Below are 57,671 nucleotides of genomic sequence, written 5' to 3'. Positions count from 1 at the left end.
GGTTAGCTTTATTACTTGGAAACGGTCAGACGAGCGCGGCCTTTAGCACGACGACGTGCCAGAACCTGACGACCATTTTTAGTAGCCATACGAGCACGGAAGCCGTGAGAACGGTTGCGCTTCAGTACAGACGGTTGAAAAGTGCGTTTCATGGCGATTTCTACCTAAACTTGAATAAATTCACTGACTTTTGCGTATACCCGAACGAGTTTCGAACGACTAACGCCTCAGCGTGGGTGATTAAAGAGGCCGGATTGTAATAATTGTACACTCCGGAGTCAATTCTCTTTCCTTATTTCCCGCGTATTTCCGCACGTTTTCGCGTGGAAAATGAGCAACGGACGACGCAGGAAGATGAGCATCACGCGCCGGGTCGAGGATTATACGGCCTCGCCAACAAAGCGCAAGGATCGTCCCGGATCTTCGTTAGATCATTTAAGCAATAAATTGTCTGTGCTCATTAATTTTTCCAATATGCGGACTAAATCGTGGGGCACTGGCGCCAGGATCGTTTACACTTATCCGGTTCCGGATCTTCCTGTGGATAAATCGGGAAGAATCTGTGAGAAACAGAAGATCTCTGGCTCAGTTTAGGCTATGATCCGCGGTCCCGATCGGGATCCAGCGATCCTGGCCGGGTATAACCGCAGATAGCGGTTCGCACATCACCCTCATTGGGTCATGTCGATGTGCGCCAACAATCATGAATATTCAATAGTTTTCTTTTATTGTTCGAGTGGAGTCCGCCGTGTCACTTTCGCTTTGGCAGCAGTGTCTTGCCCGATTGCAGGATGAGTTACCAGCCACAGAATTCAGTATGTGGATCCGCCCGTTGCAGGCGGAACTGAGCGATAACACGCTGGCTTTGTATGCGCCAAACCGTTTTGTGCTCGATTGGGTAAGGGACAAGTACCTTAATAACATCAATGGACTGCTGAACGATTTCTGCGGGTCAGATGCCCCGCAGCTGCGCTTTGAAGTGGGCACAAAGCCGGTCACCCAAACCGTTCGTGAAACCGTGAACGTAGCAGCGCCCGCTCAGGCCGCTCCTGCTCCGGCCCCTCGCGTCGCACCCGCTCGTCAGGGCTGGGATAATGTCCCTGCACCGGCTGAGCCAACCTACCGCTCTAACGTTAACGTGAAACACACGTTCGATAACTTCGTTGAAGGTAAGTCGAACCAGCTGGCGCGCGCGGCGGCTCGTCAGGTTGCTGATAACCCTGGTGGGGCCTACAACCCGCTGTTCCTTTATGGCGGCACGGGTCTGGGTAAAACGCACCTGCTGCATGCGGTGGGTAACGGCATTATGGCGCGCAAGCCCAATGCCAAAGTGGTGTATATGCACTCCGAACGCTTCGTTCAGGACATGGTAAAAGCCCTGCAAAACAATGCGATCGAAGAGTTTAAACGCTACTATCGTTCCGTTGACGCGCTGCTCATCGATGACATCCAGTTCTTTGCGAATAAAGAACGATCGCAGGAAGAGTTTTTCCACACCTTCAATGCTCTGCTGGAAGGCAATCAACAGATCATTTTGACCTCGGATCGTTATCCAAAAGAGATCAACGGCGTTGAAGATCGTCTGAAATCCCGCTTCGGCTGGGGCCTGACCGTGGCGATCGAGCCACCGGAGCTGGAAACCCGCGTCGCGATCCTGATGAAGAAAGCCGATGAAAACGACATTCGCCTGCCGGGCGAAGTGGCGTTCTTCATTGCCAAGCGTCTGCGCTCCAACGTGCGTGAGCTGGAAGGGGCGCTGAACCGCGTTATCGCCAATGCCAACTTCACCGGTCGTGCGATCACCATCGATTTTGTGCGTGAAGCGCTGCGCGATTTGCTGGCATTGCAGGAAAAACTGGTCACTATCGACAATATTCAAAAGACTGTGGCTGAGTACTACAAGATCAAAGTGGCAGATTTACTGTCTAAACGTCGTTCCCGCTCGGTGGCGCGTCCGCGTCAGATGGCGATGGCGCTGGCAAAGGAGTTAACCAACCACAGTCTGCCGGAAATCGGAGATGCGTTTGGTGGCCGTGACCATACGACCGTGCTGCACGCTTGTCGTAAGATTGAGCAGTTACGCGAAGAAAGCCACGACATAAAAGAAGATTTTTCCAATTTAATCAGAACATTATCATCGTGACGCTATGAAATTTACCGTTGAACGTGAACATTTATTAAAACCGCTGCAACAGGTGAGTGGCCCATTAGGTGGCCGCCCAACGCTGCCTATTCTCGGAAACCTGCTGCTTCAGGTCGCGGACGGTACGCTGTCGCTGACCGGTACAGATCTGGAAATGGAAATGATCGCACGCGTTACGCTGACGCAGCCGCACGACGCGGGCGCGACCACGGTTCCGGCACGTAAATTCTTTGATATCTGCCGCGGGCTGCCGGAAGGCGCTGAAATCGCCGTGCAGCTGGAAGGCGACCGTATGCTGGTGCGCTCTGGCCGCAGCCGTTTCTCGCTCTCCACGCTGCCTGCTGCGGACTTCCCGAACCTGGACGACTGGCAAAGTGAAGTGGAATTCACCCTGCCACAGGCGACGATGAAGCGTCTGATTGAAGCCACGCAGTTCTCCATGGCGCATCAGGACGTTCGTTACTACTTAAACGGCATGCTGTTCGAAACCGAAGGTGAAGAGCTGCGTACTGTAGCTACCGACGGCCACCGTCTGGCGGTCTGTTCCATGCCGATTGGCGACGCGCTGCCAAACCATTCGGTGATCGTGCCTCGCAAAGGGGTGATTGAGCTGATGCGTATGCTCGACGGTGGCGACACGCCGCTGCGTGTGCAGATCGGCAGCAATAACATCCGCGCCCATGTGGGCGATTTTGTCTTCACCTCGAAGCTGGTTGACGGTCGTTTCCCGGATTATCGCCGCGTATTGCCGAAGAACCCGGACAAAACGCTGGAAGCGGGATGCGATAGCCTCAAGCAGGCCTTTGCTCGTGCGGCCATTCTCTCCAACGAGAAATTCCGCGGCGTGCGCCTGTTTGTTCATGAAAACCAGATCAAAATCACCGCTAACAACCCGGAGCAGGAAGAGGCAGAAGAAATTCTGGACGTCACCTACGCCGGTGCTGAGATGGAAATCGGCTTTAACGTCAGCTACGTGCTGGATGTGCTGAATGCGCTGAAATGCGAGAACGTGCGCATTTTGCTGACCGACTCCGTTTCAAGCGTACAGATTGAAGATGCCGCATCACAGTCGGCTGCCTATGTTGTCATGCCAATGAGACTGTAATGTCGCTCACCCGTCTGTTGATCCGCGACTTTCGCAATATCGAAAGCGCGGATCTCGCTTTATCCCCTGGCTTTAACTTCCTGGTTGGCGCCAACGGCAGCGGCAAAACCAGCGTGCTTGAGGCCATCTATACGCTCGGCCACGGTCGGGCGTTTCGCAGTTTGCAGATTGGTCGCGTCATTCGCCACGAGCAGGAATCCTTTGTTCTGCACGGGCGTTTGCAGGGGGCGGAGCGGGAAACCGCCATCGGCCTGACCAAAGACAAGCAGGGCGACAGCAAGGTGCGCATCGACGGCACCGACGGCCATAAAGTGGCGGAGCTGGCTCTGCTGATGCCGATGCAGCTGATTACGCCGGAGGGGTTTACTTTACTCAACGGCGGCCCCAAATACAGAAGAGCATTCCTCGACTGGGGATGCTTTCACAACGAAGCCGGTTTCTTTAACGCCTGGAGCAACCTGAAGCGTCTGCTCAAGCAGCGTAACGCTGCACTGCGCCAGGTTACCCGTTACGCCCAGCTGCGTCCGTGGGACATGGAGTTAATCCCTCTCGCGGAACAAATCAGCAACTGGCGTGCCGAATACAGCGCAGGTATCGCCGAAGATATGGCCGACACCTGCAAACAGTTTTTACCCGAATTCTCTCTCACCTTCTCCTTCCAGCGCGGCTGGGAGAAAGAGACGGATTATGCCGAGGTGTTAGAGAGAAGCTTCGAGCGCGACCGCATGTTGACCTACACCGCGCACGGCCCGCACAAGGCGGATTTCCGCATTCGTGCCGACGGTGCACCGGTGGAAGACACGCTGTCGCGCGGGCAGCTCAAGCTCCTGATGTGTGCGCTGCGCCTGGCACAGGGGGAGTTTCTCACCCGCGAGAGCGGAAGACGCTGCCTGTACCTGATAGATGATTTTGCCTCGGAACTTGATGACGCGCGGCGCGGGCTGCTTGCCAGCCGCTTAAAAGCCACGCAGTCGCAGGTTTTCGTCAGCGCCATTAGCGCTGAACACGTTATAGACATGTCGGACGAAAATTCGAAGATGTTTACCGTGGAAAAGGGTAAAATAACGGATTAACCCAAGTTGAAATGAGCGAGAAACGTTGATGTCGAATTCTTATGACTCCTCCAGTATCAAAGTCCTGAAAGGGCTGGATGCGGTGCGTAAGCGCCCGGGTATGTATATCGGCGACACGGATGACGGCACCGGTCTGCACCACATGGTATTCGAGGTGGTAGATAACGCTATCGACGAAGCGCTCGCGGGTCACTGTAAAGACATCGTGGTCACCATCCATGCGGACAACTCCGTCTCCGTCACCGATGATGGTCGTGGCATCCCAACCGGTATTCACCCGGAAGAGGGCGTATCTGCTGCGGAAGTGATCATGACCGTGCTGCACGCAGGCGGTAAGTTTGACGATAACTCCTATAAAGTTTCCGGCGGCCTGCACGGCGTAGGCGTCTCCGTGGTTAACGCCCTGTCGCAGAAGCTGGAGCTGGTTATCCAGCGCGAAGGCAAAATTCACCGTCAGCTCTATACGCACGGCGTGCCGCAGGCACCGCTGGCCGTCACTGGCGATACCGACAAAACCGGTACCATGGTGCGTTTCTGGCCGAGCCTTGAAACTTTCACCAACGTCACCGAATTCGAGTACGACATCCTGGCGAAACGCCTGCGTGAACTGTCGTTCCTGAACTCCGGCGTCTCGATTCGCCTGCGCGACAAGCGTGACGGCAAAGAAGACCACTTCCACTACGAAGGCGGTATCAAGGCGTTCGTTGAGTATCTGAACAAGAACAAAACGCCTATTCACCCGAATATCTTCTATTTCTCCACCGAAAAAGACGGTATCGGCGTGGAAGTGGCGCTGCAGTGGAACGACGGTTTCCAGGAAAACATCTACTGCTTCACCAACAACATTCCGCAGCGTGACGGCGGTACTCACCTTGCAGGCTTCCGTGCGGCGATGACCCGTACCCTGAACGCCTACATGGACAAAGAAGGCTACAGTAAGAAAGCGAAAGTCAGCGCCACCGGTGACGATGCCCGTGAAGGCCTGATTGCCGTTGTCTCCGTGAAGGTGCCGGATCCGAAGTTCTCCTCACAGACCAAAGACAAGCTGGTCTCTTCCGAGGTGAAATCGGCCGTTGAACAGCAGATGAACGAACTGCTGAGCGAATACCTGCTGGAAAACCCGTCCGACGCGAAAATCGTGGTGGGCAAAATTATCGATGCGGCGCGTGCCCGTGAAGCGGCGCGTAAAGCTCGTGAAATGACCCGTCGTAAAGGTGCGCTGGATTTAGCAGGCCTGCCGGGCAAACTGGCTGACTGCCAGGAACGCGACCCGGCGCTGTCCGAACTGTACCTTGTGGAAGGGGACTCCGCGGGCGGTTCTGCGAAGCAGGGCCGTAACCGTAAGAACCAGGCGATTCTGCCGCTGAAGGGTAAAATCCTCAACGTTGAGAAAGCCCGTTTCGACAAGATGCTCTCTTCTCAGGAAGTGGCGACGCTCATCACCGCGCTGGGCTGCGGCATCGGCCGCGATGAGTACAACCCGGACAAACTGCGCTACCACAGCATCATCATCATGACCGATGCGGACGTCGACGGCTCGCACATTCGTACGCTGCTGTTGACCTTCTTCTATCGTCAGATGCCTGAAATCGTTGAACGTGGCCACGTCTACATTGCCCAGCCGCCGCTGTACAAAGTTAAGAAGGGCAAGCAGGAACAGTACATTAAAGATGACGAAGCGATGGATCAGTACCAAATCGCAATCGCCCTTGATGGCGCGACCCTGCATGCGAACTCGCACGCCCCTGCACTGGCCGGTGAGCCGCTGGAGCGTCTGGTGTCCGAGTTCAACGCCACGCAGAAAATGATTACGCGTATGGAACGCCGCTATCCGAAAACGCTGCTGAAGGAGTTGGTTTATCAGCCAACCCTGACCGAAGCCGATCTGAGCGACGAGCAGACCGTGACCCGCTGGGTGAACGCCCTGGTGACCGATCTGAACGAGAAAGAGCAGCACGGCAGCATGTGGAAATGCGATATCCAGCAGAACGCCGATAAGCAGTTCGAGCCTATTATTCGCGTGCGTACCCACGGCGTTGACACCGACTATCCGCTGGAGCACGAGTTTGTGACCGGTCCGGAATACCGTCGTATCTGCACGCTCGGCGAGAAGCTGCGCGGTCTGATCGAAGACGATGCGTTCATCGAGCGTGGCGAACGTCGTCAGCCGGTAGCCAGCTTCGAGCAGGCGCTGGACTGGCTGGTGAAAGAGTCCCGTCGTGGCCTCGCGATCCAGCGCTATAAAGGTCTGGGCGAAATGAACCCGGAGCAGCTGTGGGAAACCACCATGGATCCGGAAAGCCGCCGCATGCTGCGCGTTACCGTTAAGGACGCGATTGCTGCTGACCAGCTGTTCACGACCCTGATGGGCGATGCGGTTGAACCACGTCGTGCCTTCATCGAAGAGAACGCCCTGAAAGCGGCAAATATCGATATTTAATCGACGTGATACCTCACGATAACTGGCCGCGCTTTTAGCGCGGCTTTTTTATGGACGCTGGAAGATCCAGTGACATCGCTGCCGGTAAACGGCTCGCCAGCGTATCTATCGCTATTCTTACCCTCAGCGGCAGATGCGGCGTCTGCTGCCACACGGCATGAACGTTGAAATGCACATCCGGTGCCTGCTTTAAGAGCGGGACGAGTTTACCCTGGTGAATATCTTTGACGACCATCCAGCAGGGCAGCCATGCAATGCCGTGTCCGGCCAGCGTAGCGTCGCAGATCGCCTGCAAATCATCCATATTGAGGGACGATCGGGGTGTAAAGGTGTGCGACGTTCCTTCGTTATCCATCAGCTGCCAGGACAACACTCTGCCTGCGCTCAAATAGTTGATGGCCGTATGCTGGGATAAATCATTAACGCTTTGTGGCTGGCCTTTCTTCAGCAGATACTCCGGCGCGGCGCACAGCACCATGCGGTGTTCTCCCAGCTTTCTGGCGACCAGCATGCTGCTGTCCTGAAGCGTGCCGTTACGCACCGCCATATCAAATCCTTCCTCGACGAGATCCACCACGCGGTCGCTGAATGACATTTCCAGCTCAAGCCCAGGGTGTTCCTGCGCCAGCGCTATCAGCAGCGGGGCGACACACTGGCGGCCAAACAGCACCGGCATGGCAACGCGCAGGCGGCCGCTGACCTGCTGTTTCCCCGTTTCAAGCAGCGATTCCGCACTCCGAATCTCCTCCAGCGCGCGCAGACAGCGTTCATAAAAAAGGGCGCCATTATCGGTCAGACTCTGGCTGCGGGTGGTGCGCTGAAAAAGACGCACCCCCAGGCGTTGTTCAAGGCGAGCGATGCTTTTCCCCACCGCCGAACGTGACAAATGCAGACGAATGGCGGCCTGCGCAAAGCTTCCCGCCTCAACGGCGGCCACGAAAACAGGAATATCCTTCAGCGTATCGGTCATAGATTGTATCTATTTTGGCGTCAATAAAGAGAAAACTTATCGCCACTGGCGACCTTTAGTCAACGGTAGACTGTCAGGACTAAAGCTCATCTGATGGCAGGAGAAATAAAATGACAGAGACAATGCAACGCTGGTCCATGGACGCACTCGGGCGCGAGAACCTCAAGCTGACCCAGGCACCCGTTCCACAGCCTGGCCCGGGTGAAGTGCGCGTTAGGGTGAATGCTGTTGCGCTCAACTATCGCGATAAAATGGTTGTTGAAGGCACAATGCCGATCCCGCTTTCCTTCCCGTTTACCCCGGCGTCAGACATGGCGGGCGTGGTGGACAGCATTGGCGAAGGCGTCACGCGCTTCCATCCTGGTGCCCGCGTCATCTCAACCTTCTTCCCGGAGTGGATCGACGGTAAGCCGCAGGCGGACGCGCGTAATTTGCCCTATAAAACGTCCGGCGGATACTTTCAGGGAATGCTGTCCGAGTATGTGATTGTGACGGAAGACGCGCTGGCGGCCTCCCCGGAGACCCTGGATGACGCAGAGGCCAGCACCTTACCCTGCGCAGGGCTTACCGCCTGGTTTGCGCTGGTGGAGCGCGGCCAGCTGCGCGCCGGGCAATCGGTGCTGGTGCAGGGCACGGGCGGCGTGGCGATATTCGCCCTTCAGATTGCAAAAGCGCACGGCGCGGAGGTGTTTGTCACCTCGGGGAGCGATGAGAAACTGGCGCTGGCCAAAACGCTGGGGGCCAGCCAGGGCATCAACCGCCTGAAGGGCGACTGGGCTGAAAATACGCTGGCGCTCACGCAGGATCGCGGCATCGACCATATTATCGAAACCGTGGGTGGGGAGAACCTGAAGCATTCCCTGCGCGCCGTTGCCGTTCACGGACGTATCTCCGTCATTGGCGTGCTGGCCGGGACGGAGATTACGCTCTCTGCTGGCGAACTGTTGCTGAAATCCCCCGTCATTCAGGGGATTGGCGTGGGGCACCGCCGGGCGCTGGAAGATTTTGTCCGCGCAGTTGACGTCACGGGGCTGAAGCCGGTGATTGAGCATCGCTACCGTTTTAACGAGCTTGAACAGGCGTTTGAACATCTGGATCGCGGCGCGTTCGGTAAAATTGTTCTCACCCGCGAGTAAGCCTTTATTTCCCGGAATAAACGTAAAAGGGGCATTCCTGTTGCGCAATGTAGCTCTATTTTTGTGTGCTTAATCGCGTTAGCATGAGGCAGCACTCATTTATTCCGGGGAACTCATGGCTATCAAACTCATTGCAATCGACATGGACGGCACGCTGCTGCTGCCAGACCACACCATCTCTCCAGCCGTTAAAAACGCGATCGCCGCGGCGCGCGCAAAGGGCGTGAATGTAGTTCTGACCACGGGGCGTCCGTATGCGGGCGTACATAGCTATCTGAAAGAGCTGCACATGAATCAGCCTGGCGACTACTGCATCACCTATAACGGCGCGCTGGTGCAGAAAGCCGCAGATGGCAGTACGGTTGCGCAAACCGCGCTGAGCTACGATGACTACCTGTTCCTGGAAAAACTGTCCCGTGAAGTGGGTTCCCACTTCCACGCCCTCGATCGCAATACGCTCTATACCGCCAACCGCGATATCAGCTACTACACGGTACATGAATCCTACGTTGCGACCATTCCGCTGGTGTTCTGTGAAGCCGAGAAGATGGACCCGGCGACCCAGTTCCTGAAAGTGATGATGATCGACGAGCCGGAGATCCTGGATAAAGCGATTGCGCGCATTCCGGCGGAGGTAAAAGAGAAGTACACCGTGCTGAAAAGTGCGCCGTACTTCCTCGAAATCCTCGATAAACGCGTCAATAAAGGCACCGGTGTTAAATCACTGGCCGATGCGCTGGGCATTAAACAGGAAGAGATCATGGCGCTGGGCGACCAGGAAAATGACATCGCGATGATCGAATTCGCCGGTATGGGCGTGGCGATGGATAACGCCATTCCATCCGTGAAAGAAGTGGCTAACTTCGTGACCAAATCCAACCTCGAAGACGGTGTGGCTTATGCCATTGAGAAGTTTGTGCTGAACTAAAAACCCGCTTGCGATACCCTGATGCGATAACTGCGCATCAGGGTATCCTCATGAAACAAATCACCTTCGCTTCCCGCCACCATCAGCTCACCAACATCAATACCTGGACGCCGGACAGCCAGTGGCTGGTCTACGACGTGCGTCCGTCCGGCGCGTCGTTCACCGGTGAAACCATCGAGCGGGTCAATGTCGCTACGGGTGAGGTAGAGGTGGTTTATCGCGCGACTGACGGCGCGCATGTCGGCGTGGTGACCGTTCATCCTGCAGAAGAGAAATATGTCTTTATCCACGGCCCGAAAAACCCGGATGCAGACTGGCACTACGATTTTCATCATCGCCAGGGAGTGATTGCGCAAAACGGTCAGGTGAGCAACCTGGACGCGATGGATATCACAGCGCCTTACACCGCAGGCGCGCTGCGCGGCGGCAGCCACGTCCATGTCTTCAGCCCGAACGGGCAGCTCGTCAGCTTTACCTATAACGACCATGTCCTGCACGAGCGCGATCCTAAACTCGATTTACGCAACGTCGGCGTGGCTGCGCCTTACGGCCCGGTGAACCCGCAGGGGAACCATCCCCGTGAATATTCGGGAACCTTCTGGAGCGTGCTGGTTAGCCGCACGACGCCTAACCCGCAGCCGGGCAGCGATGAAATCAACCGCGCTTACGAAGAGGGCTGGGTGGGCAACGACAGGCTGGCGTTTATCGGCGACACCCTCTCTGCGCAGGGCGAAAAAGTACCCGAACTGTTTATCGTCGACCTGCCGAAAGACGAGCAGGGCTGGAAGCGTGCAGGCGATGCGCCGCTACAGGGCACGACGGAGACCCTGCCAGCCCCGCCAGCAGGAGTAGAGCAGCGTCGTTTAACCTTTACGCATCAGAGGGCATATCCGGGCCTGGTGAACGTGCCGCGTCACTGGGTTCGCAGCAACCCGCAGGGGACGCAGATTGCGTTTCTGATGCGGGATGATAACGGCATTGTGCAGCTGTGGCTGATCTCTCCTGAGGGCGGGGAACCGCGCCAGTTGACGCGTACCGGGAGCGATATTCAGTCTGCATTTAACTGGCATCCTGCGGGCGGCAGTCTGGGGTTTGTGCTCGAAAATCGGATCGCCTGCTGCGACGCACAGACCGGAGAGGTGACGTTTTTGACGTCCGATCATGGCAACCCACCGTCTGCTGATGCGGTCGTGTTTTCCCCTGACGGGCGCGTTATTGCGTGGATGGAGGAGACAGCCGGTTTCCGTCAGCTTTGGGCAACGGAAACCGCGCAGCGCTAGCGTAGAGGCATGTCAGCGGGTGGGATGACGGCGTTTGTTGCCAGATTCTCCTGCTCGCTTTTTTCTACCCGTGAGCGCACGGAGTTGTCCTTACGAAACACATCCCACGGCAGCAGAAGCGTATCCGCCACGGCCGTAAACGGCATATCCAGGATAACCAGGGATTTGGTGCCCCAGTTTGTATCGTCATCGGAGAGCATCGCCGCGCTGGCGCGCGTCCCCGGATATGTTCCTTCTTTACCGCCGGTGTGAGACATCACGCTCGAACACCCGCAAAGTAAAACTACCCCGCTGAACGTCGTCAGCTTTATCAGAACATTTTTCATCATCACTCAGTCATCGTTAATGGCACTGCATAGACCTGCAACTCAGGGTTATAGCGAGCCTTATCCAAAATGGATAGCCCGATAACCCCGCACTGTGGCAGCCATCGCAATTTAACCCTTTGTGCTGTTGTCCCAGTCTAAGCTAGATGCAGGAAAGTGCAAAAAAAAGTGCAGGTGTCGTTCTTGAAAAGCCCGATTGCAGACCCATTTTAAGAATGTGGCCCGATAACGAACTCGCCTGATGGGTGTTCGGGGGCGCAAAGGCCTGTCCATGGTGGAAGGCTACAATTTCTCGCTGATTTCAGGAGTTTTATTTATGCGTAACTTCGATCTTTCTCCGCTATACCGTTCTGCAATTGGTTTTGACCGCCTGTTTAACCATTTAGAAAATAACCAAAGCCAGAGCAACGGCTACCCTCCATACAATGTTGAGCTGGTTGACGAAAACCACTACCGCATCGCCATTGCCGTCGCCGGTTTTGCAGAAAACGAACTGGAGATCACCGCGCAGGACAACCTGCTGGTGGTGAAAGGTTCCCATACGGCCGAGCAGAAAGAACGTACCTACCTTTATCAGGGCATCGCCGAGCGCAACTTTGAACGCAAGTTCCAGTTAGCCGAGAACATTCACGTTAAAGGCGCGAACCTGGTTAACGGCCTGCTGTTTATCGAACTGGAACGTGTGATTCCGGAAGAGAAAAAACCGCGTCGTATCGAAATTAACTAATTACGCGGGTCGCGTGAGCGGCCCACCCGGACTTGCTTGCCGTAACGGGAGCATATGCGAATCCACCAGGATTTGCAGGAACAACTGCGCACAAAACTACACTGTGCCGAACTCGCTTCTCAGAAGGAGATTTAGTATGCGTAACTATGATTTATCCCCCCTGCTGCGTCAGTGGATTGGTTTTGACAAACTGGCTAACGCCCTGCAAAGCACCACCGAGCAACAGACGTTTCCGCCGTACAATATCGAAAAAAGCGACGATAACCACTATCGCATAACCCTTGCGCTGGCCGGTTTCCGCCAGGACGATCTGGACATCCAGCTTGAAGGCACTCGCCTGACCGTGAAAGGGGCGCCGGAAAAACAAGAGACCCAGACCAAATGGCTGCATCAGGGGCTGGTTAATCAGCCGTTTAGCCTGAGCTTTACCCTGGCAGACCATATGGAAGTGTCCGGCGCAACGTTTACCAACGGGCTGCTGCATATCGACCTGATCCGCAATGTGCCGGAAGCCATCGCGCCGCAGCGTATCGCCATTAGCGAGCGGCCTGCGTTGAATAGCTAATAGTGTGCGGGCTGATGCCCTCACCCCGGCCCTCTCCCGCAGGTAGAGGGTGAAAAGATAAAGCCCTGCTCCGGCAGGGCTTTTTTGTGCGCCATCGCCCATACAACCGACCCCAGCTCTGAGAGAATCCTTATCATAACTAAGGTTATGATAAGGAAGTGGGTCATGAGTGATATCGCGTTAACCGTCAGCGTGTTGGCCCTGGTCGCTGTTGTTGGCCTGTGGATAGGTAATATCAAAATCCGCGGCGTCGGGTTTGGGATAGGCGGGGTACTGTTTGGCGGCATTTTTGTCGGGCACTTCGCCGACAAGCTCGGGCTGGTCCTCAGCGCCGAAATGCTCCACTTTACCCAGGAGTTCGGCCTGATCCTCTTCGTTTATACCATCGGTATTCAGGTGGGACCGGGCTTTTTCGCCTCACTTCGGGTTTCCGGATTACGGCTCAACCTGTTTGCCCTCGGCATTGTGGTGATGGGCGGGCTGGTCACCGCCATTCTGCACAAAATCTTCGATATCCCGCTCCCCGTGGTGCTGGGCATTTTCTCCGGGGCGGTCACCAACACGCCAGCGCTCGGTGCCGGGCAGCAGATCCTTCGCGATTTGGGTATCGAACCCGGCATTGTCGATCAGATGGGGATGAGCTACGCCATGGCCTATCCGTTTGGGATTTGCGGCATTCTGCTCTCCATGTGGCTGGTACGCGTTCTGTTTCGCATTAACGTCGACAAAGAGGCGAAGGACCACGAAACCACGCTCACCAACGGCCATATGCCGATCAAAACCATCAACATTCGGGTCGATAACCCCAACCTGAACAATATGGCGATTCAGGACGTGCCGATCCTGAACAGCGCCAATATCATCTGCTCTCGCCTCAAGCGTGACGATATGCTGATGGTGCCCGCGCCCGGCACCGTCATTCAGCAGGGCGATCTGCTGCACCTGGTCGGCCAGCCCGGAGATTTAAACAACGCGCGGCTGGTGATTGGCCAGGAAGTGGATACCTCGCTCTCAACCCGCGGTACCGACATGCGCGTGGAACGCGTTGTGGTGACTAACGAGCACGTTCTTGGCAAGAAAATACGCGATCTGCAGGTAAAAGAGCGCTATGACGTGGTGATCTCCCGTCTCAACCGTGCGGGTGTTGAACTGGTCGCCAGCCCGGAGGCCAGCCTGCAGTTCGGGGATATCCTCAACCTGGTCGGGCGACCGTCGTCCATTGACGCCGTCGCGGATATGGTGGGTAACGCCCAGCAAAAACTGCAGCAGGTGCAGATGCTGCCGGTGTTTATCGGCATCGGGCTCGGCGTGCTGCTCGGTTCTATTCCTGTGTACGTGCCGGGCTTCCCGGTGGCGCTTAAGCTGGGCCTGGCGGGCGGGCCGCTGATTATGGCGCTGATCCTCGGGCGTATCGGCTGTATCGGTAAGCTCTACTGGTTTATGCCGCCGAGCGCCAACCTGGCGCTGCGCGAGCTGGGTATCGTGCTGTTCCTGGCGGTGGTCGGCCTGAAATCCGGCGGTGATTTTGTCGATACCCTGGTCAGGGGCGAAGGGATGAGTTGGGTCGGCTACGGTATTTTCATCACGGCGATCCCGCTGTTGACGGTAGGCATACTGGCGCGGATGTTCGCCAAAATGAATTACCTGACGCTGTGCGGGATGCTGGCGGGCTCCATGACCGATCCGCCCGCGCTGGCTTTTGCCAACAACCTGCACACTACCAGCGGCGCGGCCGCGCTCTCCTATGCCACCGTCTACCCGCTGGTGATGTTCCTGCGCATCATCACCCCGCAGCTACTGGCGGTGCTGTTCTGGGGGATGAGCTAGCAGATCGTCCGGGTGGATGCGCCGCAAATGGTAGTCCACCTGGTAATCACTGGTATTTCGGAACATCACGGAATAATTGAGGAACTCGCCGCTGTCGCTGTAGGAGAGAGAGGTAATTCGCAGCAGCGGCGTCTGTTCCGGCAGGTTCATATAACCGGCCAGCGTTTTATCTGCCAGCACCGGCGTCAGGCTCTCGTAGTTGCCGCTGATGGTGATCCCGCACTCCTTCTCGATGTAATCAAACTTAGACCCCTCAAGATGCGCCAGCGACAGGTTGCGGAACAGCTTCACCGGCATAAAGCTGTCCTCCAGCATCAGCGGCTTCCCGTCCACGTAGCGTACCCGCCGGGAAAAGTAGATCCGCTCATCCACCTGAATCCGTAGCTGGCTGGCAATGGCGGGCGGGGCGGGCATCACTTCGAACTGCAGCACCTTGCTCTGCACCTCTTTTCCCTGCTGACGCAGCACCTCCACCAGCCCGGTCAGGTTGGTGGTTTCGTGGTGAACGTCTTTGCGTGAGACAAAGGTTCCGCTGCCGTGCCGCCGCTCAACCAGCCCCCAGCTCACCAGCAGATCCAGCGCCTTGCGGATGGTCATTCGCGCCACGCCGAACTCCTGCGCCAGCGCTTTTTCGCCGGGCAGCGGGCTGCCGATGTTGTAGTCCGACGAATTCAGCCGCAGCCGCAATCTGTCAGCAATGGATTTGTAGATCACCAGTAGACCTCTCTGCCCTTATCAGGGCGTGGATTGTGTCCTGACATGTCCATATTTACGCCAAAAAGTATACCTGATTGGTCAAAATAAAACCATGAATGCGATCACGAATCGCAGCGGCACGCCATGTTCGCGCATCAGTAAGTTCTTATGCTCAGCTCAGGCCAGCAAAAAACCATAAAGGCCTCTACCCCTACAGGTTGTTTCATGAGGATTTAAAAATGCTCAGTCAAATACAACGTTTTGGCGGTGCCATGTTTACCCCGGTGTTGCTGTTTCCGTTCGCCGGGATCGTGGTGGGAATCGCCATCATGCTTCGCAACCCGCTGTTTGTCGGCGAAGCCTTAACGGCCCCCGATCATCTTTTCGCGCAGATTGTGCACATCATTGAAGAGGGCGGCTGGGCGGTGTTTCGCAATATGCCGCTGATTTTTGCCGTTGGCTTACCGATTGGCCTGGCGAAGCAGGCGCAGGGCCGCGCCTGTCTGGCGGTGCTGATTAGCTTCCTGACCTGGAACTACTTCATTAACGCGATGGGGATGACCTGGGGCCACTTCTTCGGCGTCGACTTCTCCGCCGAACCGACAGCCGGAAGCGGGCTGGCGATGATTGCCGGTATCAAAACGCTCGATACCAGCATCATCGGTGCCATTGTGATCTCAGGCATCGTCACCGCCATCCACAACCGCTACTTCGACAAGCCGCTGCCGGTGTTTTTGGGGATTTTCCAGGGCAGTTCGTTTGTCGTTATCCTCGCGTTCTTCGTCATGATCCCCTGCGCCTGGCTGACGCTGCTGGGCTGGCCGAAAGTACAGATGGGTATCGAGTCCCTGCAGGCGTTCCTGCGCTCCGCCGGTGCGCTGGGCGTGTGGGTGTATACCTTCCTGGAACGCATTCTGATCCCAACCGGATTGCACCACTTCGTCTACGGTCCGTTCATCTTCGGCCCGGCGGCGGTGGAAGGCGGGATTCAGGTCTACTGGGCGCAGCACCTGCAGGCGTTCAGCCAGAGCACCCTGCCGCTGAAAACCCTCTTCCCGGAAGGCGGATTCGCGCTTCACGGCAACTCAAAAGTGTTTGGCTCGGTCGGGATTGCGCTGGCGATCTGGTATACCGCGTCGCCAGAAAACCGCGTCAAGGTGGCGGGGCTGCTGGTCCCGGCCACGCTCACCGCCTTGCTGGTGGGCATCACTGAACCGCTTGAGTTCACTTTCCTGTTTATCTCGCCGCTGCTGTTTGCCGTGCACGCGGTGCTGGCAGCCACCATGGCAACGGTGATGTATACCTTCGGCGTGGTCGGGAATATGGGCGGCGGCCTGCTGGACCAGTTCCTGCCGCAAAACTGGATCCCAATGTTCCATAACCATGCCTCGACGGTATTCACCCAGATCGGTATCGGCGTCTGCTTCACCGGCATCTACTTCGTGGTCTTCAAAACGCTGATCGAACGCCTGAACCTGAAAACGCCGGGCCGGGAAGAGAGCGAAATCAAACTCTACAGCAAGGCCGACTATAAGGCGGCGCGCGGGCAAACCACCGCCCCGGCGGCGGCCAGCCAGCAGGTTGGGCAGGCAGCCGGATTCCTGCAGGCGCTCGGCGGCGCGGCCAACATCGAAAGCATCAACAACTGCGCCACCCGCCTGCGCATTGCGCTTGTGGATATGGCGAAAACGCAAAGCGATGACGTCTTCAAAGCCCTCGGCGCCCACGGCGTGGTGCGACGCGGCAACGGCATTCAGGTGATTGTCGGCCTGCACGTTCCTCAGGTGCGCGACCAGCTTGAATCGCTGATGAAAACCCCTTTATCGAATGAACAAACCACCCTGACAGAGGCTATATCATGAAAAAATTCTCAGTTGTCATTGCAGGCGGCGGCAGCACCTTTACGCCTGGTATCGTCCTGATGCTGTTAGCCAACCGTGACCGTTTCCCGCTGCGCGCGCTGAAGTTCTATGACAACGACGGCGCGCGTCAGGAGACCATCGCCGAAGCGTGCAAAATCATCCTTAAGGAACAAGCCCCGGAGATTGAGTTCAGCTACACCACCGATCCGAAAGCGGCGTTTACCGATGTTGATTTTGTGATGGCGCATATCCGCGTGGGCAAATACCCGATGCGCGAAAAAGATGAAAAAATCCCGCTGCGCCACGGCGTGCTGGGCCAGGAAACCTGCGGCCCGGGCGGTATCTCCTACGGCATGCGCTCTATCGGCGGCGTGCTGGAGCTGGTGGATTATATGGAGCAGTACTCGCCGAACGCGTGGATGCTGAACTACTCCAACCCGGCGGCGATTGTCGCGGAAGCCACGCGTCGCCTGCGTCCGAACGCCAAAATCCTCAACATTTGCGATATGCCGATCGGCATTGAAGGGCGCATGGCGCAGATTGTCGGCCTGAAGGACCGCAAAGAGATGCGCGTGCGCTACTACGGCCTGAACCACTTCGGCTGGTGGACGTCTATTGAAGATCTGAACGGCAACGACTTGATGCCGAAACTGCGCGAATACGTCGCTAAAAACGGCTATGTTCCGCCTTCGGAAGATGCGCACACCGAAGCGAGCTGGAACGATACCTTTGCCAAAGCAAAAGACGTGCAGGCGCTGGATCCGGATACCATGCCGAACACCTACCTGAAGTATTACCTGTTCCCGGACTACGTGGTGGCGCATTCCAACCCGGAACGCACCCGCGCCAATGAGGTCATGGATCACCGTGAGAAGCACGTGTTCAGTTCCTGCCGGGCGATTATCGAAGCCGGTCACTCCTCCGCCGGCGAGCTGGAAATTGACGAACATGCGTCGTACATCGTCGATCTGGCGACGGCAATTGCCTTTAACACCCAGGAGCGGATGCTGCTGATTGTGCCAAACAACGGGGCCATCCATAACTTTGATGCCGACGCGATGGTGGAGATTCCGTGCCTGGTCGGCCATAACGGGCCGGAGCCGCTCACGGTGGGCGATATTCCACACTTCCAGAAAGGGCTGATGAGCCAGCAGGTGGCGGTGGAAAAACTGGTGGTGGATGCCTGGGAGCAGCGCTCGTACCAGAAACTCTGGCAGGCGATCACCCTGTCGAAAACCGTGCCGAGCGCGTCCGTCGCGAAAGCGATTCTGGATGACCTGATCGAGGCCAATAAGGACTACTGGCCAGAGCTGCACTAATCGTCCTGACCGGCATCGCCCGATGCCGGTCTCCTTGTCCTTGTCGATTTACGCTATGCTGAAGCCTGCCCGAAGCACGACAAGGAACCTTCATGAAAATTTCCCGCCTCGGCGAAGCGCCGGACTACCGCTTCTCTCTGGCCAATGAACGCACGTTTTTAGCGTGGATCCGCACGGCGCTGGGCTTTCTGGCAGCAGGCGTCGGCCTCGATCAGCTCGCACCTGATTTCGCCACGCCGCTGATTCGCGAAGTGCTGGCGCTGCTGCTGTGCCTGTTCGCGGGCGTGCTGGCGATATACGGCTACCTGCGCTGGCTGCGCAATGAGAAGGCGATGCGTCTGAAGCAGGATCTGCCCTATACGCGCGGGCTGCTGATCATCAGCACGATTCTGCTGACGGTGGCGGGCGTGGTAATGGTGCTGGTGTTCTATGGCGGATAGCCGCAAAGCGCGGCGCGAAGCGGACCCCGGCCTGCAGCCGGAGCGGACGTCGCTCGCCTGGCTGCGCACGCTGCTGGGGTATGGCGCGCTGATTGCCCTGGCGATTAAGCACAACTGGCACCGCACAGGGGTGCCATTCTGGATTTCTATTGTTGTGCTGGCGCTGGTGGCCATCATTTTATGGCGCTATACCCGCAGCCGTAACCTGATGGACGTGGCGCAGAATGATTTTGTACAGCCGAAGGCGGTGCGGGATAAATTCCTGATCGCCCTGGCCGTGCTGTTGCTGTCGCTGCTGTTTGCGGTAACCCATCTACAGGTTATTTTTTCCCTATAGCCAGATACTTCGCCATCTCGTCTTCCGGCACCATACCGCCGCCGGTCGCCCACACCAGGTGGGTAACGCTGGCATCTGAAGGCACGCGCACCGGCCCGGCCATGCCCGCCAGCGCGGACGGCTCCAGACGGATCCCTTCCTCCTGCGCCAGCCAGCCGAGCATGTCGTACATCCTCTGATCGGAAAGCGTATAGAACCCGTCGAGCAGGCGCTCCATCGCACGGCCCACGAAGCCCGACGCGCGTCCTACCGCCAGACCGTCCGCCGCCGTCACGTTATCAATGCCCAGATCCTGCACCGCGATTTCATCGTGCAAGCCGGTGTAAACGCCCAGCAGCATGCACGGGGAGTGCGTTGGCTCCGCGAAGAAGCAGTGGACGTTATCGCCAAAGGCCAGCTTCAGGCCAAACGCCACGCCGCCAGGGCCGCCGCCGACGCCGCACGGCAGGTAGACGTGCAGGGGATGATCCGCATCCACTACGCGGCCCTGTTCGGCAAACTGCGCCTTCAGGCGCTCGCCCGCCACCGCATAGCCCAGGAATAAGGTGCGGGAATTTTCATCGTCAATGAAGAAACAGTTCGGATCGCTTTCCGCCGCTTTTCGTCCCTGCTCTACCGCCACGCCGTAATCCTGCTCATATTCCACTACGATGACGCCGTGGCTGCGCAGTTTGGCTTTCTTCCACTCGCGGGCGTCGGCAGACATATGCACCGTCACCTTAAAGCCGATGCGGGCGCTCATAATGCCGATGGACATCCCGAGGTTGCCGGTTGAGCCTACCGCAATGCTGTACTGGCTGAAGAAGTCCTTAAAGCGCGGCTCCAGCAGAATGCTGTAGTCGTCGTCGATGCTCAGCAACCCTGCGTCCAGCGCCAGTTTCTCCGCATGGGTCAGCACCTCATAGATACCGCCGCGCGCTTTAATCGAGCCGGAAATCGGCAGATGGCTGTCTTTTTTCAGCAGCAGCGTGCCGGGAATAGACTTCGCAGATTCTTTCTCCAGCCGCTTTTGCATCGCGGGGATTGCAACCAGTTCGGATTCGATAATCCCGCCCGTTGCCGCCGTTTCCGGGAAGGCTTTCGCCAGATACGGCGCGAAGCGGTTGAGGCGCGCGTGCGCGTCGTCCACGTCGGCTTTGGTCAGCCCGACGTACGGCAACCCTTCTGCAAGCGTCGTGGTGCGCGGGTTAAACCAGGTGGTTTCTTTCAGGGCAATCAGATCCTCAACCAGAGGAAACTGTGCGGTTAAAGTAGTGATAGTTGCGTTTTCCATAGTACGTCTCTTCGCGCTCAGATAATGAAGGAAAGCAGGAATGTGCCGCCAAGTGCAAGCACCGAGGCGATAAACGTCGCCGTCGTATAGTATTTGAAGGTCTCGTTCAGGGTAGCGCCGCAGTATTGCTTCACCAGCCAGAAGAGAGAATCGGTCACGATCGTGCAGCCAATGGCACCGGAACCGATGGCAATGGTGATGATCTCCGGGCTCACGTTCGGGTAGAGCGGCAGCATCGGCGCGACTATCGCCGTGGCGCCCATCATCGCCACCGTCGCGGAGCCGACGGCGGCATGCAGCACCAGCGCCACCAGCCAGGCGAGCAGGATAGGGTGCATGTGCAGGTTCGAGAGAATATGCGCCAGCGAGTCCGCCAGTCCGCTGGTTTTCAGGATGGCGTTAAACGCGCCGCCCGCGCCGATAATCAGCAAAATGTTGGCGATAGAGCCGAAGCCGTGCTCGGTGTGCGTCAGCATCGTGCCCATGCCCATATGCTGGCGGATCCCCAGCAGGTAGTAGGCGACAAACACGGCGATAAACATGGCGGTGATCGGGTTGCCGATAAACTCCAGCAGCGTATACATCGTGCCTTCTTTCGCCATATTCAGCTCGGCAATGGTTTTCACCAGCATCAGGGCAATCGGCAGCAGCACCGTGAACAGCGTGGCGCCCAGCGACGGCAGGGTGTGCTCTTCCCGCACCTTCAGGTCTGAAAATTCCGCCGGAACCGGTTTAAACGGCAGACGATTGCCGAGCAGCTTCAGGAACAGCGGGCCGCCGACCAGCGAGGCCATCAGGCCCACCATCAAACCGTAGACAATGACCGTTCCGACGTCCGCGCCTAATTTATTGGTCACAAACAGCGCGGCCGGATGCGGCGGCACCACGCAGTGCACCGCCATCAGCGCGGTACAGAGCGGAATGGCCAGCTTGAGCAGCGACGTGTTGGTCTTTTTGGCGATGGAAAACGCCAGCGGGATCAGCAGTACCACGCCCACTTCCACAAACAGCGTAATGCCGCAGATAAGGCCCACCAGCACCATAATCACGTCCGCCGACAGCCAGCGGCAGCGCTGCAACGCGATCCCGATGCGCTCTGCCGCGCCGGAGACTTCCATCATCTTGCCGAGAATGGTGCCCAGACCAATCACCGCCGCCAGGAAGCCCAGCGTACCGCCAATTCCGCTCTCAATGGCGTTCACCATATCCAGCGGGCTCATCCCCATCATCGCGCCGACGAAAAAGCTCGCCAGCAGCAGCGCGAGGAACGGGTGAAACTTCAGCTTAACGATGGTTAAAACAATCAACACAATGCTGACCAGCAGCGTTGCCACAACCCAGACCTGAGATCCCATATCTCACCTCACCCTTATGTCATCTGTGGGTATTGGACGAAAAAACGGCGGGGGCTGACAAACGATATAAATTGGCGTTCAGGTGAGCCAGATTGGATCAACTGAGTGACTGCGCTCTAAAAAGCGCACTTAATTCGTATTAGGTTCACATAAATTCACCCTTGAGCGGTATGCTGAGCGCAGAAACCCCGCGCGAGAATTGTGATGACCGATGCAAATGAAGCCAGAAACCGGCTGTTAAACGGCTGGCAGCTGTCGAAAATGTATACCTTTGAAGTGGCCGCCCGGCATGAGTCCTTCGCCCTGGCGGCGGAGGAGCTGTCGCTCAGCCCCAGCGCGGTGAGCCACCGCATCAACCTGCTGGAAGAGGAGCTGGGCATACAGCTGTTCGTCCGCTCGCACCGTAAAGTCGAGCTGACGCAGGAGGGAAAGCGCGTTTACTGGACGCTGAAATCGTCCCTCGATACCCTGAATCAGGAGATCCTGGACATCAAAAACCAGGCGCTGTCCGGCACGCTGACGGTCTACTCCCGGCCGTCGATCGCCCAGTGCTGGCTGGTGCCCATGCTGGGGGACTTTACCCGCCGCTATCCATCGATTTCACTCACCGTCCTGACCGGCAATGATTACGTTAATATGCAGCGAACGGGCGTCGACCTGGCGCTCTATTTCGACGATACGCCGCCAAACCACCTCTCTCATCACTTTCTGATGGACGAGGCGATTTTGCCCGTCTGCTCGCCGCAGTATGCCCGCGAGCATGAACTGCTGAAAAACCCCGATAACCTCAGCCACTGCACGCTACTGCATGACCGTCAGGCCTGGAGCAACGATTCCGGCACGGATGAGTGGCTGAGCTGGGCGCAACACTTTGCGGTGAATATGCCGCCATCGTCGGGCATTGGTTTCGATCGTTCTGATTTAGCGATTATTGCGGCCATTAACCACGTCGGCGTCGCGATGGGCAGAAAGCGGCTGGTGCAGAAACGACTTGAGCGGGGCGAGCTTATCGCCCCGTTTGGTGAAAAAACTCTGAAATGCCATCAGCACTACTATATCTCGACGCTTTCAGGCCGACAGTGGCCGAAAATAGATGCCTTTATCGGCTGGCTGAGAGAACTGGCCGGTTGAAGAATTATTACGCTTTCGCTCTACACGGAATGTGAAAAAGCGTGCTAAATACAGGTAATGCTTTCGATTTATCCAGGGTAAACCGTGTTAAAGCCTTTTATTGTCTCTGCATTATTGATCTCTTCCGGTTGGGCGATTGCCGCTGAGCCGCCGCTGACGGCTGCCCGTTATGCGCAGCAGATGGGCGTCGGGATGGATGTGGACTGGGCGCGCACCGAGCGCGGCATACGCGAATTCGACCCGCTGGTAGTACGCGATTTTCGTGCAAAAGGCATTACCCACGTGCGCATTCGTGTAGCCGATGAACCGACGGAAGCGCGGCTGATCCACCTGCGCAAGCTGGTGGAAGCCTGCGAGCAGTATGGCGTGATCCCTATCATCGCTTATCAGGCTGATGAATATAAAAACGACCCGAAAGCCGATAACGAGAAAGAGACGATTAACTGGTGGATTGCCGTGGCGCACTATTTTGGTCAGAGCTATCCGCTGCTGGGTTTTGATCTCATCTATGAGCCGGCCGACAAGCTTAACCACAACCTCGCGTCGCTAAACCGCGTGTATGAAAAAACCATTAAAGCGATCCACGACATGGATCCGCAGCGCATGATCTTTATTGCGCCACGCCTGCGCGCCGCGCCGGAGGATTTATCCAGCCTGAAGCTGCCTGCGCACAGCCAAAACTACCTGCTGGCGGAGTGGCATATTTTCCCGTGGGGGCCGCTGAAAAATAGCGGTAAATACCCGTGGACGTCCGGCACGGCGGCGGAGAAAGCGGCTATCCATAATCGCATCAATACCGCGCTGCGCTGGCAGCAAAAAACCGGGCACGTTAGCTGGGTCGGGGGCTGGGGCGTGGGAGAGTCAAACCACCTCACGCCAACCGCTTCGCAAATGGCGTTCTCCACCTTTATGGCCTGCGAGCTGCAAAAGGCGAAAATCCCGTATGCGCTGAACGCGGATTTCCAGTTTTACGACGGGGAAGAGGGGGCCTGGCGGCCCGCGCCGGAGCCGTTGCTGCAGGCGATGATTGCGCCCGTCTGCGAAAAGCCCGGCGAGAAGCCGGGCCATCATGCGGTTAAACCGGCTGCTCGTGATGCGGAACACGCGACGCCAGCGGCAGCCAGCACAGTAAAATCAGCAGCCCCATCAGCGTCATCAGCAGGCCCAAACTAGCCTGCCCGGTCTGCGGCATCATCGCCGAGAGCCAGGCCAGCGCGCCGGAGCCGATATTCTGCAAACCGCCTACCAGCGCACCAGCCGTGCCTGCGAGGAACGGGAACGGCTCCATCGCGCCGCTGGTCGCCAGCGGGAACAGCATCCCCGCGCCGAAGAAGAACAGCGCTGCCGGGATGAGCAGCGTCCAGACCGTCATCACGCCAAACAGCCCTGGGATCCACATCATCAGACCCGCCAGCAGGCAGCTGATCACCGACTGCCACATCAGGGTGGAGAAGCGTTTGTTCGGGCGTCCGGCAAACCACGCGCCGAAGAACGCCGCCGGGATCGGCAGAATAAACAGAATACTCACGACCATGCTGCTCAGGCCCAGACCCGCGCCCAGCAGCACGCCGGAACAGGCTTCAAACACCGCAATGCCCGCCAGGCCGCCGATCAGCATCAGCAGGTAGCAGGTAAACGACCCGTTGCCAAACAGCGTTTTATAGCTGGTGATGAGCTTCGTGCGCGGCGCGTCCTGCGGGCGCGTTTCCGGCATCCAGCGCGCCATGCTGAAGGTGACAATCACGCACAGCACCAGCAGGAAGGCGTAGCAGGCGCGCCAGGACCACATCGTGTCCAGCAGGCCGCCAATCAGCGGGGCGAGAAGCGGGCTGACCAGAATACCCATATTCAACAGGCTGTTGGCATGACGGAGCTGTGTACCCTGATACATATCGCGCGGTAAGGTTCGCGCCATCACCCCGCCGACGCCGGTCCCGACACCCTGCAGGGCGCTGGCGGCAATCAGTACGGTCAGGCTGTGCGTGGTAATGGCAATCACCGTCGCCACCATGAAAATGCTCATGCCCACCAGGATCACCGGGCGACGCCCGACGCGGTCAGACAGCGGGCCGTAGAAGAGCTGCGAAACGCCATAGGTCAGCAGGTAGGCTGCCATCACGCTCTGCACCGCGCCCTCGCGGACGTTCAATTCCTTTGCCATGTCGGCAATCGCCGGAATGTAGATGGTTTGCGCCATCTGACCGACGGCCACCAGTAACACCAGCATCAACAATAAGTTAACGTTCCTTTGTTTTTTCATGTCGCTGAATACTTTTGCAAAAAGAGAAAAATGAAGAATAAGTGACTGCGCATTCCCATAAATGCGCGAGGAATCTACCACAGAGAGATGACAATTTAAGCATTGTCGTGGTGAATGAAAAAACCGGGAAAGGCAGGATTTGTAAACAAGATCGGCAACTAATGTTGCCAGTGATTTACGCCAGGCGCAGCAGAATGGCGCCGCCGGCAATACCCAGCGCCGCCGCGATGCGCAGGCCCGCAACCTTCTCTTTTAAAAGGACAAACGCGATCAGCGCCCCAAAAAGAATCGAGGTTTCACGCAGCGCCGCGACCACCGCCAGCGGTGCCTGCGTCATGGCCCAAAGCGCCAGACCGTAAGAGCCCATGGTGCCCACCCCGCCGAGTAACCCCTTTTTCCAGTGCATGCGTAGGTAGCTGGACGCCTCGCGCCGGCGCGCCACCATTGCCCAACTCAACAGGCAGAAGCCGTTCATAAAGAAGGTCCACAGCGTGTAGCCCAGCGCGGTGTCCGACAGCCGCACGCCGGTGCCGTCGACCAGCGTATACCCGGCAATGAAGCAGGCGTTCAGGAGCGCCAGCCAGATCCCTTTGCGTGACTGCATGTGGCCATGCATCGCCATCGCCAGAATCGAAAGGCAAATTACTCCGATGCCGGACCAGGCGAGCCAGGAGAGACGATCCCCGAGCGCCAGCACGCCGATCAGCGCCACCAGCAGCGGGGCGGTGCCGCGCATCAGCGGATAGGTCTGGCTCATATCCGAGACCTGATAGGTCTTCGCTACCAGCACGGTGTAGACCACCTGTAAGGCGCAGGAGACGATCAAAAACGGCCAGCTTGCAGCAGATGGCTGTGGGGAAAACGGTAATAAGACCAGAGCGATAAGCGTGGCGGACCCGCTGACGCTTATGGCGGAATAGAGCTTGTCCGTTCCGGCCTTAACGATGGCGTTCCAGCTGGCATGCAGCAGCGCCGCGAAGAGCAAAATGCAGAAAACGGTGGTGGTCATGGCGTATCGGGTGATGAATTGTCACTCAACTGTAACATTCACACCCTGATGCTGCCAGCCGGCTACACGGCACAAAAAAGGCGGTGCGTCACCCGCGGTTCGTCCGAGACCTGCGTAAAACCCGCCTGGCGATAGAAGCCGTACGCGCTGTCCGGCGCGTGGGTATTCAGGAAATCAAACCAGATGCTGGCATCGGCCATCACCACGGTTAAAAGCTGTTTGCCAATGCCCAGCCCGCGGCACTTCTCGCTGACGTAGAGATGGCGAATACGTCCGGCGCGCGGCTGCTGGCTGAACGGATCGCGGTTGAGGCCGCATACGCCGACCAGCCTGCCGTTGAGAAACGCGCCCAGCAGCTTTTCTCCCGGCGCGTTAAAGCGGTTCTCGCCGCGCTGCCAGTTCTCTTCAAGCCTGCGCAGCATGTTGAAATTCAGTGCGATACTTTCAGCCTTCAGGGCGATATACCCCGGCTCATCCGGTGTGACAGGCTCAATTAACAGACGCGACATAGCATTCCCTCGTTATTAAAGAGGGGCGGTTGCCCGCCCCTCTCAGGTGCGACTTGAACCTGAATTACCGAAGGAATTTCAGGACAGCATCAAGCAGTTGCAGTACAGCAACAATGAGTTTGAGGATAAGTATCACCATATCCACTACGCTCATACGCGTCTCCTTTTGGGTAAAAGGAGCACGATGCTGGCGTACCTTTCCGCCGCCTGTTGCCAGCACCTGGATTGACGTAACACAGTGTGCTCACTTCAGGGGTTAAGGCACTGACGGCACCACCCGTTTCAGCCAGGACTTCGTTGCGCCGGTAAAACTGCGGCCCCCTCGCTCACTGCGAACACCCTCAGTATAGATAAATACTGTATGTATGAACAGTATTTTTTGGACAAAATCAGGAAGGCGATCCATACTCAAAAGCGTCAAAATCCGTGCCGGAATTGCGCGTTCATCTTCGATCGCGTATACTTTTTGCGTTGACGTAACACAGTGTGTTCTGCGGCCACCAACCGCAAAACCCTGATAAAAACCTCGCTTAGGCGGGGTTTTTTGTTTTCATCACCCAACAAACGAAACGTGATCCCTGACGCATTTTTGCGCAGATGAAAATATTTCCATTGTCACGCCCGAAAACCTGTGTTTGTATAAATTCCATCAATGATTCCAAACACAGGTCCCCAATGACTTCATCCATCTTCACTTCGGCCCTACTAAAAACTGCGCAACCAGCCGCAGTGGTCGTCGTGCGTGTGGTGGTGGTCGTCGGCAATGCGCCGTAGGGACTGGATCAACACACGAATCCAAAACCCCGCCGGCGCAAACCGGGCGGGGTTTTTCGTTTAGGACCCTCCCCGGAACGTCGGCCCAGAAGAAAAGGACTGGAGCATGGCAATTTCGGGCACAACATCCACAAAGAGGCGTTTTACTGGCGCGCAGCTGATCGTTCATTTGCTGGAACGACAGGGCATCACTACCGTTGCGGGTATTCCGGGCGGCACGGTGCTGCCGCTGTACGATGCGTTGAGCCAAAGCACGCAGATCCGCCACGTGCTGGCGCGCCACGAGCAGGGGGCAGGCTTTATTGCTCAGGGCATGGCGCGTACGCAGGGCAAACCGGCGGTCTGTATGGCCTGCAGCGGCCCGGGCGCAACCAACCTGGTCACCGCCATCGCCGACGCGCGCCTCGACTCCATTCCGCTGATCTGCATTACCGGCCAGGTACCGTCCTCGATGATTGGCACCGATGCGTTCCAGGAAGTGGACACCTACGGCATCTCTATCCCCATCACCAAACATAACTATTTAGTTCGCGATATCAGCGAGCTTCCTCAGGTTATCAGCGATGCGTTTCGCATTGCGCAGTCTGGCCGCCCGGGCCCGGTGTGGATAGACATTCCTAAGGATGTCCAGACCGCAGAGATCGAGATAGACGTCCTGCCGGAGCCGGGCGAGCGTGCCCCCGCGCCGGAATTCAGCGCTGAGAGCGTGCGCGATGCCGCCGCCATGATTAACGCCGCCAAACGCCCGGTGCTTTATCTGGGCGGCGGGGCGATTAACGCTGCGGATGAAATCCGCGAGTTTGCAGAGAAAACCAACCTGCCCACTACCATGACCCTGATGGCGCTGGGCATGCTGCCTAAGGCGCACCCATTGTCATTAGGTATGCTGGGCATGCACGGCGCGCGCAGCACCAATTACATCCTGCAAGAGGCTGATTTGCTGATTGTTATGGGCGCGCGTTTTGATGACCGGGCGATCGGTAAAACCGAGCAGTTCTGCCCGAACGCCAAAATCATTCACGTGGATATCGACCGCGCCGAGCTGGGTAAAATCAAGCAGCCGCACGTGGCTATTCAGGGCGACGTGGCCGAGGTGCTGGCGCAGCTGATCCCGCAGACGGACGCAGCCGAGCGCGCGGACTGGCGCCAGCTGGTGGCCGATCTGCAGCGCGAGTTCCCGGGCGCCATCCCAACCGAAGGCGATCCGCTGAGCCACTATGGTCTTATCAACGCCGTGGCCGCCTGTGTCGACGACAGCGCGATTATCACCACCGACGTGGGCCAGCATCAGATGTGGACCGCCCAGGCCTACCCGCTGAACCGACCGCGCCAGTGGCTGACCTCCGGCGGTCTGGGAACCATGGGCTTCGGCCTGCCTGCGGCGGTCGGTGCAGCCCTCGCCAACCCGGACCGCAAGGTCATCTGCTTCTCCGGTGACGGCAGCCTGATGATGAACATTCAGGAAATGGCGACCACGGCCGAAAACCAGTTAGACGTGAAAATCATCCTGATGAACAACGAGGCGCTGGGGCTGGTGCACCAGCAGCAGAGCCTGTTCTACAAGCAGGGCGTGTTTGCCGCGACCTACCCTGGGATGATTAACTTTATGCAGATTGCCGCCGGCTTTGGCCTGCACACCTGCGATCTGAACGCCGAAGAGGATGCCCACGCGGCGCTGCAGGCGGCGATTTCTCGCCCCGGCCCGGCGCTGATCCACGTGCGTATCGACCCTGAACAAAAAGTGTATCCGATGGTGCCGCCGGGAGCGGCAAATACTGAGATGGTGGGAGAATAAGCCATGCAGAAACAACATGATAACGTCATTCTGGAACTCACCGTCCGCAACCACCCTGGCGTTATGACCCACGTCTGCGGGCTCTTTGCCCGCCGGGCGTTTAACGTGGAAGGCATTCTCTGTCTGCCGATTCAGGGCAGCGAGCACAGCCGCATCTGGCTACTGGTTAATGATGACCAGCGTCTGGAGCAAATGATGGCCCAGATCGACAAGCTGGAAGACGTCACCAAAGTGGCGCGCAACCAGTCCGATCCCACCATGTTTAACAAAATTGCGGTGTTCTTCGAATAAATCGCTCATTGCTTGAACACCCGCGCGCTTATCGTTAAGGTAGGCGCGTTTTTTTATCCGCCCGCCAGGAACGCGCTATGACCACCATCGCCCTTATCGACGACCACCTTATCGTCCGCTCCGGATTTGCCCAGCTTCTGAATCTCGAAGCGGATTTTCAGGTTGTGGCCGAGTTTGGCTCCGGTCGCGAGGCGCTGGCGGGCCTGCCGGGGCGCGGGGTGCAGGTCTGTATCTGCGACATCTCGATGCCGGATCTTTCCGGACTGGAGCTGTTAAGCCAGCTGCCGAAAGGGATGGCGACGATCATGCTCTCGGTCCACGACAGCCCGGCGCTGGTCGAGCAGGCGCTCAACGCGGGGGCGCGCGGCTTTCTCTCCAAGCGCTGTAGCCCCGACGAACTGATCGCCGCGGTGCGCACCGTCTCCACCGGCGGCTGCTATTTAACGCCGGATATCGCCATCAAGCTGGCGGCCGGACGGCAGGATCCGCTCACCCGGCGCGAGCGTCAGGTGGCTGAGAAGCTCGCGCAGGGAATGTCGGTAAAAGAGATTGCCGCCGAGCTGGATCTGTCCCCGAAAACCGTGCACGTTCACCGCGCCAACCTGATGGAAAAACTCAACGTCAGCAACGACGTCGAGCTGGCGCGCCGCATGTTTGACAGCTGGCAATGAGTTCCGCTTTTTCACGGCTGATCGCCGTCGTCGCCAGCTTTTTTATCTTCTCCGCCGCCTGGTTCTGCCTGTGGAGCATTAGTCTGCATCTGGTGGAGCGCCCGGAGCTGGCGGTGCTGCTGTTCCCCTTCGGGCTGCGTCTGGGGTTAATGCTCCAGTGTCCGCGCGCCTACTGGCCGGTTTTGCTCGGCGCAGAGTGGCTGATGCTGGTCTGGCTGGCGCAGGAGGTGGCCCTCGCGCACCTGCCCTTATTGATGACCGGAAGCCTGCTCACGCTTCTCCCGGTTGCGCTCATCTCCCGCTACCGCCACCAGCGCGACTGGCGCACGCTGCTGCGTCAGGGGGCGGCGCTGATGGCCGCCGCGCTGCTGCAGTCCCTGCCGTGGATTGGCGACAAGGAGATGCTCAATGCCCTGCTGCTGACCCTCACCGGCGGCCTGACGCTCGCGCCGACCTGCCTCGTTATCTGGCACTACCTCACCAGCACCGTCTGGCAGCCGCTCGGCCCGGGGCTGGTTTCCCAGCCGGTGAACTGGCGCGCTCGGCATCTCATCTGGTATCTGCTGCTGTTTGTGGTAAGCCTATGGCTCCAGCTTGGCCTGCCCGCTGAACTATCACGCTTCACGCCGTTCTGTCTGGCGCTGCCGATTATCGCCCTGGCCTGGCACTACGGATGGCAGGGGGCGCTGATCGCCACGCTGATGAACGCCATCGCGCTGATCGCCAGCCAGACCTGGCACGATCACCCTGTGGATTTGCTGCTTTCCCTGCTGGCTCAAAGCCTGACCGGGCTGCTGCTCGGCGCGGGCATTCAGCGCCTGCGCGAGCTGAACCAGTCCCTGCAGACCGAGCTGGCGCGCAACCGCCGTCTGGCGGAGCGTCTGCTGGAAACCGAAGAGAGCGTGCGGCAGGAGGTCGCCCGCGAGCTGCACGACGATATCGGCCAGACCATCACCGCTATCCGCACCCAGGCGGGCATAGTCCAGCGCCTGGCGGCTGAAAACGCGGGCGTGAAGCAGGGCGGGGCACATATCGAACAGCTTTCGCTGGGCGTCTATGACTCCGTTCGACGCCTGTTAGGACGGCTGCGTCCGCGCCAGCTCGACGACCTGTCGCTGGAGCAGGCGGTGCGTTCCCTGATGCGCGAGATGGAGCTGGAAAGCCGCGGCATCGTCAGCCATCTCGACTGGTGCATTAACGAATCTACGCTCAGCGAAGGTCAGCGCGTGACGCTGTTCCGCGTCTGTCAGGAAGGGCTGAACAACATCGTCAAGCACGCCAGCGCCAGCGCGGTTACCATCCAGGGCTGGCAGCAGGACGAGCGCCTGATGCTGGTGATTGAAGACGACGGCTGCGGTCTGCCGCCGGGCTCCGGCCAGCAGGGCTTTGGCCTGGCGGGCATGCGCGAGCGCGTGAAGGCGCTCGGCGGTACGCTGAATATCTCCTGCACCCACGGGACGCGCGTCAGCGTCAGCCTGCCGCTACGGAGTTACCATGTTTAAAACCCCTGCCAGCGCCGCGCCGATTGGCGATAAAGCGGAAATCGACGCCCGCTACCGCTACTGGCGTCGCCATATCCTGATGACCATCTGGCTCGGCTACGCGCTGTTCTACTTTACCCGCAAAAGCTTCAACGCCGCCGCGCCGGAGATCCTCGCCAGCGGCGTGATGACGCGCACCGATATCGGCCTGCTGGCGACGCTGTTTTACATCACCTACGGCCTGTCGAAGTTCTTCTCCGGCATCGTCAGCGACCGCTCCAACGCGCGCTATTTTATGGGCGTCGGGCTGATCGCCACCGGGGTGGTGAACATCCTGTTTGGTTTCTCCACCTCGCTTTGGGCCTTCGCCCTGCTGTGGGCGCTGAACGCCTTTTTCCAGGGCTGGGGCGCGCCGGTCTGCGCCCGCCTGCTCACCGCCTGGTATTCGCGCAACGAGCGTGGCGGCTGGTGGGCAATCTGGAACACCGCGCATAACGTCGGCGGGGCGCTGATCCCGATGGTGGTAGGTGCGGCGGCGCTGCACTACGGCTGGCGCGCGGGGATGATGATTGCCGGAGGCCTCGCGATTGTCGCCGGGCTGTTTCTCTGCTGGCGCCTGCGCGACCGGCCGCAAACCGTCGGTCTGCCTGCGGTGGGCGACTGGCGGCACGACGAAATGGAGATTGCCCAGCAGCAGGAAGGCGCGGGGCTGACCCGCAGGGAGATCCTCACAAAATACGTGCTGAAAAACCCCTACATCTGGCTGCTGTCGCTCTGCTACGTGCTGGTTTACGTGGTGCGTGCGGCGATCAACGACTGGGGCAATCTGTACATGTCCGAGACGCTCGGCGTGGATCTGGTGACCGCCAACTCGGCGGTGACGATGTTCGAACTGGGCGGGTTTATCGGCGCGCTGGTGGCGGGCTGGGGCTCGGACAAGCTGTTCAACGGCAACCGTGGCCCGATGAACCTGATTTTCGCCGCCGGGATTTTGCTCTCCGTCGGCTCGCTGTGGCTGATGCCGTTCGCCAGCTATGTGATGCAGGCGGCGTGCTTCTTCACCACTGGCTTCTTCGTGTTTGGCCCGCAGATGCTGATCGGCATGGCGGCGGCGGAGTGTTCTCACAAAGAGGCGGCAGGCGCGGCGACGGGCTTTGTCGGACTGTTTGCCTACCTCGGCGCATCGCTCTCCGGCTGGCCGCTGGCGCGGGTGATTGACGTCTGGCACTGGAGCGGTTTCTTCGCGGTGATCGCCATCGCGGCGGGGATCTCCGCGCTGCTGCTGCTGCCCTTCCTGCACGCGCAGGCCCCGCGCGAGGTGAGCGAAGCGTGATGTGCCTCACCTTTCTGGCCCGAGTGGCGTAAAACTAAGAAATTTTCCCGGTTTTACCTGGACGCTGTCTCAGGCATCTCTCCTGGCTGATTTTTACAATGCCTGCCATTCGCAGGTAAAAATCAGCTCAGGAGCAAACCATGCTGGCCTTCCTCAACCAGGTGCGCAAGCCGACCCTGGATCTGCCGCTCGACGTGCGGCGCAAGATGTGGTTCAAACCGTTCATGCAGTCCTATCTGGTGGTCTTCATCGGCTACCTGACCATGTACCTGATCCGCAAAAACTTTAACATCGCGCAGAACGATATGATCTCAACCTACGGGCTGAGCATGACGCAGCTGGGGATGATTGGTCTGGGCTTCTCCATCACCTACGGCGTGGGGAAAACCGTCGTTTCCTACTACGCGGACGGCAAAAACACCAAGCAGTTCCTGCCGTTTATGCTGATCCTCTCCGCCATCTGTATGCTCGGCTTCAGCGCCAGCATGGGCGCGGGCTCCGTCAGCCTGTTCATGATGATCGCTTTCTACGCCCTGAGCGGTTTCTTCCAGAGTACCGGCGGGTCGTGCAGCTACTCCACCATCACCAAATGGACCCCGCGCCGCAAGCGTGGTTCCTACCTCGGCATGTGGAACATCTCCCACAACCTCGGCGGGGCGGGGGCGGCAGGCGTGGCGCTGTTTGGTGCGAACTATCTGTTCGACGGCCACGTGATCGGCATGTTTATCTTCCCGTCGATTATCGCCCTGATTGTCGGCTTTATCGGCCTGCGCTACGGCAGCGACTCCCCGGAATCTTATGGCCTCGGCAAAGCCGAAGAGCTGTTCGGGGAGGAGATCAGCGAAGAGGACAAAGAGACCGAAGAAAACGAGATGTCCAAATGGCAGATCTTTGTTGAGTACGTGCTGAAAAACAAGGTGATCTGGCTGCTGTGCTTCTCAAATATCTTCCTCTACGTGGTGCGTATCGGCATCGACCAGTGGTCGACCGTGTATGCCTTCCAGGAGCTGAAGCTCTCTAAAGAAGTGGCGATTCAGGGCTTCACCCTGTTCGAAGTGGGCGCGCTGGTCGGCACCCTGCTGTGGGGCTGGCTCTCCGATCTCGCTAATGGCCGTCGCGCGCTGGTGGCCTGCGTCGCGCTGGCGCTGATTATCGCCACCCTCGGCGTCTACCAGCACGCCAGCAACCAGTACGTTTACCTGGCGTCCCTGTTCGCGCTCGGCTTCCTGGTGTTTGGTCCACAGCTGCTGATCGGCGTGGCGGCAGTCGGCTTCGTACCGAAAAAAGCGATCGGCGCCGCCGATGGGATTAAAGGCACCTTCGCCTACCTGATCGGCGACAGCTTCGCCAAGCTGGGTCTGGGGATGATCGCTGACGGCACGCCGATTTTCGGCCTCACCGGCTGGGCGGGCACCTTCGCGGCGCTGGATGCGGCGGCCATCGGCTGTATCGTCCTGATGGCGATGGTCGCGGTGCTGGAAGAACGTAAAATTCGCCGTGAGAATCGTGCGCAGAAATTAAAAACAGCTTGAGTGTGCAGGTAACTTCTTTGCCCGGTGTGTGATGCCGGGCTTTTTTATGCCTGTCGCTGTCGACGCCGTGCGTTTCCCGCTATGATGAGCGGCTATTCTAAGGAGAACGCATGGTCTGGATAATGCTGGCAACGCTTGCCGTGGTGTTTGTGGTGGGATTTCGCGTCCTGACCTCGGACTCCCGCCGCGCCATCAAACGTTTAAGCGAGCGTCTGGGCATCACCCCGATGCCGGTCGAGTCGATGATCGACCAGTTTGGAAAATCCTCCGGCAATGAGTTTATCCGCTACCTTGAGCGCCCCGACGAGGCGCATCTGCAAAACGCCGCCCAGGTGCTGCTGATCTGGCAGGTCTGCATCGTCGACGGCAGCGAGGAGAACCTGCACGCCTGGCACCGCATGCTGCGTAAAGCCCGCCTTGCCGCACCCATTACCGATGCGCAAATTCGTCTGGCGCTTGGCTTCATGCGCGAGATGGAGCCCGATCCGCAGGAGCTAAACGCCTTCCAGCTACGCTATAACCAGCTCTTCCTGCCGGAAGAGGGCGTGTTTTACCTACACTGATCCCCTGTAAAAACGACAAAAGTTGTCTAAACGTTAAATCCATCACACTTTTGATGATAAACTGCGCGACTTTTCCGCACGTTTTTATCTTCAGGTGACGCCATGACAGAACATATCCAGCCCACGACCAGACCGCAGACCAACGAGGTTTCACGCCCCAACTGGTCGGCGGTATTCTCCGTGGCGTTCTGCGTCGCCTGCCTGATTACCGTTGAGTTTCTGCCGGTGAGCCTGCTGACGCCGATGGCGCAGGATCTGGGTATTTCCGAAGGCGTTGCGGGGCAGTCCGTTACCGTCACCGCCTTCGTGGCGATGTTCGCCAGCCTGTTTATCACCCAGGTGATTGGCACTATCGACCGCCGCAAGGTGGTCATTCTGTTCAGCGTGCTGCTGACGCTCTCCTGCCTGCTGGTCTCCTTTGCGGAAAGCTTTACCCTGCTGCTGCTGGGGCGCGCCTGCCTGGGGCTGGGATTAGGCGGCTTCTGGGCGATGTCCGCCTCGCTGACCATGCGCCTGGTGCCCGCGCGGACGGTACCAAAAGCGCTTTCCGTTATCTTCGGTGCGGTCTCTATCGCGCTGGTGATTGCCGCGCCGCTGGGCAGCTTCCTGGGCGGGATTATCGGCTGGCGTAACGTCTTTAACGCCGCGGCGGTGATGGGCGTGCTGTGTATTATCTGGGTGTGGAAGGCGCTGCCGTCCCTGCCGGGCGAAGCGGCGCACCATAAGCAGAACATGTTCGCGCTGCTGAAGCGCCCCGGCGTGCTGGCGGGGATGACCGCGATCTTTATGGCCTTTGCCGGGCAGTTTGCCTTCTTTACCTATATCCGCCCGGTGTTTATGAACATGGCGGGCTTTGACGTAGACGGCCTGACGCTGGTGCTGCTGAGCTTCGGTATCGCCAGCTTTGTCGGCACGTCACTGTCGTCCCAGTTCCTGAAGCGCTCCCTGAAGGTGGCGCTGGCGGGTGCGCCGCTGGTGCTGGCGGCGAGCGCGGCGGTGCTGGTGCTGTGGGGCAGCGATAAGTGGGTCGCGTCTGCCATTGCGATTATCTGGGGCTTTGCCTTTGCGCTGGTGCCGGTGGGCTGGTCGACGTGGATCACCCGAACGCTGGCCGATCAGGCGGAAAAAGCCGGGTCGATTCAGGTGGCGGTGATCCAGCTGGCGAATACCTGCGGTGCGGCCATTGGCGGCGTGGCGCTCGACCATCTGGGGCTGACATCGCCGCTGGTACTTTCCGGTACGCTGATGCTGCTGACCGCGCTGCTGGTGGCGGGGAAGGTTAAGGCGAAGTAGTGCTTTTCTCCCTCTCCCGTGGGAGAGGGTTGGGGTGAGGGCATCAGGCTACGCCGATGCCTTAACCCTTCTACGTGAATCCATCGAAATCAGCACCACCGACGATACAATCAGCAGCGTGCCCAGCCAGTCCGGCAGGGTGAACGCCACGCCCAGTAAAATCACCGACAGCAACGCGCTGCTCAGCGGCTCGGCGCAGCTCAGAATGCTCGCCTTCGGCCCGCCAATCATCTGCGCGCCTTTTAGATACAGGCTGAACGTCAGCGCGGTGCCGATCACCACCAGATAGAAAAACGCCAGCAGCAGGCTGCCGTCAATCACGAAGGTCGTCCCGCGCCCGGCGTAGAACGGCGTCAACATCAATCCGGCAATCAACATACTCCAGCCGACAATCGGCAATGTGCCATAGCGGGCGATCAGCGTCGACGGATAGGTGGTGTAAAACGCCGCGGCAAACGCCGAGGCGATACCGAAGAACAGCGCGGCAGGCGAGATGGAGAGCGAGGTTGGGTCGCCGTGGGTGACCAGCAGGAACGTCCCGACAAGGGATGTCACAATCGCGGACAAAACAAACACGCCGGGGCGCTTTTTCCGCGCCAGGGCAAACCACGCCACGATAATGGTTGGCGATAGGAACTGCAGCACGGTAGCGGTCGCCGCGTTGGATTTTTCAATCGTCAGCAGGAAAGTGAGCTGCACGGTAAGCGCGCCGACCAGCGAGAAAAACAGCAGGCTGAGTGCGTCTTTGCGCTGCTTGATGACCGAGAATATCTTGTCGCCGTGAACGAAAGAAAGCGTCAGGAGGATCACGCCGGTAAACAGCAGGCGAACCATGGTCAGGTAAGGCGAAGAAATGTGGCTTTTCTCCATGATGTACTGCGCGCAAACGCCGGAACTGCCCCATAAAACGGCGGCGATCAGAACGTTCAGCATCCCTTTACGTGTGGAACCCATTTTCTCCCCTGCTATGTTGTCGTTTATTCGGTCAACAGCATAGCATGATAGCGTGCGCTCTGATGCCCTCACCCCAGCCCTCTCCCACGGGAGAGGGAGCAAACACTAAAAACGGCAACGAGAGTTGCCGTTTTGCTTCTACCTTGCTTAGAACCACGCCTCCCACATCGCGCCGACGTTGAAGTCGTCGAGGGTTTCGTCTTTGGTGTTGTTCACGCGCGCGGTGCGTGCGTTATCCACTTTGCCGCCGGTCACGTAGAAGCGCAGCATCGGGCGGAACTCCGGCCCCATGGCGATAGACATGTTCTGCGACAGGGTCAGCTTCCAGCCCTTGTTGTCGCCGCCGTTATCGTAATCCACATGCTGCCAGCCTGCTTCCAGCCAGGTGGAGTGAACGTCGTTCCACCAGTGCATCGGACGCACGATGGCGTTGTAGTTCTTACGGTTGTCGGTCTTATCGCGGCTATTGTCGTAATCGTGGAAGGCGAGGATGTACTCCACCTGCGTCGCCTGGGTGAATTTGTACAGCCCTTCGAAGCTGGCGTAGACCGTGGTCAGGTCCTCGGTTTTGTTGAACACGCTGTTGTCCGCGTTATCGGAGTAGCGGGCAATCACCTTATTCACGCCGCTGTCGTTGGTGTGGCTCAGCACCACGCCGCCCTGCCAGGCGTTCAGACGTTCATCGCTCTCCACCGCTTTGGAGTCAAAGCCGTAGTTGGCGTACAGCTCCATGTCGATCGGGCCGAGCTTCATGCCGTGGATTTTTGAGGTCGCGGCGTAGTTGCCTTTGTCGCCCGTGCCGGAACCGCCGGTACAGGTGATGCGCGACGGGTTGGCTTCATCTTCCATCACTTCCGGGCTACAGGATTCCACCGCCGCCACGGCGGCGACGTCAAACTGCACGCCGCCGATGTCGAAGTTCTTCACCCCGGCGCCCTGGCCGTCGTGGTTCATCCAGAAGTAATCGTTGATGCCCTGCTGCGGACGCTGGTGGAAGTCACGCCCGGCCCAGAAATAGGCGTTCGGGTTGGAGGCCATAATGTTGGTCACCCCCGCGTAGGCTTTTTTCAGGTTAACTTCGTCGCCCCAGTGGTCGATCATCACGTTGATATCCCAGATGGCACCGTTTTCACCCTTGAAGGCCTTGGAGAGCTGGAATTCCCCGCCGTTGCCTTCGTTGCCCAGACGACCAATGGCGGACGCGCCGTTGTAGGAACCGTCCACCGCCACGTATTTCTGATCGGCAGCCTGGAAGTGCGCGCCGTAGCGGGCATAGCCGGTGAATTTAACCCCGAACGGGATCGCCATATCCGGGGATTGTGCCGCGCTTTGCGGCTCGGTCACCACGTCCGCTTTTTTCGCGACCGCCGCATCCATTTTAGCCTGACGCTCGGCCAGGGCTTTATCCACCGCTTTCGCCACAATGGCGTCGATTTGCTCCTGGGTGAATTCCTGTGCGAGCACGGAAATTGGGCAAAGCGCGGCGATAACCGCCATGGTTAATGGAAGTTTTTTAATCGTATTCATGGTTATCTCAATATAGTTTAATTTTATTCAGACAATAACCATCCCGCTCCGATCTGACAGAGTATGTCGCTATCATCAGAACAAGTGGATCTCTATTTAGGGTACAGAGGTATTACAATAATTATTTCGCCATAGATTATCTCTGGTATAAATGAATAATTTCTTCGGACAGTTCACGCGCTAATAAGGAATTCATTAAGTGATCCTGCGCGTGCACCATAATTAACGTCATCGGCTGGCGGCCTTCGCCCGCATCCTGCTCGATCAGTTTGGTCTGCATCTTGTGCGCCTGGCGCGCGTAGCCATCGGCTTCGCGCAGCAGGCTTTTGGCTTCGTCAATGTTGCCCTGGCGTGCCGCGTGCAGGGCTTCAAAGCACAGGCTGCGGGACTGCCCGGCATTGACGATAATTTCCATTACGGCTTCTTCTAGTGCGATCATCATCATTACTCTTTTTCAAAACTATTATTTAATGCGGTGGCGGCAAACCACTCTCCGCTTTTCTTAATGGTGCGTTTCTGCGTCTCTAAATCGAGCTGGATAAATCCGTAGCGATTTTTATAGGCGTTGCACCACGACCAGTTATCAATAAACGTCCACATATGGTAACCGAGACAATTGCACCCTTCGCTAATACCCTTATGCAGCCAGGCTAAATGTTCGGAAATAAACTCGATGCGGTACCGATCGTTTATCTGCCCATTTTCAATAAAGCGCTGCTCGTTTTCGACGCCCATGCCGTTTTCAGAAATAAAGCAGCGAGGGTTGCCGTAATTGTCGCGCAGGTTAACCAGAATATCGTAAATACCCGGCTCGTAGATTTCCCATCCGCGGTACGGGTTCATCTTGCGGCCCGGCATCTCGTAGCTATCAAAGAACCACTCCGGCATAAACGGCGCCTGCGGGTTCACCGCGCTGTCTCGGCACTTCACGCGACGCGGCTGATAGTAGTTAATGCCGAGCAGGTCGATTTTCCCTTCCGCAATCAGAAAACCGTCTTCCGGCTTGCAGGCGGGAAGCTGATCGTAAGATTTCAGTAACGCCACCAGATCCGCCGGGTATTCGCCGCGCAGAACCGGGTCAAGGAAGCTGCGGTTAAACATCAGATCTGCAACGTGTGCCGCCTTCACGTCCGCCGGGTTCTGCGAGCGCGGATAGGACGGCGTCAGGTTCAACACGATGCCAATTTCCCCCGCGTAATGCCCGGCGCGGTAGGCCTGCACCGCCTTCGCATGGGCCAGCACGGTGTGATACGCCACGGTGGCTGCCCGACGAAAATCCACCACGTTCGGGTAGTGGAAGTCGTACAGATAACCGCCTTCCACCGGCACGATCGGCTCGTTGAAGGTAAACCAGTGCAGCACGCGGTCACCAAACAGCTCGAAGCAAATCTGAGCATAGCGGGCGTAAGCCTCCACCACGTCGCGGTTTTCCCAGCCGCCGATTTCCTGCATCGCCATCGGCATGTCGAAATGGAACAGGGTCATAAACGGCGTGATGCCCTGTTCATTCAGCTCATCAATGACCTGATTGTAAAAATCGACCGCGTCCGGGTTCACTTCACCGATACCGTCGGGGATCAGGCGCGCCCAGCTAATCGAGGTGCGAAAGCTGTTGTGATTCAGCTGCTTTAACAGCTGAATGTCCGTTTTCCAGTGCTGATAAAACGTGGAGGTCTGCTGCGGCCCCACGCCGTTGTGAAAACGGTTCGGCTCGCGGGCAAACCAGTAATCCCACGTGGTTTCCCCCTCTCTTGCCCCTTCGGTCTGGAGAGCAGAGCTTGCGCTGCCCCACCAGAAGTTATCGGGAAATGCGTATTTCATGACTCTTCCTCTTTGACTTAATTGCTGGCGGTCTCGGCGGCACCGACGGTTGCCTGGGCCTTCTGCTCTTCGTTTTTGATGAGCGTACGCTCATAGGCGCGCAGGAATGGCAGGTACATCAGCGCGGACATCACCATACAGACCAGGCACATCACCACCGGGCTCAGCGCCCAGTTCGCCGCCCACGAGGCGCCAATCGGTGCAGGGGTGGTCCACGGGGTTAACGAGACGACCTGCGCCAGCCAGCCGAGTTTAGTTGCCGCGTACGCCAGGCAGGCGTTAACCAGCGGAACGAACACGAACGGGATAAACAGCATCGGGTTCATGATGATCGGCGCGCCGAACAGAATCGGTTCGTTGATGTTAAAGAAGCTCGGCACAACGCCCATTTTGCCGATGGTACGCAGGTGGGTTACGCGGCTGCGCAGCAGCAGGAACGCCAGCGGCAGCGTGGAGCCTACGCCGCCAATCAGCAGGTAGTGATCCCAGAAGCCCTGGAGGTAAACGTGCGGCAGCGCCGCGCCGGCCGCCAGCGCCGCCTGGTTTGCCGAGAGGTTCGCCATCCAGAACGGGTTCATGATGCCGGTGACGATCAGCGAGCCGTGAATACCGGCGAACCAGAAGATCTGGCACAGCAGCACGGAGAGCAGAATGGCTGGCAGGGAGTCAGAGGCAGACACCAGCGGCTCCAGCAGGTGCATGATCGCCTGCGGGATAATCATCCCTGTTTGCGCTTCAATGAACAGGTTCAGCGGGTGCAGCGTGCCGATCACCACCATCACCGGGATCAGGATTTCAAACGAACGCGCCACGCCGGTCGGGACTTCCTTCGGCAGGCGAATAGTGACGTTGTTCTGCTTCAGCCACGCGTAAACGCGGGTGGCGTAAATCGCGGTGATCAGCGCGGTGAAGATGCCCTGTCCGGAGAGGTACTGCGTCGATATCTTGCCGTCGGCATACGGCGCGGCGACCAGCAGGAAGGCCATAAAGGCCAGCAGGCCGGACATCACCGGGTCGAGGTTGAACTGACGCCCCAGGCTTGCCCCAATCCCCACCGAAATGAAGAAGGTCATCACCCCCATGCTGAGGTTAAACGGCAGCATCAGCTGTTCGCGGTAGGTCTGGGAGAAATCCAGCCAGCCGCGGGCGAAGCTGTTGGTGGTATCCGCCGAGAACGGCGGGAAGATGAACACCAGCATAAACGAGCCGATGATCATAAACGGCAGCGCGGCGGTAAAGCCGTCGCGGATGGCAATCACGTACTTTTGCTGACCCAGCTTCGCGGCCAGCGGAGTAATCGACTGCTCAATCACCGCGACCATGGATTGATATAACGAACTCATGTGAACACCTTTTAGTGTGCCGCTTCGATGAGCGACAGAGCATAGTCCAGTACTTTATCGCCACGCTGCATGCCGTAGTCCATCATATCGATGGGCTGCACCGGAATGCCATGCGTCGCCGCCTTGTCTGAGAGTGTCTGTAACATGTATTTCACTTGCGGTCCGAGAAGTACCACCTGGTATTGCGGAAACTGCGTATCAAATTCGGAAACGCCGTACGCATCAATCTTCACCGGCAAACCACGTTCTTTCGCGACATCGACCATTTTGCTGACCAACAGGCTGGTGGACATCCCGGCAGAGCAGCACAGCATAATCTTGAACATCGACAACCATCCTCTAAATGTAAAAAGTTATTGCGAGGATGATTGGACATTATACGGAAACCGGTTTCCATTCATAAAAGACAGAAGTGTGACAACCATCAAGATCCCTTACTTATGAGGCTAATTAACCCGATGTGCGTCACATAATTTGGCTGTTTTGACATCATTTGGAGTGGAAACGGAAAATCGGTTTCCATGAAAAACGGAAACGGATATACTCCGTTCTGGCTATAATGTGAGCCGAAGCGGTGATGGAATTTGCAGGCGCGAGGTAAGCCTGCCAGGGGAAAGAGATGTCGACAATCAATGATGTATCACGTCTTGCCGGGGTGTCTAAAGCCACGGTATCGCGAGTGTTGAGTGGGTCGCGTGGCGTAAAGGAAGCCAGCCGTCAGGCCGTACTAAAAGCGGTGGATGAGCTGAACTACCGGCCTAACGTGATTGCCCAGTCGCTGCTGAGCCAGTCGACGGGGTGTATCGGGGTCATTTGCGCGCAGGAAAATATTAACCAGACCACCGGTTATCTCTACGCGCTGGAAAAACAGCTCAGCCAGCATCAAAAACACCTCCTGCTGCGCTTCGCGCACAGCAAAGCGGAAGTGATGCACGCCCTTGAAGAACTCTCCTGCGGGCTTTGCGATGACATCCTGGTGATTGGCGCCCGTTTCCCGCTGGACGTGGAGATGGATAACGTTATTCTGGTGGACTGCATGGAGTCTGATAACGCCAACAGCATTCAGTTCGATCACGCCTTTGCCGCCGAAACCGCCTGTAACTACCTTACCAGCCAGGGGCGTCGGCAGATTGCGCTGATCCACCCTCACGGCAGCGGTTTTGCCGACCAGGTGCTTCTCGGCTACAAGCATGCGCTGGAGAAAAATTTCCTGCCCTTCAATCGCAACCTTGTCTTTATGGACGCGACCTCCTCGTCCGTTGCGCTGCAGGAGCTGCTTAATAACGCCAGCACCCTGAACTTCAACGCGCTGCTGGTGGCGGACGAGCAGGAAGCCCAGCGGGTGATCCCGCAGCTGCAGGCGTTTAACAAATCGGTGCCGGACGACATCATGGTCTTCAGCCTTGCCGGATCGCTGCACCTGCCGGGTATTCCGGTGATCCCGGCGATTGAATATTCCATGGACGCGATGGCGGCGCGCATTGTGAGCTGGCTGACGGAGAAAACGCAGATGCTCGGGTCCTATGTTCTGCGCGGGGATCTCATCATTCCGGATATGCGGAAGCGCTGAAAAAAGCGTGAAGCCCGGCTTCACGCTTAATAATCCTCCATACAATCCACCTGACCAATCGCCCCCCAGTAGGCATCCAGGTTGTCGCGCTTCACGGCGGTAATGGCATTTTTGATCAGCAGCTGATTGGCCTCGGACGATAAAATCATCGCCTGCCAGGCTTTATCGCTCTGCTTTTTCTGTGGCGTGCAGGTTTTCTTAATATCTTTAAGGACCTGCTGCTTTATTTGCGCCTCTTTCGCAGGGTCATCCTTTTCCTGAGCATGGACAAACGCGGCGAAGAGCAGACAAACCAGCAGGCAGACCAGGTGCGCAGCTTTCATCAACAACCCCCTTTCGAAGTCACAGGCTTCCCATGAAATATATCGTTACATTCAGTGTAGCGACGCCAGCCGAAAGTATGAATTTTCTCCAGGAGATCTGTGTGAGATAGTGAAGCGGCACAGATAACAAGGAGATAAAAATATGCACCTGAGCATTACTCATGCGGTTACGGCGCAGGAAAAAGAAGAGTTACTCGTCGGTCTGAGAGCCTTTAACGGACAGTTTATCGATCTGGCGAACTTTAGCGGCGACATTGGCGTTTACGTGCGGGACGATAAAGGCGCCATGCTCGGCGGGCTAATTGGGGTGCGTAAAGGCGACTGGCTGAATATCGACTTTCTTTGGGTGAGCGACGCCGTGCGTGGATCCGGCGTGGGCAGCCAGCTCATCAAAGCGGCCGAAGAGGAAGCCCGACGCAAAGGCTGCAAGCATGCGCTGGTCGACACCGCCAGCTTCCAGGCGCGCCCGTTCTATGAAAAACAGGGGTACCAGCTGCAGATGTCTTTGCAGGATTATCCGTACCCGGGCATGCAGCGACATTACCTGGCGAAAGCCCTTTAAGCCCTGAATCTGTCGGCCGGGTAAGCGCTGCGCCACCCGGCAATACTCGCATATAACCGATCCTTCTTATTGATTCTTTTTCGGTTTTTATTTCACCGCTTCGTTGTCGATATAGTCACTACAACATTCAGCAAAAGGAACTGTCTTGTGAAACGTCGATTGGGTGCTCTGGTACTTGCTGGCCTGCTGCTGGCAGGGTGCGATCAAAGTGGCAGCGATGCCAAACACATTAAAGTGGGCGTCATCAACGGCGCTGAACAGGACGTAGCGGAAGTCGCCAAAAAGGTGGCAAAAGAGAAATATGGCCTGGACGTAGAGCTGGTCGGCTTCAGCGGTTCGCTGTTGCCTAACGATGCGACTAACCAGGGGGAACTGGATGCCAACGTCTTCCAGCATCGTCCGTTCCTTGCAGAAGATAACAAGGCGCATGGCTACAAGCTGGTGGCCGTGGCGAACACCTTCGTTTTCCCGATGGCCGGTTATTCCCGCAAAATCAAATCCGTCTCTGACCTGAAGGACGGGGCAACCATTGCCATTCCAAACGACCCGACCAACCTTGGCCGCGCGCTATTGCTGCTGCAAAAGGAGAAGCTCATTACCCTGAAGCCGGGCACCGGGCTGCTGCCGACGGCGCTGGATATTACCGCCAACCCTAGGCAGCTGAAAATTATGGAGCTGGAAGGGGCACAGCTGCCGCGCGTGCTGGACGACCCGAAAGTGGATGTCGCCATCATCAGTACCACCTATATTCAGCAAACCGGGCTGTCGCCGGTGCATGACAGCGTCTTTATTGAAGACAAAAACTCGCCGTACGTGAACATCGTGGTGACGCGCGAAGACAACAAGGACGCGGAGAACGTGAAGGAATTTATCCAGTCGTATCAATCGCCTGAGGTAGCGAAAGCGGCGGAGACGATCTTTAACGGCGGGGCGGTGCCGGGCTGGTAAACGATCTGACGGAAAACGGGTTGCTTAAATTGGCCCGATTCCATCGGTAATCGCCCTTTAACCCACAGCGTCAGCTGCGACCGCTGGCTATCCTCCTTATCACACCAACCGGAGGATAGCCCATGAACATTACCCACATTCGCAACGCCACCCAGCTGATTACCTACGCCGGAAAACGTCTTTTAATCGACCCGATGCTGGCCCCGAAGGGGGCTTATCCGGGCTTTCCCGGCACGGCGTATGCCGAACGCCGTAACCCGACGGTCGAACTCCCCGTTGACGTCAATACGCTGCTGGACGCCGACGCGGTGATCGTCACTCATACCCATGACGATCACTGGGATCGCGCCGCGGCGGAACTGATCGCCAAAGACAAACCGATCTACGTGCAAAACGACCGGGACGCCGCGCTGCTGCGCAGCCAGGGATTCAGCAACCTGACGGTCATGACCGACGCGACCTTCTTCGGCGATATTCAGATTGCGAAAACCCACGGCGGGCAGCACGGCACCGATCGCGCTTACGCCGTGCCGGAGCTGGCGGAGCGGCTGGGCGAGGCCTGCGGCGTGGTGCTGCGTCATCCCGATGAGAAGACGCTTTATCTTGCCGGGGATACCGTCTGGCGTGACGAAGTAGCGGCCGATCTGCAAAAGCACCAGCCGGACGTGGTGGTACTGAACGCTGGCTATGCACACGTCATTGGTTTTGGGCCCATTATTATGGGGCAGGAGGATGTGCTTAACGTTCATTTCCTGCTGCCGCAGGCCAACATTGTGGCGAGCCATATGGAGGCGATTAACCACTGCCTGTTGACCCGCAGCGCGCTGCGTGAGTACGTTGAAGCCAATCAGGTGAGTGACGCGGTGAGCATTCCCCAGGATGGCGAAACCGTTATATTCTGAGCGTCTAAAAGGGAAAGGAGAGACAGATGTCGCTAATCAACGTCGCGATTGTCGCGGTAGACGGGTTCAGCCCGTTCCACTACTCCGTTCCCTGCATTCTGTTTGGCGATTCGGTCTCCGGCGAAAAGCGCTTTAACGTGACGATTTGCGCCGAAACGCCGGGGTTCCTCACCTCAAAAGACGGATTTGCCCTCAACGCCACGCAGGATTTCACCGCTATGGGTCAGGCCGATATTGTCGTCGTTCCCTACTGGCAGCACGTCCTTGAACGACCGCCCCAGGCGCTGCTCGACAGCCTGGTGCAGGCAAGAGACAACGGTGCGGAAATCGTCGGGCTGTGTCTGGGGTCGTTTGTTCTTGCCTGGGCGGGGCTCCTCGACGGCAAACGTGCGGCCACCCACTGGGAGTTCGAACGTCAATTTCAGTCGCTCTTCCCGCGCGTTCAGCTGGATATTAATGCCCTTTACGTGGATGACGGCAATATCATCACCTCTGCCGGTACCGCGGCTGCGCTGGACTGCTGCCTGTATATCATTCGCCAGCGTTTTGGGAGCGTGGTCGCCAACCAGATTGCCCGTCGGATGATTGTTCCGCCCCACCGCGAGGGCGGTCAGTCGCAGTTCATCGCCCAGCCGGTACCCAAAGATACCCGCGACGGACGCATTAACTGCCTGATTGACTACCTACAGCAGCACATCACCGAACCGCATAGCCTGGACTCGCTGGCAGAGGTGGTTTCGATGAGCCGCCGCACCCTGACCCGGCATTTTATTAAAGCCACGGGGATGAGCGTCGCCGACTGGCTTACCGCCGAACGCCTGCGGCGCAGCCAGATCCTGCTTGAGGCCGGAAATATGCCGATTGAGCGCGTGGCTGAACTCGTGGGATTTAATTCCCCCGTCACCTGGCGACAGCAGTTTAAGGCGCGTTTTGGGGTCAGTCCGGCGGAGTGGAGAAAAACGTTTCGTCTCCACAGCTAGTGTATTACGGCTAACTCAAGATTTAAGGGTGAGTTAAACCATTTCTTATTTTCTCTTAATATCTTTCTCACCTTTCCGAAAGAACCATTAATTTTAGGGGCCCTAATGCAAATTAGATATACTCGCTTTAAGAATACTCTTATATTACAAAAGTAATCATTGCGGACATTTTTGTGGCATGGATGAATAGCTCCGAAATAAAAAATAGAATAGTTTCATTTGTGAATTATACTGTTGCTATATTATTAATTGCGCTTTTTTCAGCGAGTGTGAATGCTGCCCCCTTGTCGCCAGCCGATCGCGACGCTATTCAGCAGCAACAGCAGCAGCTTTTATTACAGAACCAGCAACAGCGCGAAGAGCTGGAGCGGAGTATTCCTCGCCCCGCGCCTGCCAGGCCTCTGCCTGCAACCGGCTCCGGGCCCTGTTTCACCATTAATACCATTACCCTTTCCGGTGCGACCTTAATCTCCCCGAAAACCCGTCAGACCCTTGTCGCACCGTGGCAGGGCCGGTGTCTGGATATGGCGAAAATAACGGAACTTCTCGCCCATATTTCTGACTGGTATATCAGCCGGGGATATATCACCAGCCGCGCCTTTCTCACCGAGCAGGATCTCTCCGGCGGTCAGCTGAATATTGTTGTGCTGGAAGGCAGACTGGAAGCAATTCGTCTGGAAGGCGAAACGCCGCGCATGCTGAAAATGGCATTTCCGGGACGGGTGGGCGGCATCCTTAATTTACGCGACATTGAACAGGGCATGGAGCAAATTAACCGTTTGCGTACCGACCCGGTGCAGATTGAAATTCTGCCGGGAACGCAGGCCGGATATTCCATCGTTAATCTCACGGCAAAACCGGAATTTCCCTTAAGTGTATCCGTAAGCCTGGATAATAGCGGGCAGAAGAGCACCGGCGAAGATCAGCTGAGTGGCGTGCTCACCGCCAATAATATGCTGGGGCTGGCGGATAAATGGTTTGTCAGCGGCGGGCGCAGCAGCGATTTTGCCAGCGCGTACGATGCGCAGAATTTCCAGGCGGGCGTCAGCGTGCCGTTCGGCTACGGCCTGCTGGATTACAGCTACGCCTGGAGTAACTACCGGACCACCATCAGTAACCAGGGGTTCAACTGGCTCTCCACGGGCGATACTAAAACCCACCGCCTTAACGCGTCCTGGGTGGTGTTCCGCAACGGGGATGTGAAAACCGGCATTGCGGCAGGCGTGGTTCAGCGCTCCAGCCGCAACTGGCTCAACGACGCGCCGCTTCAGAGCAGCACGCGCAACCTCTCCAGCCTGGCCCTCGGGATTACCCACACGCAAAAAATGCTGGGCGGCGTGGCGACCTTCAACCCGACCTGGAGCCACGGCATGCCGTGGTTCAGTGCCGAAACCGACGAAAATAAATCCGGGGATATGCCGCGCGCGGAATTCCGCAAATGGAGCCTGAACGCCAGCTTCCAGCGTCCTGTCGCCCGCAACGCGTGGTGGCTGACCAGCGCCTACGGCCAGTGGTCGCCCGACCGGCTGTACGGCTCCGAGCGCCTGACGCTCGGCGGCGAAAGCTCCGTGCGCGGTTTTAAAGAGCAGTACCTGTCCGGGGATAACGGCGGCTACTGGCGTAACGAGCTGGGGTATTCCCTCTTCACCCTCCCGGTGATTGGCGCGGTAAGCGCAACGGTCGCCGTTGACGGCGGCTGGCTGGAAAAAGACCGTCAGGACCGCTTTGCCTCCGGCACGCTGTGGGGCGGTTCGGTGGGGCTGAGCAGCGCAGGGCGCGGGTACAGCAGCCAGATTTCGGTCGGCACGCCTCTGCACTACCCCGACTGGCTCGGCCCGGATCATGTGAGCGTTAACTGGCGCATTGCCTTCATGCTTTAAGAGACTCTACGACTATGGATACCCGTCACCCACCCGTTCGTTTCTCGCAGCGTCTGATCAGCTGGATTGTCTGCGGCCTGATGGTCTGGCAGCCGGTGGCACCCGCCGTCGCGGCGGCGCTTACGCCGACCGGGCAGACCACGGTCGATCGGGCGGGGAACGGGGTGCCGGTCGTCAACATCGCCACGCCCAACGGGGCGGGTATCTCGCATAACCAGTTCGGTGAGTATAACGTCGGCAACGAGGGGCTTATCCTCAATAACGGCACGGACCGTTTAACCCGGACCCAGCTGGGCGGGCTTATCCAGAACAACCCCAACCTGCAGGCCGGGCGGGAAGCGAAAGGTATCATCAACGAAGTCACGGGCGCCAGCCGCTCGCAGCTGCAGGGCTACACGGAAGTCGCCGGTAAGGCAGCAAACGTTATGGTGGCCAACCCGTACGGGATCACCTGTAACGGATGCGGATTTATCAACACCCCGAACGTCACCCTGACCACGGGGAAACCGCAGTTCGACGCCAGCGGTAACCTGCTGGCGCTGGAGGTGACGAAAGGTGCCATCACGGTTGAAGGCCAGGGGCTGGACGCCAGTAAAAGCGACGCGCTGTCGATTATTGCGCGCGCAACGGAAGTGAACGCCGCAATACATGCGAACGACCTGACGGTAACGGCAGGGGCGAACCGCGTGGGCGCAGACGGCAGCGTCAGGCCGATTGCCGGTGAGGGCGCCGCGCCCGTGGTGGCGGTGGATACCAGCGCGCTCGGCGGGATGTATGCCAACCGTATCCGCCTGGTCTCCAGCGAGGCGGGCGTGGGGGTGAACCTCGGCAACCTCACCGCGCGCCAGGGCGACATTCAGCTGGATGCGGGCGGCAGACTGACGGTCAGGAACAGCCTGGCCAGCGGCTCGATTCGCGCGAATGGCGCGGGAGTGACCCTCAGCGGCAGCCATCAGGCCGGTGGCGCGCTGAACGTGGCCAGCTCGCAGGATATGGAGCTCAGTAACAGCACGCTCGCCAGCCAGGGCGATATGCGCCTTTCTGCGGCGGGGAAAGTGCAGATGACCGGTGGCGGGACAAACAGCGCGGGCGCGCTGGCGGTCAGCAGCGGGCAGGCGATGACGCTCAGCAATACCTCCCTTATCTCCCGCGGCGCGGCGACGCTGGACAGTCAGGACACTCTGACCGTCAACGGCGGCGGCGTGTCGGCACAGGGCGGGGCGCTGACCGTCACGAGCAAACAGGGAATGGCGCTTGCGGATGCAACGCTGACGGGCCAGGGCGACACCACGCTGTCCACCGGCGGCAGCCTGACGCAGCGCGGCGGCAGCGTCACCAGCAAGGGTGCGCTCAGCGTGGCGGCCGGGAAGGATATCACCCTGACGAATACCCGCAGCGGAAGCGATACCCGCGCGACGCTGACCGGCGGCGGCACGCTGTCCTCCACGGGCAGTGCGGTCTCGGCAGGAGAGAGCCTGGCGCTGAGCGGCGGGCAGCTGGTGCTGGACGGCCAGAGCCGGGCCGATGCCGCGGCAGATATCCGCCTGACGGGCAGCACCGTCAGTAACCAGGGGCAGGTGAATGCGGGGCGCGACATTGCGCTCTCCGGCGACAGGGTGTCCAGCAGCGGCCTGCTGGCGGCGAAAGGCCGCCTTGACGTGAACGGCGGAGAGCTGACGAATGACGGCACGGCGCAGGGCAGCGACGTCACCCTGAAGGGACAGACGGTGACCAACAACGGCACCCTGCAGAGCGCCGGCAACCTGGCGCTGAGCGCCGGAACCCTTGAGCAGCGGGGCACGCTGAGCGCGAAAGGTGATGCGACCGTCACGGCGCAGCAGACCCTGCGTAACGGCGGCAGCCTGCTGGCTGACGGCGCGATGGACGTGACCGCAGGCAACCTTGAACAAAACGGCACCCTGTCCGGCGCCACGGCGCTGACGGCGCAGGCCGGCACCCTGACCAGCGGTCAGGCGTCCCGCACGACCAGCCAGGGCAATATACAGATTACCGCGACCCGCAGCGCCAGCCTGAACGGGCAGACGGACGCGGCGGGGGCGGTCACCGTCAGCGCCGGCGACCTGACCACCGGCCGGGATGCGCACCTGCAGAGCGGGCAGGGGCTCACCCTGCAGGCGCAGAATGCCGCGCTGAACGGCACGCAGGCGGCGAAAGGCGCCCTGTCGGTGACGGCGGGCACGATTACGCACGCCGGGAAATCCACCGGTGACGCGCTGAGCTTTAACGCGTCCGGCGATCTGACCAGCGGCGGCGAGCTCACCGCCGCTACCCTCAGCCTCAGCGGAAATAACATCCTCCAGTCCGGCGCCGCAAAAGCGGACCGCATGACCCTGACGGCCCCCGGGCGCATCACCAGCAGCGGCTCGCTGGTTGCCGGTACGCTGGCGCTGGACGCTGCCTCGGTGGAGAACGGCGGGCTGCTGCAGGGGACCACCCTGCTCGGCCTGAAGACCGGGTCACTGACGAACCTCGCGGGCGGGTCGGTCTACAGCGCGCAGGATTTAACGCTGAATATCCCGGCGCTGGCCAACGGCGGGCTTATCACCACCGACGGCACGCTGCGCATTAAAGGCGACACGCTGACAAACCAGGGCGAAATCAACGGCGTCAGCCTGAGCGGTGAGTACCTCAGCCTGACCAACACCGATACCGGACGCCTGCTGGCGGACGACCGGCTCACCCTGAACGGCACTGCGTTTACTAACGCGGGCAGTATTGCCGCCGGCGACCTGCACATCACGGCGGACAGCCTGCAGAACCAGGGTACCGTTGAGGGGGACACGGCCCTGACGCTTGGCGTGGCAGACCTCACTAACCGCGGCGCGCTGCGCAGCGGCGGAACGCTGACGCTTAACGGTGAAACGCTGGCTAACAGCGGCGAGCTCAGCGCCACCGCGCTGCTGCTGAACCTGACCCACCGGGCCAGCAACGAGGCCGGCGGTCGGGTGATTGCCCGGGACGGCCTGACGCTGACCGCCGCTGAACTTACAAACAGCGGGCTGATGGCCGGTCGCCACCGGCGAGTGGATGAACACCGGCAACGCGCTGGGGGAAGCGGGCGTGACGGCGGCGGTGACCGGCGCGCTGACCAACAGCGGTAAGGTGCTCAGCCAGCAGGCGCTGGACGTTCAGGCCGGCAATACCGATAACCGGGGCCAGCTGCTGGCGAAAGTGCTGACCCTGCGGGGCGACCTGCAGAACAGCGGCCTGCTTCAGGGCAGCAGCACGCTGGCCTGGTCCGGGAATACCTTCACGAACCAGACTCAGGGGCAGGTGACGGGCGGCGGGACCCTGACGCTCAGCGGACAAACGCTGAGCAACGCGGGCAGCCTGCAGGGGCGCAGCGCGACGCTTGACGCCGGGAGTCTGAATAACCAGGGCAGCGTTCAGGCGCTGGATGCCCTGACGCTTGCCGCGACCGGCAGGCTGGATAACACCGGCGCCCTGCTCAGCCAGAACCTGTTCACGCTGACGGCGGCGCAGCTGTTTAACGACGGCCAGCTGGCCGGGAAAGCCCTCACGGTGAAGGCTGCGCAGCTGAACAACACCGGGATTCTTCAGGGCAACGACACGCTGGCGCTGACCACCCGCGCCCTGAGCAACGGCGCCACCGGGCAGCTGATTAGCGGCAGTTCTCTGGACCTGTCCCTCGACACGCTCGATAACGCCGGCCTGCTGCTGGTGAACGGCGGGTTCACCCTGCGGGGCAGCGACCTGACGAACCGGGGCGATATTCAGGCGCAGGACCTGGATTTGGGCCTGGGCAACGCCCTGACCAGTACCGGGAACATCGTGGCCACCGGCGATGCCGCGCTTCACGCGACGACGCTGACCAGCAGCGGCACGGTGGCGGGCAGAACGCTGACCGCAGGCGCGACGGAGCTGCGCAACAGCGGCCTGATGCAGGGCAGCAGCGCGGTTAACGCCGCCGCTGACCGCTTTATCAACGAACTGAACGGTAAATGGCTCTCCGGCGGCGGCTTCACGCTGACGGGCGGAGAGCTGAGGAACGCCGGTACGCTGCAGGGGGCGACGCTGGACATGACCGGCACCACCCTCACCAACAGCGGCACGGTGAACGGGCAGACGGGGCTCAGCGGCACGCTCGGCGGGGCGTTAGCCAATACCGGGCTGCTGCAGAGCGGCGGCGCGACCGCCTTCACCGCGGACACCCTGGCGAACCCGGGGCGCATCACCGGCGGCACGCTGTCCCTCACTGCCCGCGAGATGAACAACGGCGGGCTGATGCAGGGAGCGAACGGCCTGGCGCTCACCGGGACCACGCTGACCACGGGTGCGGCCTCGCGCACCCTCTCCGGCGGTATGCTGACGCTGGATGCAGGCCAGCTGGCCACCCAGGGCACGCTGCAGGGGAACGGCGCGGACATCCGCGCCAGCGACTGGACGCACGGCGGGTCCCTGCTCAGCCAGGGAACGCTGACGGCCACGACCGGCGGCACGCTGACCTCAGCCGGCTCGCTGATGAGCCAGGGGCGTGCGGATATCACCGCGCAGACGCTGGATAACCGCGGGCAGCTCCTCAGCGAGAGCGATATGACGCTCGGCGGCAGCACGCTTAAAAACAGCGGCACCGTGCAGGGGAACACCCTCGCGCTGCGCCAGGACAGCATTAACAACCAGGGCACCCTGACCGGCCTGCAGAGCCTGACCGTTCAGGGGCAGCAGCGGCTGATGGCGCGTATGGCGATGGCCGCGCCGCAGCAGGAACTCATTAACGGCGCAGGCGGTAAGCTGCTTACCCAGGGCACCCTGACGATTGCGTCCGGCGCGGTGACCAACGCCGGCAGCTGGCAGGCGCAGAACATCCTGCTTAACGCCCGATCGCTCAGCAACAGCGGCGCGGTGCAGAGCGCCGACGGGCTGCAGATGACGCTGGCCGACACGCTCACCGGAACCACGGGCAGTAAGATTACCGCGCTGGGCAGCGCCACGCTGCAGGCCGCGACGCTGGCGAACCAGGGGCAGTGGGCGGCGAAAAACCTGACGCTGACCGGCGGCACGCTCAGCAACAGCGGCGCCATCAGCGGGGTGAATGGCCTGACCCTCAGCCAGACCGGCGCGGTCAGCCAGCAGTCTGGCGGCACCCTGCTGTCCGGCGGGGCGCTGAACGTCACGGCGGCCTCCGTCACCAGCGACGGCAAAATGCAGGGGAGCACGCTTGGCATCACCACCGGGGCGCTCACCAACGGCGGACGCCTGCAGGGCGATAACGGCGCGACGCTGGCCCTCAGCGGGACGCTGACCAACAGCAGCGGAGGCGAAATCGTCAGCCGCGATGGCCTGACGCTGACCACGCCCGCGCTGTTTAACTACGGCCTGATTCAGGGCGGCGGCGAGACGCGCGTGACCGCCTCCTCACAGGCGCGTAACGACGGCAGGCTGCTGTCCGGCGCGCGCCTGACGCTCGGCACGCCGCAGTTCACCGGCACCGGCTGGCTGCAGGCCACCGACCTGATACTCAATGCGGCAAACGCCACTAACGGCGGCACGTGGGTGGCCGACCGGGCCACGCTGACCGGCACCACCTTTGCCAGCCGGGGCACCACCCAGGCGGGACAGCTGACGGTTAACTACGGCCAGCTGAACAACAGCGGCACGCTGCTCGGCAACGCGCAGCTGAACATTAATGCCGACCAGGTGACCCAGAGCGCGGGCGGTAAGCTGCTGAGCGGCGGCAATCTGTGGCTGCAGAGCCGGGGGCTGGACCTTACCGGCCAGCTGGTCTCCCTGGGGGACTTAACGCTGCAGCTGACGAACGCGTTTACCAGCCGGACCGCCGTGGCGGCAGGCCGAACCCTGACCATCAGCAGCGGCGGCGACATCGATAACCGCAGCGTGCTGCAGGGGCAGGCGGTTAACCTCAGCGCGGGCGGGCAGCTCAGCAACAGCGGACAAATCACCACCGGCGGCGGCACGAGTACGCTCTCCGGCAGCAGCGTGGCGCTGAACGCCGCGGGCTCGGTGCAGGGCGGGGGCGACATTACCGTTGCCAGCCGGAGCAATATTACCGTCGACGGCTTCACCGGCACGCGCGGCTCGCTGACCCTCAGCGCACCGGGCGCCATCGTCAACACCGCGCTGCTGTACGCGGCGAATAACCTGGCGCTGTTTGCCGACAGCATCACCAACCGGCGCGGCGACATCATGGCGGGGAACAACCTGTGGATGCAGCGGGATGCGGCGGGGAATGCCAACAGCCAGGTGGTGAACACGTCGGGGAATATTGAGACGCAGAATGGCGATATTGCGATCAGAACGGGGCATTTGCTGAACCAAAGGGATGGTCTGGTGGTGCTTAACAGCAAAACCGAAAACCTGATGGAGCAGGTCAAGTGGTTGAAGGACGGCTATGCGGATATCCCTCTTTCTGAGCTGATCGCGGGAACCGATTATGGCTATATCGTCATGGAATCCTGCAGCGGCGGTGGCAGTCCAGGGCACGGAGCTGGTCCTACATGCAGGGATATAGCTACTCCGATGCCGATGAAAAACAGTCCGGCGAAAGAGATTGCGATTTTACGAACGACACAAACTGTGTCCGCAAATGGTGGAGCAGGACGGATTAGTTCAGCCCAGGGGATGGTCATTCAGGCGGGACAACTGGAAAATAATGCCAGTACAATGCTTGCCGCGAAAGATATGTTCCTTTCTGGTACGACTCTGCAAAATCAGTCATGGACTGATGGTACGGTGACGCGTTACAGGACATATGTTGCCGACCGTGAGCAATATAATCGTAAAGCAAATCCCTCCGCGTCGGTAGACGCAGATGTTTATAAGAAGACCCCCATTCACTATGTTGCACAGGGTGATGATCGGGACGAAGGATCCGGAGGAACAGTATATCGTTCTGTCATCCAGGCGGGCGGTAACGTTACCGCAAACTTCACCAGCAACATCAGCAACACCAGTACCACCGCTAACGCGGGCGGCGTCAGCAACGTTATCTCCACGCCGTCCCTGAACACCCTCAGCAACCAGACTGTCGGCAGCGGGGTGCAAAAACAGGGGCTGAACACGACCGGCACCGTGGCGGTGAACTCGCCGCAGTGGAACGACCAGCTCCAGGGTGCGCTGCAGCAGCTTAACGGCGGCGGTGCGCTGGAAAACGGCGGCGCGTCCGGCACGCCTCTCAGCAACATTGGCACCACGCAGAAAGGCAACGCGAACCTCGGCCAGCTGGGCGCGCTGGCGAACGCCGGAGTCACCACCGCCGATCTCCGAACCGCTCAGGGCGGAGCCGTCGGGCATTACCAGGGACAGCGCGTCGATACCAGCGCTTACCCGCTGCCGTCGGGCAACAACGGCTATTTCGTCTTTTCCGATAACCCGAAAAGCCCGTACCTGATCGGCATCAACCCAAAACTGAACGGTCTCGGACAGCTTGATCCCGCCCTGTTTGCCGACCTGAACGCGATGCTCGGGATCAAACCGTCGTCCACGGCGCCGCAGGAGACGCGGCTGGCGTTTACCGACGAGAAGCAGTTCCTCGGCTCGTCCTATATGCTGGGGCGCCTCAACCTGAACCCGGATTACGATTACCGCTTCCTCGGCGATGCGGCGTTCGATACCCGCTATGTCTCCAACGTGGTACTCAACCAGACCGGTAATCGCTACCTGAACGGCATCGGATCCGACCTTGATCAGATGCGCTACCTGATGGACAACGCGGCGGCGGCGCAACAGTCGCTGGGCCTGCAGTTTGGCGTCTCGCTGACCGCCGATCAGATTGCCGCGCTCGACCACAGCCTGCTGTGGTGGGAGAAAGCCACCGTCAACGGCGAAACGGTGATGGTGCCGAAACTCTACCTGTCGCCGAAGGACGTCACCGTCAATAACGGCAGCGTGATCGCGGGCAACAACGTCACCCTGAAGGGAGGCAGCATCACCAACAGCGGCAGCTCGCTGCTGGCGAAAAACAGCCTGACGCTCGACAGCCAGAACAGCATCAGCAACCTCAGCAACGGCCTGATGAAAGCGGGCGGCGACCTTAACCTGAGCGCCATAGGCGATATCAATAACATCAGCTCCACCATCAGCGGCAAAACGGTCGCGCTGGAGAGCCTGGACGGCAGCATCAACAACCTGACCCAGGTTGAGCAGATTGATATCAACGCCGGAGGGAAGTACGGCAACATCGGCCTGAAGGACACGATTCTTGGCAACACGGCGTCCATTACCGCGCAGGATGGTCTGTCGCTTGAGGCGGGTAAAAACATCACCGTTACCGGGGCGAACCTGGCCTCCGGCGGCGATATGCTGCTGAACGCGTGGGGCGATATTGCCGTCAACGCGAATCAGATCAACGACGCATTCAGCTCCAGCCGTGCGAAAACCAGCCGCTCGTCCGTCACGTATCAGGGCAGTAACCTCAC

50 protein-coding genes, 1 pseudogene and 1 other annotated feature are annotated in these 57,671 nt (G+C 58.9%); of the genes and pseudogenes, 34 read left to right on the top strand and 17 right to left on the bottom strand.

The window, feature by feature from the left end; translation table 11 throughout:
* Positions 1-11: 11 nt before the first annotated feature.
* A complete protein-coding gene (gene rpmH, locus LA04_RS00240) occupies positions 12-152 on the bottom strand; it encodes a 50S ribosomal protein L34 (RefSeq protein ID WP_000831330.1) in 141 nt (46 codons plus the stop codon).
* A 596-nt stretch (positions 153-748) separates the two neighbouring features.
* Between rpmH and dnaA the strand changes: the two genes are divergently transcribed.
* From dnaA to gyrB, 4 genes are read left to right on the top strand one after another with little or no spacing between them, the layout of a single operon-like run.
* Entirely contained in the window at positions 749-2,143 is a 1,395-nt protein-coding gene (gene dnaA / locus LA04_RS00235) for a chromosomal replication initiator protein DnaA (RefSeq protein WP_010426558.1), read from the top strand.
* Positions 2,144-2,147: 4 nt separating this feature from the next.
* On the top strand, positions 2,148-3,248 hold the full coding sequence (gene dnaN / locus LA04_RS00230) for a DNA polymerase III subunit beta (RefSeq protein WP_047650027.1): 1,101 nt from the start codon (positions 2,148-2,150) through the stop codon (positions 3,246-3,248).
* Positions 3,248-4,321, top strand: a complete 1,074-nt coding sequence (recF, locus tag LA04_RS00225) for a DNA replication/repair protein RecF (RefSeq protein ID WP_023309805.1) — start codon at positions 3,248-3,250, stop codon at positions 4,319-4,321. The genes dnaN and recF overlap by 1 nt, the downstream gene beginning before the upstream one ends.
* A 28-nt stretch (positions 4,322-4,349) precedes the next feature.
* Entirely contained in the window at positions 4,350-6,761 is a 2,412-nt protein-coding gene (gyrB, locus tag LA04_RS00220; protein WP_047650025.1) for a DNA topoisomerase (ATP-hydrolyzing) subunit B, read from the top strand.
* Between the two features lie 34 nt (positions 6,762-6,795).
* On the opposite strand, the gene LA04_RS00215 is transcribed toward gyrB, so the two are convergent.
* On the bottom strand, positions 6,796-7,731 hold the full coding sequence (locus tag LA04_RS00215; protein ID WP_047650023.1) for a LysR family transcriptional regulator: 936 nt from the start codon (positions 7,729-7,731) through the stop codon (positions 6,796-6,798).
* Between the two features lie 110 nt (positions 7,732-7,841).
* On the opposite strand from LA04_RS00215, the gene LA04_RS00210 reads away from it, so the two are divergent.
* From LA04_RS00210 to LA04_RS00200, 3 genes are all read left to right on the top strand, one after another.
* Complete coding sequence (locus LA04_RS00210) at positions 7,842-8,867, top strand: zinc-dependent alcohol dehydrogenase family protein (RefSeq protein WP_047650021.1); 1,026 nt, start codon at positions 7,842-7,844, stop codon at positions 8,865-8,867.
* Between the two features lie 115 nt (positions 8,868-8,982).
* Entirely contained in the window at positions 8,983-9,795 is an 813-nt protein-coding gene (gene yidA, locus LA04_RS00205) for a sugar-phosphatase (RefSeq protein WP_032662059.1), read from the top strand.
* Between the two features lie 50 nt (positions 9,796-9,845).
* On the top strand, positions 9,846-11,075 hold the full coding sequence (locus LA04_RS00200) for a DUF3748 domain-containing protein (RefSeq protein ID WP_047650020.1): 1,230 nt from the start codon (positions 9,846-9,848) through the stop codon (positions 11,073-11,075).
* Here the strand turns inward: LA04_RS00200 and LA04_RS00195 are convergent.
* Positions 11,072-11,404 carry a YceK/YidQ family lipoprotein gene (locus LA04_RS00195; protein WP_047650018.1) on the bottom strand — a complete coding sequence of 111 codons (333 nt, stop codon included), beginning with the start codon at positions 11,402-11,404 and terminating at the stop codon, positions 11,072-11,074. The two genes, LA04_RS00200 and LA04_RS00195, sit on opposite strands and share 4 nt — an antisense overlap.
* Before the next feature lie 248 nt (positions 11,405-11,652).
* Positions 11,653-11,724, top strand: a sequence feature (ROSE (Repression Of Heat Shock gene Expression) occurs in the 5'-region of heat shock genes and acts as an RNA thermometer to modulate expression.).
* On the opposite strand from LA04_RS00195, the gene ibpA reads away from it, so the two are divergent.
* From ibpA to LA04_RS00180, 3 genes are all read left to right on the top strand, one after another.
* Positions 11,718-12,128 carry a small heat shock chaperone IbpA gene (gene ibpA, locus LA04_RS00190; protein ID WP_008500162.1) on the top strand — a complete coding sequence of 137 codons (411 nt, stop codon included), beginning with the start codon at positions 11,718-11,720 and terminating at the stop codon, positions 12,126-12,128. It overlaps the preceding feature by 7 nt.
* A gap of 136 nt (positions 12,129-12,264) precedes the next feature.
* Positions 12,265-12,693, top strand: coding sequence for a small heat shock chaperone IbpB (ibpB, locus tag LA04_RS00185; protein WP_047650016.1), 429 nt, complete (start codon positions 12,265-12,267; stop codon positions 12,691-12,693).
* Between the two features lie 165 nt (positions 12,694-12,858).
* Positions 12,859-14,520: a putative transporter gene (locus LA04_RS00180; protein ID WP_047650015.1), complete on the top strand. Its 1,662-nt coding sequence runs from the start codon at positions 12,859-12,861 to the stop codon at positions 14,518-14,520.
* Here the strand turns inward: LA04_RS00180 and LA04_RS00175 are convergent.
* On the bottom strand, positions 14,488-15,234 hold the full coding sequence (locus LA04_RS00175) for a GntR family transcriptional regulator (RefSeq protein WP_024907387.1): 747 nt from the start codon (positions 15,232-15,234) through the stop codon (positions 14,488-14,490). The two genes, LA04_RS00180 and LA04_RS00175, sit on opposite strands and share 33 nt — an antisense overlap.
* Before the next feature lie 221 nt (positions 15,235-15,455).
* Between LA04_RS00175 and LA04_RS00170 the strand changes: the two genes are divergently transcribed.
* The 4 genes from LA04_RS00170 to LA04_RS00155 all read left to right on the top strand — a co-directional run bounded on the left by LA04_RS00170 (position 15,456) and on the right by LA04_RS00155 (position 19,174).
* Positions 15,456-17,078: an alpha-glucoside-specific PTS transporter subunit IIBC gene (locus LA04_RS00170; RefSeq protein WP_047650014.1), complete on the top strand. Its 1,623-nt coding sequence runs from the start codon at positions 15,456-15,458 to the stop codon at positions 17,076-17,078.
* Complete coding sequence (locus LA04_RS00165; protein WP_047650013.1) at positions 17,075-18,397, top strand: 6-phospho-alpha-glucosidase; 1,323 nt, start codon at positions 17,075-17,077, stop codon at positions 18,395-18,397. Before LA04_RS00170 ends, LA04_RS00165 begins: the two co-directional genes overlap by 4 nt.
* 92 nt (positions 18,398-18,489) lie before the next feature.
* Positions 18,490-18,837 carry a YidH family protein gene (locus LA04_RS00160; protein ID WP_023309821.1) on the top strand — a complete coding sequence of 116 codons (348 nt, stop codon included), beginning with the start codon at positions 18,490-18,492 and terminating at the stop codon, positions 18,835-18,837.
* Entirely contained in the window at positions 18,827-19,174 is a 348-nt protein-coding gene (locus LA04_RS00155) for a DUF202 domain-containing protein (protein WP_047650012.1), read from the top strand. Before LA04_RS00160 ends, LA04_RS00155 begins: the two co-directional genes overlap by 11 nt.
* Here LA04_RS00155 and dsdA read toward each other — a convergent pair.
* Both dsdA and dsdX read right to left on the bottom strand, forming a co-directional pair.
* Positions 19,158-20,447 (bottom strand): D-serine ammonia-lyase, encoded by a 1,290-nt coding sequence (gene dsdA / locus LA04_RS00150; RefSeq protein ID WP_047650010.1) that lies wholly within the window; start codon positions 20,445-20,447, stop codon positions 19,158-19,160. The two genes, LA04_RS00155 and dsdA, sit on opposite strands and share 17 nt — an antisense overlap.
* A gap of 17 nt (positions 20,448-20,464) precedes the next feature.
* Positions 20,465-21,802: a D-serine transporter DsdX gene (gene dsdX, locus LA04_RS00145; protein WP_047650009.1), complete on the bottom strand. Its 1,338-nt coding sequence runs from the start codon at positions 21,800-21,802 to the stop codon at positions 20,465-20,467.
* 204 nt (positions 21,803-22,006) lie between these two features.
* On the opposite strand from dsdX, the gene dsdC reads away from it, so the two are divergent.
* Together dsdC and LA04_RS00135 are read left to right on the top strand one after the other, a co-directional pair.
* On the top strand, positions 22,007-22,933 hold the full coding sequence (gene dsdC / locus LA04_RS00140) for a DNA-binding transcriptional regulator DsdC (RefSeq protein WP_047650007.1): 927 nt from the start codon (positions 22,007-22,009) through the stop codon (positions 22,931-22,933).
* 84 nt (positions 22,934-23,017) lie between these two features.
* Positions 23,018-24,106: a cellulase family glycosylhydrolase gene (locus LA04_RS00135; protein ID WP_047650005.1), complete on the top strand. Its 1,089-nt coding sequence runs from the start codon at positions 23,018-23,020 to the stop codon at positions 24,104-24,106.
* On the opposite strand, the gene emrD is transcribed toward LA04_RS00135, so the two are convergent.
* The 4 genes from emrD to tisB form a co-directional block, all read right to left on the bottom strand.
* Positions 24,009-25,193: a multidrug efflux MFS transporter EmrD gene (gene emrD, locus LA04_RS00130; RefSeq protein WP_029741426.1), complete on the bottom strand. Its 1,185-nt coding sequence runs from the start codon at positions 25,191-25,193 to the stop codon at positions 24,009-24,011. The genes LA04_RS00135 and emrD overlap by 98 nt on opposite strands.
* Before the next feature lie 175 nt (positions 25,194-25,368).
* On the bottom strand, positions 25,369-26,202 hold the full coding sequence (locus LA04_RS00125; protein WP_047650004.1) for an EamA family transporter: 834 nt from the start codon (positions 26,200-26,202) through the stop codon (positions 25,369-25,371).
* Positions 26,203-26,264: 62 nt separating this feature from the next.
* Positions 26,265-26,711 carry a GNAT family N-acetyltransferase gene (locus LA04_RS00120; RefSeq protein ID WP_047650001.1) on the bottom strand — a complete coding sequence of 149 codons (447 nt, stop codon included), beginning with the start codon at positions 26,709-26,711 and terminating at the stop codon, positions 26,265-26,267.
* Positions 26,712-26,775: 64 nt separating this feature from the next.
* Positions 26,776-26,865 carry a type I toxin-antitoxin system toxin TisB gene (gene tisB, locus LA04_RS23170; RefSeq protein ID WP_023309830.1) on the bottom strand — a complete coding sequence of 30 codons (90 nt, stop codon included), beginning with the start codon at positions 26,863-26,865 and terminating at the stop codon, positions 26,776-26,778.
* 521 nt (positions 26,866-27,386) lie between these two features.
* Between tisB and ivbL the strand changes: the two genes are divergently transcribed.
* The 9 genes from ivbL (at position 27,387) to nepI (ending at position 36,444) form a co-directional block, all read left to right on the top strand.
* Positions 27,387-27,485, top strand: a complete 99-nt coding sequence (gene ivbL, locus LA04_RS24220) for an ilvB operon leader peptide IvbL (protein ID WP_152594337.1) — start codon at positions 27,387-27,389, stop codon at positions 27,483-27,485.
* Positions 27,486-27,591: 106 nt separating this feature from the next.
* Positions 27,592-29,280, top strand: a complete 1,689-nt coding sequence (gene ilvB / locus LA04_RS00110; RefSeq protein WP_047649999.1) for an acetolactate synthase large subunit — start codon at positions 27,592-27,594, stop codon at positions 29,278-29,280.
* Positions 29,281-29,283: 3 nt separating this feature from the next.
* On the top strand, positions 29,284-29,571 hold the full coding sequence (gene ilvN, locus LA04_RS00105; protein ID WP_010426528.1) for an acetolactate synthase small subunit: 288 nt from the start codon (positions 29,284-29,286) through the stop codon (positions 29,569-29,571).
* Positions 29,572-29,648: 77 nt separating this feature from the next.
* A complete protein-coding gene (gene uhpA, locus LA04_RS00100) occupies positions 29,649-30,242 on the top strand; it encodes a transcriptional regulator UhpA (protein ID WP_047649998.1) in 594 nt (197 codons plus the stop codon).
* Positions 30,239-31,744, top strand: a complete 1,506-nt coding sequence (uhpB, locus tag LA04_RS00095) for a signal transduction histidine-protein kinase/phosphatase UhpB (RefSeq protein ID WP_047649997.1) — start codon at positions 30,239-30,241, stop codon at positions 31,742-31,744. Before uhpA ends, uhpB begins: the two co-directional genes overlap by 4 nt.
* Positions 31,737-33,056 carry an MFS transporter gene (locus tag LA04_RS00090; protein WP_047649996.1) on the top strand — a complete coding sequence of 440 codons (1,320 nt, stop codon included), beginning with the start codon at positions 31,737-31,739 and terminating at the stop codon, positions 33,054-33,056. The genes uhpB and LA04_RS00090 overlap by 8 nt, the downstream gene beginning before the upstream one ends.
* Positions 33,057-33,196: 140 nt before the next feature.
* Entirely contained in the window at positions 33,197-34,588 is a 1,392-nt protein-coding gene (uhpT, locus tag LA04_RS00085) for a hexose-6-phosphate:phosphate antiporter (protein WP_023333957.1), read from the top strand.
* Positions 34,589-34,698: 110 nt separating this feature from the next.
* Positions 34,699-35,151: a DUF1198 domain-containing protein gene (locus LA04_RS00080; protein ID WP_047649994.1), complete on the top strand. Its 453-nt coding sequence runs from the start codon at positions 34,699-34,701 to the stop codon at positions 35,149-35,151.
* Between the two features lie 102 nt (positions 35,152-35,253).
* Positions 35,254-36,444: a purine ribonucleoside efflux pump NepI gene (nepI, locus tag LA04_RS00075; protein ID WP_047649993.1), complete on the top strand. Its 1,191-nt coding sequence runs from the start codon at positions 35,254-35,256 to the stop codon at positions 36,442-36,444.
* A 48-nt stretch (positions 36,445-36,492) separates the two neighbouring features.
* On the opposite strand, the gene LA04_RS00070 is transcribed toward nepI, so the two are convergent.
* From LA04_RS00070 to LA04_RS00045, 6 genes are all read right to left on the bottom strand, one after another.
* Entirely contained in the window at positions 36,493-37,398 is a 906-nt protein-coding gene (locus LA04_RS00070; protein ID WP_047649992.1) for a DMT family transporter, read from the bottom strand.
* A 147-nt stretch (positions 37,399-37,545) separates the two neighbouring features.
* Positions 37,546-38,925 (bottom strand): carbohydrate porin, encoded by a 1,380-nt coding sequence (locus LA04_RS00065; protein ID WP_047649991.1) that lies wholly within the window; start codon positions 38,923-38,925, stop codon positions 37,546-37,548.
* 136 nt (positions 38,926-39,061) lie between these two features.
* Positions 39,062-39,364 (bottom strand): PTS lactose/cellobiose transporter subunit IIA, encoded by a 303-nt coding sequence (locus tag LA04_RS00060; RefSeq protein WP_029741865.1) that lies wholly within the window; start codon positions 39,362-39,364, stop codon positions 39,062-39,064.
* 5 nt (positions 39,365-39,369) lie between these two features.
* A complete protein-coding gene (locus LA04_RS00055) occupies positions 39,370-40,746 on the bottom strand; it encodes a glycoside hydrolase family 1 protein (RefSeq protein WP_047649989.1) in 1,377 nt (458 codons plus the stop codon).
* 17 nt (positions 40,747-40,763) lie between these two features.
* Positions 40,764-42,089 carry a PTS sugar transporter subunit IIC gene (locus LA04_RS00050; protein ID WP_023309840.1) on the bottom strand — a complete coding sequence of 442 codons (1,326 nt, stop codon included), beginning with the start codon at positions 42,087-42,089 and terminating at the stop codon, positions 40,764-40,766.
* Positions 42,090-42,100: 11 nt separating this feature from the next.
* Positions 42,101-42,415 (bottom strand): PTS sugar transporter subunit IIB, encoded by a 315-nt coding sequence (locus LA04_RS00045; RefSeq protein WP_032644367.1) that lies wholly within the window; start codon positions 42,413-42,415, stop codon positions 42,101-42,103.
* A gap of 293 nt (positions 42,416-42,708) precedes the next feature.
* Between LA04_RS00045 and LA04_RS00040 the strand changes: the two genes are divergently transcribed.
* Positions 42,709-43,659: a LacI family DNA-binding transcriptional regulator gene (locus LA04_RS00040; RefSeq protein WP_047649987.1), complete on the top strand. Its 951-nt coding sequence runs from the start codon at positions 42,709-42,711 to the stop codon at positions 43,657-43,659.
* Between the two features lie 26 nt (positions 43,660-43,685).
* Here the strand turns inward: LA04_RS00040 and LA04_RS00035 are convergent, their stop codons facing one another.
* A complete protein-coding gene (locus LA04_RS00035) occupies positions 43,686-43,982 on the bottom strand; it encodes a YicS family protein (RefSeq protein ID WP_047649986.1) in 297 nt (98 codons plus the stop codon).
* 142 nt (positions 43,983-44,124) lie between these two features.
* On the opposite strand from LA04_RS00035, the gene LA04_RS00030 reads away from it, so the two are divergent.
* The 8 genes and pseudogenes from LA04_RS00030 to LA04_RS25170 all read left to right on the top strand — a co-directional run.
* Positions 44,125-44,544: a GNAT family N-acetyltransferase gene (locus tag LA04_RS00030; protein WP_047649985.1), complete on the top strand. Its 420-nt coding sequence runs from the start codon at positions 44,125-44,127 to the stop codon at positions 44,542-44,544.
* A 147-nt stretch (positions 44,545-44,691) separates the two neighbouring features.
* Positions 44,692-45,492, top strand: coding sequence for a lipoprotein NlpA (nlpA, locus tag LA04_RS00025; protein WP_047649984.1), 801 nt, complete (start codon positions 44,692-44,694; stop codon positions 45,490-45,492).
* A gap of 122 nt (positions 45,493-45,614) precedes the next feature.
* Complete coding sequence (locus LA04_RS00020; protein WP_047649983.1) at positions 45,615-46,394, top strand: MBL fold metallo-hydrolase; 780 nt, start codon at positions 45,615-45,617, stop codon at positions 46,392-46,394.
* 26 nt (positions 46,395-46,420) lie between these two features.
* Positions 46,421-47,374 (top strand): GlxA family transcriptional regulator, encoded by a 954-nt coding sequence (locus tag LA04_RS00015; RefSeq protein WP_047649982.1) that lies wholly within the window; start codon positions 46,421-46,423, stop codon positions 47,372-47,374.
* A gap of 182 nt (positions 47,375-47,556) precedes the next feature.
* On the top strand, positions 47,557-49,254 hold the full coding sequence (locus LA04_RS00010; protein ID WP_052119504.1) for a ShlB/FhaC/HecB family hemolysin secretion/activation protein: 1,698 nt from the start codon (positions 47,557-47,559) through the stop codon (positions 49,252-49,254).
* A 14-nt stretch (positions 49,255-49,268) separates the two neighbouring features.
* Positions 49,269-50,231, top strand: a pseudogene (locus tag LA04_RS25180) (filamentous hemagglutinin N-terminal domain-containing protein); the annotation flags it as partial.
* Positions 50,232-50,246: 15 nt separating this feature from the next.
* Positions 50,247-52,376 (top strand): beta strand repeat-containing protein, encoded by a 2,130-nt coding sequence (locus LA04_RS25175; RefSeq protein WP_442854763.1) that lies wholly within the window; start codon positions 50,247-50,249, stop codon positions 52,374-52,376.
* A partial coding sequence (locus LA04_RS25170) for a beta strand repeat-containing protein (RefSeq protein ID WP_442854762.1) occupies positions 52,303-57,671 on the top strand: 5,369 nt, incomplete at its 3' end. The genes LA04_RS25175 and LA04_RS25170, both read left to right, overlap by 74 nt.

The organism is Enterobacter sp. UCD-UG_FMILLET, from assembly GCF_000762975.1.
GTDB classification, from domain to species: Bacteria; Pseudomonadota; Gammaproteobacteria; order Enterobacterales; family Enterobacteriaceae; genus Enterobacter; species Enterobacter dykesii.
The sequence above is the reverse complement of the archived record's forward strand: the minus strand, read 5'-3'. Positions and strand labels throughout refer to the sequence as shown.

Excerpts from the sequence above, each read along its gene's own strand:
- rpmH (WP_000831330.1), bottom strand. The coding sequence starts at position 152 with ATGAAACGCACTTTTCAACCGTCTGTACTGAAGCGCAACCGTTCTCAC.
- dnaN (WP_047650027.1), top strand. The coding sequence starts at position 2,148 with ATGAAATTTACCGTTGAACGTGAACATTTATTAAAACCGCTGCAACAG.
- recF (WP_023309805.1), top strand. The coding sequence starts at position 3,248 with ATGTCGCTCACCCGTCTGTTGATCCGCGACTTTCGCAATATCGAAAGC.
- gyrB (WP_047650025.1), top strand. The coding sequence starts at position 4,350 with ATGTCGAATTCTTATGACTCCTCCAGTATCAAAGTCCTGAAAGGGCTG.
- LA04_RS00215 (WP_047650023.1), bottom strand. The coding sequence starts at position 7,731 with ATGACCGATACGCTGAAGGATATTCCTGTTTTCGTGGCCGCCGTTGAG.
- LA04_RS00210 (WP_047650021.1), top strand. The coding sequence starts at position 7,842 with ATGACAGAGACAATGCAACGCTGGTCCATGGACGCACTCGGGCGCGAG.
- yidA (WP_032662059.1), top strand. The coding sequence starts at position 8,983 with ATGGCTATCAAACTCATTGCAATCGACATGGACGGCACGCTGCTGCTG.
- LA04_RS00200 (WP_047650020.1), top strand. The coding sequence starts at position 9,846 with ATGAAACAAATCACCTTCGCTTCCCGCCACCATCAGCTCACCAACATC.
- LA04_RS00195 (WP_047650018.1), bottom strand. The coding sequence starts at position 11,404 with ATGATGAAAAATGTTCTGATAAAGCTGACGACGTTCAGCGGGGTAGTT.
- ibpA (WP_008500162.1), top strand. The coding sequence starts at position 11,718 with ATGCGTAACTTCGATCTTTCTCCGCTATACCGTTCTGCAATTGGTTTT.
- ibpB (WP_047650016.1), top strand. The coding sequence starts at position 12,265 with ATGCGTAACTATGATTTATCCCCCCTGCTGCGTCAGTGGATTGGTTTT.
- LA04_RS00180 (WP_047650015.1), top strand. The coding sequence starts at position 12,859 with ATGAGTGATATCGCGTTAACCGTCAGCGTGTTGGCCCTGGTCGCTGTT.
- LA04_RS00170 (WP_047650014.1), top strand. The coding sequence starts at position 15,456 with ATGCTCAGTCAAATACAACGTTTTGGCGGTGCCATGTTTACCCCGGTG.
- LA04_RS00165 (WP_047650013.1), top strand. The coding sequence starts at position 17,075 with ATGAAAAAATTCTCAGTTGTCATTGCAGGCGGCGGCAGCACCTTTACG.
- LA04_RS00160 (WP_023309821.1), top strand. The coding sequence starts at position 18,490 with ATGAAAATTTCCCGCCTCGGCGAAGCGCCGGACTACCGCTTCTCTCTG.
- LA04_RS00155 (WP_047650012.1), top strand. The coding sequence starts at position 18,827 with ATGGCGGATAGCCGCAAAGCGCGGCGCGAAGCGGACCCCGGCCTGCAG.
- dsdA (WP_047650010.1), bottom strand. The coding sequence starts at position 20,447 with ATGGAAAACGCAACTATCACTACTTTAACCGCACAGTTTCCTCTGGTT.
- dsdX (WP_047650009.1), bottom strand. The coding sequence starts at position 21,802 with ATGGGATCTCAGGTCTGGGTTGTGGCAACGCTGCTGGTCAGCATTGTG.
- dsdC (WP_047650007.1), top strand. The coding sequence starts at position 22,007 with ATGACCGATGCAAATGAAGCCAGAAACCGGCTGTTAAACGGCTGGCAG.
- emrD (WP_029741426.1), bottom strand. The coding sequence starts at position 25,193 with ATGAAAAAACAAAGGAACGTTAACTTATTGTTGATGCTGGTGTTACTG.
- LA04_RS00125 (WP_047650004.1), bottom strand. The coding sequence starts at position 26,202 with ATGACCACCACCGTTTTCTGCATTTTGCTCTTCGCGGCGCTGCTGCAT.
- LA04_RS00120 (WP_047650001.1), bottom strand. The coding sequence starts at position 26,711 with ATGTCGCGTCTGTTAATTGAGCCTGTCACACCGGATGAGCCGGGGTAT.
- tisB (WP_023309830.1), bottom strand. The coding sequence starts at position 26,865 with ATGAGCGTAGTGGATATGGTGATACTTATCCTCAAACTCATTGTTGCT.
- ivbL (WP_152594337.1), top strand. The coding sequence starts at position 27,387 with ATGACTTCATCCATCTTCACTTCGGCCCTACTAAAAACTGCGCAACCA.
- ilvB (WP_047649999.1), top strand. The coding sequence starts at position 27,592 with ATGGCAATTTCGGGCACAACATCCACAAAGAGGCGTTTTACTGGCGCG.
- ilvN (WP_010426528.1), top strand. The coding sequence starts at position 29,284 with ATGCAGAAACAACATGATAACGTCATTCTGGAACTCACCGTCCGCAAC.
- uhpA (WP_047649998.1), top strand. The coding sequence starts at position 29,649 with ATGACCACCATCGCCCTTATCGACGACCACCTTATCGTCCGCTCCGGA.
- uhpB (WP_047649997.1), top strand. The coding sequence starts at position 30,239 with ATGAGTTCCGCTTTTTCACGGCTGATCGCCGTCGTCGCCAGCTTTTTT.
- LA04_RS00090 (WP_047649996.1), top strand. The coding sequence starts at position 31,737 with ATGTTTAAAACCCCTGCCAGCGCCGCGCCGATTGGCGATAAAGCGGAA.
- uhpT (WP_023333957.1), top strand. The coding sequence starts at position 33,197 with ATGCTGGCCTTCCTCAACCAGGTGCGCAAGCCGACCCTGGATCTGCCG.
- LA04_RS00080 (WP_047649994.1), top strand. The coding sequence starts at position 34,699 with ATGGTCTGGATAATGCTGGCAACGCTTGCCGTGGTGTTTGTGGTGGGA.
- nepI (WP_047649993.1), top strand. The coding sequence starts at position 35,254 with ATGACAGAACATATCCAGCCCACGACCAGACCGCAGACCAACGAGGTT.
- LA04_RS00070 (WP_047649992.1), bottom strand. The coding sequence starts at position 37,398 with ATGGGTTCCACACGTAAAGGGATGCTGAACGTTCTGATCGCCGCCGTT.
- LA04_RS00065 (WP_047649991.1), bottom strand. The coding sequence starts at position 38,925 with ATGAATACGATTAAAAAACTTCCATTAACCATGGCGGTTATCGCCGCG.
- LA04_RS00060 (WP_029741865.1), bottom strand. The coding sequence starts at position 39,364 with ATGATCGCACTAGAAGAAGCCGTAATGGAAATTATCGTCAATGCCGGG.
- LA04_RS00055 (WP_047649989.1), bottom strand. The coding sequence starts at position 40,746 with ATGAAATACGCATTTCCCGATAACTTCTGGTGGGGCAGCGCAAGCTCT.
- LA04_RS00050 (WP_023309840.1), bottom strand. The coding sequence starts at position 42,089 with ATGAGTTCGTTATATCAATCCATGGTCGCGGTGATTGAGCAGTCGATT.
- LA04_RS00045 (WP_032644367.1), bottom strand. The coding sequence starts at position 42,415 with ATGTTCAAGATTATGCTGTGCTGCTCTGCCGGGATGTCCACCAGCCTG.
- LA04_RS00040 (WP_047649987.1), top strand. The coding sequence starts at position 42,709 with ATGTCGACAATCAATGATGTATCACGTCTTGCCGGGGTGTCTAAAGCC.
- LA04_RS00035 (WP_047649986.1), bottom strand. The coding sequence starts at position 43,982 with ATGAAAGCTGCGCACCTGGTCTGCCTGCTGGTTTGTCTGCTCTTCGCC.
- LA04_RS00030 (WP_047649985.1), top strand. The coding sequence starts at position 44,125 with ATGCACCTGAGCATTACTCATGCGGTTACGGCGCAGGAAAAAGAAGAG.
- LA04_RS00020 (WP_047649983.1), top strand. The coding sequence starts at position 45,615 with ATGAACATTACCCACATTCGCAACGCCACCCAGCTGATTACCTACGCC.
- LA04_RS00015 (WP_047649982.1), top strand. The coding sequence starts at position 46,421 with ATGTCGCTAATCAACGTCGCGATTGTCGCGGTAGACGGGTTCAGCCCG.
- LA04_RS00010 (WP_052119504.1), top strand. The coding sequence starts at position 47,557 with ATGAATAGCTCCGAAATAAAAAATAGAATAGTTTCATTTGTGAATTAT.
- LA04_RS25175 (WP_442854763.1), top strand. The coding sequence starts at position 50,247 with ATGGAGCTCAGTAACAGCACGCTCGCCAGCCAGGGCGATATGCGCCTT.